We start from the raw sequence: 48,842 nt of genomic DNA, 5'->3' as shown, positions 1-48,842 counted from the left end.
CTATCGCGCCCCCCCCCACCCCCAGCTATATAGTAGAAAATTTATCAGCTAAACGTTACCCCTTGCGTGGTAAACCCCGCCCACCCTGTTTCCCCTGACCTCCACCGCGACCGGGGCCGGGGTCCTGGGCGCGGCCGAGCGGCTTTTCGGGGCGCGCGGCTACGCGTCGACGACCGTCCGCGACATCGCCGCGGACGCCGGGGTCAGCGTCGGGACCGTGATGGCGGTCGGCGACAAGGCCGCGATCCTGGTCGAGCTGTTCGACCGCCGGATCGCCGCACTCCACTCGGCCAGGGACACACAGGGGGCGCCCGCGGCCCCGGGCCGCCCCGTCGACGAGGTGCTGACCCTGTTCGCGCCGTTCGTCGAGGTCTTCACCGCCGACCAGGACCTGGCCCGCCACTACGCGGCCGCGCTCGTCTCCGGCCGGCACCGCGCGGGCGTCTTCGACGAGCTGGCCGGGGTGCTGCGGCGCGAGATCGCCGACGTCCTGACCCGGCACGGGTTCACGCGCCCGGCGGCGGAGCGCGCCGCGACGGCGGTCCACCTCGCCTATCTCGGCACGCTGTTCATGGGCGCGGGGAGCGGCACCGACGACCTCGGAGGTCCGGTCGAGGACCTGGTCGCGGCCGTGGAGTTCATCATCGAGAACCGAGAGGGGAACCCGTCATGAACCTGAGCCCGGACCCGTGGTGGCCGCAGGCGGTGCTCGCGGGCGTGCTCGCCGCGGACGCCCTGATGTCCGTGCGTCCGCCCGCGTTCATCCGCGCCTGCCTGAGCGGGGTGGGGTTCCCGGAGGACTGGTGGTGGTCCCTCGTCGCGATCAAGCTGCTCGCCGCCACGGGCCTGATCGTCGGCCTCTCCTCCGACGGGGTCGGCGCGGCGGCGAACGCGGGCGTCGTCTGCTACTTCCTGGCGGCGTCCTACGCGCACGTCCGTGCCCGGTTCCTGCGCTCGGAGTTCTGGGTCAACTGCCTGGGCATGCTGGCCCTCTCCCTGGCCGCGCTCGCCCTGTCGTACGGCGGCTGACCGGCCGGGCACGCCACGGAATGGCCCAGTGCACCCGCCCTGATGTGGCCCATGGTTCAGGGCCACATCACCGGCAGACTGAGGGCATGACGACAGACCACGCCCCGCACGCCGACCGCACCCGAGTGGACTTCTGGTTCGACCCCGCCTGCCCGTTCGCCTGGATCACCTCGCGCTGGATCCTCGAGGTGGAGCCGCTGCGCGACCTCGACGTCCGCTTCCACGTGATGAGCCTGTACCTGCACAACGAGGGCAACGAACTGCCCGACTGGTACCGGGACCTGGTGAACCGCTCGCTCGGCCCGGTGCGGGTCGCCGTCGCGGCGGCCGAGCTCCACGACGACAAGATCCTGCGCGACCTGTACACGGCGTACGGCACCCGCATCCACCAGGACCGCGCCGAGGACTTCGACCAGGTGACGGCGGAGGTGCTGGCCGAGCTGGGGCTGCCCGCGGAGCTGGCCTCGGCCGCACACTCGGACACGTACGACGCGACGCTGCGGCGCAGCCACGACGCCGGGACCGACCCCGCGACGGGCACCTACGTCGGAACGCCGACGCTGCACCTGGACGGCACCCCGTTCTTCGGGCCCGTGCTCGGCGCGATCCCGCGCGGCGCGGAGGCCGCCGAGGTGTTCGACGCGGTACGGGTCCTGGCCCGGCAGCCGCACTTCTACGAGCTGAAGCGCGAGCGGACGGGCAGCCTGGACTTCTCCTGAGCGGGCCGGGGCCGAGCGGGGCGCGGGGGTCAGCGCACGACGTCGAAGACGTTCATCTGGATCCCGTTGGAGTACGCCTCGTGCTCGACGAGCTTCAGCTTCTGGGCGTCCTTGTCGGTTTCGCTGAAGAGGCGCTTGCCGGCGCCGAGCAGCACCGGGAACACGAGCAGGTGGTAGCGGTCGATCAGCCCGGCGTCGGACAGCGCGCGGTTCAGGGTGGCGCTGCCGTGCATGATGATCGGCCCGCCGTCGGTCTCCTTCAGGGCGGCGACCTCGTCGAGGGAGCGCAGGATGGTCGTGTCGCCCCAGTCGGACACGAGGGCGTCGTCGGTGAGCGTGGTGGAGACGACGTACTTCGGCAGCGGCTTGTAGTCGGCGAACTCCTCCATGGCCGGCCACACCGGGCTGAACGCCTCGTAGCTCGTCCGGCCGAACAGCATGGCCGAGGCCTCCTTCTGCTCCCGCCCCTTGATCTCGTAGGCCTCCGGGACGAACTCGATGTCCTTGAAGGTCCATCCGGCGTTGCGGTAGCCCGCCTCGCCGCCGGGCGCCTCCACGACGCCGTCCAGGGAGACGAAAGCGGTGCTGATGAGCGTGCGCATCTGTGTGTCCTCGATCTTCTCTGGCCTCGCGGTGCCCGGCGGCCCCGCTGTCTCGCTGTGTCACTCCTACGACCCGGGCCCGCCGGAAAACTCATCGCCTGAAGGCCCACCTTTTCACCGCGCGGCGGTTCAGGTCAGTCGAGAAACCTGGCGATCAGGTGGTTCGTCGCCTCCGGGAGCGCGGGCGGCAGGGCGTGGTGGGCGATCCCCGGGAGCACCTTCACGGTCGCCTCGGGCATCGACTCCCGTGCTGTCGCCGCCAGTTCACGGGCGTCGTGCACCTTGGCGGCTCCGGCGAACAGGATCAGGGCCGGGGACGTGAAGGCGCTCAGGGCGTCGGGGGCGGGGCGCGGGCCGGTCGCGGGACGCAGGGCGGGGAAACGGGCGGCCGCCTCCTGGAGCGCCAGGCAGTCGGGGTCCAAGGTGTCGGCGCCACCGCTCTCCCACTCCAGGAACGCGCGGACGCGGCGGGGCGTCGGCCGCAGGAGCATCGGCAGGGCGCGCAGGAGGTAGACGGGCCGGAAGCCGGCGAAGCACTGCGTCGGGTCGAGCAGGACGAGGCGCCGGGTACGGGCGGGGGTACGCAGGGCGTGGTGCAGGGCGATCCAGGCACCGTAGGAATGGCCGATCAGGTCCACTTCCGCGCTCCCGAGCCCCAGTCCGTCGAGGACCGATCCCAGCCAGCCCATGAGGTCGTCGAGCGTGCGGGGGCCGCGGCCGGGATCGGGCACGCTGCGGCCCGGGGCGCCGATCAGGTCGACGGCGTGCACCCGGCGTGTAAGGGACAGTGCGGCGGCCTGCGCGTACCAGGGGGCGGAGGTCGCGCCTCCGCCGCCCGGGAGCAGGAGGACGGGCGGACCGTCGGCGGGACCACATACGTTCACGTGGGTGGCGCCGAACGGGGTGGGGACGGTGACGGAGCTGTGCGGTGCGGGCCACTTGCCGAGGACCCGTTCGTACGCGGCGCTGAAGACGGCCGGGTCGTAGGCGTGCGGGTGGGGCGTGTCGTGGACGGCGGCGCGTGGACTCATGGCGGTACAACCCCCTGATCTGCGGTCGAGCCGATGCCTTCTCGGGCCACTGCCTCGCTCGACTAATATCTCGTCGAGCGAGATGGTTGCTGAGCGAGATGATAGTCGGAGGTGGCGCCCGTGTCCGAGTCGAGGCCCGCGGGGTCCGAGCGGGAGATCGTGCACCTGCTGCGCGCGGTGGTCGTCGAACTGGGGCTGCACAGCGCCCGGTTCGCCCGGGAGAACGGCATGCACCCCACCGATGTGCGGGCCCTGATCGCCCTGATGGACGCCGCGCGCGCGGGCGAGGAGACCACGGCCGGTTCCCTGGGCGCGGCGCTCGGCCTCAACTCGGCCGGGACGACGGCGCTGGTCGACCGGCTGGAGCGGGCGGGGCACGTGCGCCGCGAGCGCGGGGAGCGGGACCGCCGCAAGGTGACGGTCGTCGTCGACGAGCAGGCGGTCGCGCTCGGCCAGGCCCACTTCGGCCCCCTGATCCAGCGGACGACGGAGCTGCTCACGACGTACGACGAACACCAACTGGACGCGATCCGGGGCTTTTTGGAGGGCGTGCGGAAGACGGCGGCCGCTGACGGCTAGGGCCCTTCTTCCCGATCAGGCTGGATCAGGGAGCAGGACCGCGGTCGCCCCTCCGGGACTCGACGGCGTGGTCCATACTCTGAGTCCGTCCGTCTACCGGGGAGCGTCATGACAAGCAGGTTCACCGAGTTGGTCGTCGACTGTCACGACCCGGAGGCGCTCGCGGCCTTCTGGTGCGCGGTCCTGGACTTCAAGGTGCTCGAACAGCGCGAGGACCTCGTCGAGATCGGTTCCTGGGCGCCGACCGTGGAGGAGGTCCGGGCGCGCCAGATGCCGCCGACCCTGGTGTTCATCCGGGTGCCCGAGGGCAAGGAGTCGAAGAAGAACCGGCTGCATCTCGACGTCAGCCCGATCGACGGCAGCACCGAGGACGAGGTGGCCCGGCTGCTCGCGCTCGGCGCCGCCAAGGCGGACGTCGGACAGGGCCCGGACCGCAGCTGGGTGGTCATGACGGACCCTGAGGGCAACGAGTTCTGCGTGCTGCGCACGCTGGCCCCGTAGCGGCACTAGTCCGGATCGCCCGGGCCGCGCAGGAGTTCGCGGGCGCGGGCCACGGCCAGGAGGTCCTCCTCCCGGCCTCGCCGGGCGGCGAGTTGCAGGCCGACCGGTGCTCCCTGCGGGGTGCGGCCCGCCGGGAGGCTGATCGCCGGATGGCCGGTGATGTTGAACGTCCAGGTCAGGGCCACGCTCAAGGTGGGCCCGGGGCCCTCGTGGCCGTGCGGCGGGTTCGGGGTGACCGGGGTGGCGATCAGGTCGGCCGGGGTGTGCGTGAAGACGGCGTCGACCTGATCGGTGAGTCCGGCCGCCTCCCGGCGGGCGCGGGTGACGCGCTCCGGGTCCCCGCCGCGCAGGCCGCGCCAGCAGTCGGCGGGGTCGGTGAGCCGGACCGGGGCGTCGACGGATTCCAGCGCCCCGGACGCGGTCAGCGCGTACAGCAGGGTCCGGGCCGTAGCGGCGATCGCCTCGTCCGTGGCGGCGAAGCCCAGGGTCGGGGACCAGATCGTGCGCAGGGGGCGGTGGGGCGGGGCCAGGCCCGGAAGAGTCGTGGTGCCGGCGAGGGCGTCGAGGTACGCGGCGGCGTCGGCGGCCGTGCGGGCGAGCGGGCCCGCGATGTTGAGTCCGGCGCGGTCCCGGGCGGGCACCCGGCCGTTGGTGGGCTTGAGGCCGATGACTCCGCACCAGGCGGCGGGGATCCGCACGGACCCGGCGCCGTCGCTGCCGGTGGCGACCGGCACGAGGCCCGCCGCCACCGCCGCGGCCGAGCCGGCCGAGGATCCGCCCGGGCTGCGGTCCGGGTCGAAGGGGTTGAGCGTGGGGCCGCGCGGGGTGTCCCCCCAGGTCTGCCACGCGGTGCCCGGCCCCGGCGTGGAGGTCGTGCCCACGGGGACGCAGCCCGCCGCCACGAGCAGCCGGGTCTGGTCCGAGGCCAGGCCCTCGGTGCCCTTGACGGCGAGCGGCACCCCGGCCAGCGGCAGCCGCTCGCCCGCGGCGATGCGCCGATCCACCTCGGCGGCCCGCTCCCGCGCGGCGGCCGGCAGCAGGCCGGTGAAAGCCCGCAGTCCGTCGCGCAGGGCGATGCGTTGCAGGGCCGACTCGGCGACGGACCGGGCCGACACGTCACGACGCCTGACGGCCTCGGCGATCTCGCATGCGGTCGCCGAGGCCGTCAGAGCCGTGTGTGCTTCTGGAAGTCCGGGCATCGCCCCAGCCTAGAGGGCGGGTGCCGTGGGTTTCTGGCGGTCCGTCACCTCACGTCGTAGGCACGGGTGACGGTCTGGGTGACCTTCGCGCCGTCGGCGTCGGCGAAGTGCGCCTTGAGCATGACCTGCTTGCCCGTGGCACCGGTGTGGTCGAGCACGGCCGTCCAGCGGCCGTCGTGCCGCTCGACCGGCGCCTCGGTCCAGGTGGCGCCGTCGTCGTACGAGTACGCGAGGGTGGCCTCGGTGATCTCGGCCGGGGTGTATCCGGCGTGTCCCTCGACGGAGAGGCCGACCTTGACACCGCTCTCGGCGGGCAGCGTGTTCATGCCGTCCACCGGGACGTCGTACGCCGGGAAGAGCATGGGCAGGCCGCGCGAGTAGACGTCGTCCTCGCGGTGGGAGCGGAAGCCCCAGGTGGTCGTGGCGGCGGTGGAGCGCAGCCAGTTCCGGTCGCCGGAGAGGATCTTCCCGAGCGTCTGGGTGAGCTCGTAGTCGGCGGCGTCGTCCGGCACCTTGAAGGCACCGTACGGGTCGATGCGCGTCCCGATGACCTCGCCGTCGCGCTTGAGCTCCAGCTTGCCGAGGTCGCCGAAGGAGCCGCCGTAGGTCCAGTGGTCGTCCGAGCTGTCGTTCCACTGGGCCGTCTGGAAGCCGATCATGTCGGCCTGGCGCTCACCGGTGAGCATGAGCTTGCCGTCCGCGTCCCGGGGCGCGGTCGGGCGCAGCGGGCCGCCGTACCACTCCTCGGTGCGCCGCTGGCCGGCGCTGTAGGTGCGCTCCTGGTCGCCCATGAACGCGGCGAAGGGGAAGCTCGTCATGGCGCCGTGGTACCAGCGCTCGTCGCCCGTCGTGTAGTAGGCGGTGCGGGTGACGGGCACGTGGACCTTGCCGTAGGGGCTGACCGCGATGAGGCCGGCGCTACCGGGGCGCCGCACCCACAGCGCGTCGAGGTAGTCGGCTTCCTTGCCCAGCGCGTGCCACTTCTCGGTGACACGGGCCAGTTCGGCGTCGCGGGGCCGCAGTTCGCGGTCGGAGCGCAGCGGGCCGGACATCGGGAACGACAGGTTGTAGACGTACGGCTCGCCGTCCTCGGAGCCCTCGGCGCGGAAGGTGGGACGGAACTCGAAGGCGCCGTCGTCGGCGCGGCCCTCGACGTCCGCGAAGAAGTCCTGCACGGAGGCGTCCGTCAGGAGCGACGCCGAGACCTGCCAGATGTCGTCCCACGAACGGGCGTAGCTGAGCGCGGTGTTGCCGATCTTCGAGGGCCGCTCGGTGCGCAGGCTCAGCCGGTGCGCGGTGCGGGCGTCGAGGACGACGGTCGTGTCACCGGCGATGTGCAGCTGGGGGCGGCCGAGGTAGCTGACCGACGTCACCGTCTTCATGTCGTCGGCGTAGGTGGACACGAAACTGCTGATCGCGTAGTCGCCCGGACGGACCTGGAAGGTCTGGTCCTGCGCGCCGCCGTTCGTGCGGCGCTCGCCCTTGTCGGTGTCGAGGCTGACGACGTCGAGGGAGGATCCGCCCGCGGCGGGTTCGCCGTCGCGGTCGACGACCTTGACCCGGAGCGTGACGGTCTTCGGCTGGATGTACGCCGTGACCGGGACGGAGACGTGCGCGCCGTCGCCCGTGGCGAGAATTCGGCCGGTGACGGCGCCGTACTGGTGGTCCTCCAGGTGTGCGGTGGGGTCGACGCGGACCGGTACGTCGACGGTGTCGCCGGCCGGGACGGTGACGTTGCCGCCGGGGATCTCGAAGACGCCCGAACGGACGGCGCTGCCGTCGTTGCCGTGCACCCCGTCGACCTTCAGGTCCAGGGTGACGGCCTTGCCGGTGGTGTTCGTGAAGGGCACCGTCACGGTCGTGCGGTCCGACGGGCTCTGCGGCCAGTCGAAGCTGCCGCCCTGCACGGCCGGGGCCGCGACGACCTTCTGGTGGACGGCGGCAGCGACGTCCAGCACGCCGCTGCCGGTCTCGTCGGCGCCCGGGACGGTGTCGCCGGTCCGGGCCGAGGAGACGAGCGCCGCCTTGATCTGTTGCGCCGTCCAGTCGGGGTGGGCCTGCCGGACGACGGCGGCGGCGCCCGCGACGTGCGGGGTGGCCATGGAGGTGCCGGACATCGTGCGGTACGCGTAGACGCCGCGGCCGCCCGCGCTCGCCGCGGAGATGCCGACGCCGGGGGCGGCGATCTCGGGCTTGAGCGTGTGGGTGACGGCGACGGGGCCGCGGCTGGAGAACTGCGCGGTCGAGTCGTCGCGGTCGACGGCGCCCACGGTCAGCACGCCGGGGACGCAGCCGGGCGAGGACACGGTCTCCGCGCCGGGGCCCGCGTTCCCCGCGGCCACGACGAAGAGGCTGTGGGTGTTGCGCGAGAGGGACTTCGCGGCTTCGGAGACGGGGTCGGTGCAGTCGCCGACGGCGGGGTTGCCGAGGCTCATGGAGACGACGTCGGCCTTCTGGTCGACGGCCCACTGCATGCCGGCGATGACCCAGGACTGCTGGCCCGAGCCGCCGTCGTTCAGCACCTTGCCGATGAGGAGCGAGGTGCCGGGGGCGACACCCTTCTTCTTTCCGTCGCTCGCGGCGCCCGACCCGCCGACGGTGGACGCGGTGTGGGTGCCGTGGCCGACCTTGTCGTCGGTGGAGGAGGAGTCGGTGAAGTTCTGGGAGGAGGCGATGCGGTCGGACAGGTCCGGGTGTTCCGCGTCGGCGCCGGTGTCGAGGACGGCGACCTTGGTGCCCTTGCCGTCGTAGCCCTCGGCCCAGGCCTCGGGAGCGCGCACCTGGGCGGTGGAGCGGTCGAGGGTGCCCTTGACCTTGCCGTCCAGCCAGAGCTTCTCGAGCGCGGCACCGGTACGGGTCCGGGGCGAGCTGACGTCCTTCCAGAAGGCGGTGGCGTCCTTCTTGTCCGCCGCGAGCGCGACACCGTCCACGGCGGGCAGGTCGACGACGTGCTCGGCGCCCTCGGGGACGGCGGCCTGCGTCCCGACCGTCGCCCCGGAGCGGAAGGTGGCGATCAGCGGCAGCGTCTTGGTGTGCGCGTCGTCGTACCCCTGGCGGATGAGTCCGGTGACGTTGAACAGCTGCTCGTCGACCGTGCCGTCGGCTATCGCCCCGGCGGCGCTCTCGGGGTGGACGTAGAGGTCCTTGCCCCGCTGGTAGGTCTGGATCGTGGGCCGGGTGCCGTCCTCGCGGGGCAGGACGCTCGCGCTGCTGCGGCCGGCGGAGTCGGTGACGACGAGTACCCGGTCGCCGGTGACGAGCGTGACCGTCGAACGCTTCCCGCCCTTGGCCGCGGTGCCCGTGTCCCCGAGGACGTGGCGCGTCGCCGGGTTCCCGCCCGGTGGTCCGGCCGCCGCGGTGGAGGCCGCCACGCCGGTGAGGGCGAGGGCGGCGACGGACGCAGCGCCCAGAACTGCATGTCTGTGGGGACGCATGGATCTCCCTGTTCGAAACCGTGAGCACACCATCGTGCGGTCGCAGCGTGGCAGAGATCCGAGGGGGTTCAGGGGTGGCGGAGGTGGCGGGTCCGCCTCATGTCGGAATCCCGACACGAGGCCGTACCGGAGCGCCGGGCTCCGGGCGCGTCCGCCGCCCGGGTCAGAGCCAGCCGGCGCGGGCGGCGTGCCAGCCCAACTGGAGGCGCGAGTCGGCTCCGGCGAGGTCCATCAGGCGCCGCGTGCGCCGTTCCACGGTGCGTACCGACACACCGAGCTGCGCGGCCGCCCGGCGGTCGGAGACTCCCGCCAACAGCAGAGCCAGCACAGCGAGTTCGCCTTCGGTGGGATCGTCCGGCGACTCCTCCTCCACCCGCACGCCGCCGGCGGCGACGCGCAGGGGACGCGCCTTCTCCCACTCCCGCTCGAAGAGGTGGACGAGCGCGCCCAGCAGGCCGCTGCGGTGGACGACGATGGCGCTCGGCTCACCGTCGGAATCGGTCATGTCCAGCGGCACCATGGCCCGTTCGCGGTCGGACACGAGCATCTTCAGGGGCAGGGTGTCGGCCAGCCGCAGTTCGAGACCGGCCGCGAGGCCGGCGTGCACGTCCCCCAGGACGCCGTCCCCGTCGAGGTAGTCCTGCGCGGCCACGGCCCGGAAGGCGACACCGCGCTCCAGCGCGAACGACTCGGACACGTCGGCGTCGGCCCGACGCACCGCCCTGGGCTCGCCGACGAGGAAGGTGAGCAGCTCCTGCTGGGCGCCGCGCTGCAACTGGTGGAATCGGTGCGCCACCTGTTCCACGCCGACGACGACCTCGACGACGCCGCCCGCCGGGTGCGCGACCGCGCTGCGGTACTGCTCGGTCACCATCGAGAAGGCGGTCTCGGCGCGCTGGAGCGCGTTGCGCTGCTCGACGAGGAAGGGGGCGAGCGCCACGGACGGCGGAGCCAGCCGGTACCCGGCCGGCGAGCGCTCCCCCTCGGACCCGTCCCACGCCGTCGCGGCCGCCGCGTCGACCGCCACCAGTCCGCGCAGTGCCAGATCGTCCAGGACGCGGATCACCTCGGACTCCGTCAGCACGGTTCGTCTGACGAGCTCGGTGACCGAGGCCACCGGCCGTGTCAGCAGCGCGGTGTACACCGCTTCCTCGTCCCGGCTCAGTCCCAGTTCCCGCAGCATCCGCTCCCCTTTCCGGCGGCACCATAACCCGGGCGGCGGAGCCTCCCCGGTTGATAGGCAAGTGGACACTTGCCTATGCTGGGTCGCGTGGCCGACGACCTGTTCAAAGCCCTCGCCGACTCCACGCGGCGCACGATCCTCGACGAGCTCACCGAGCGGTCGGGGCAGACCCTGTTCGAGATATGCGCACGGCTGAGCATGAAGCACGGGCTCGGCCTGTCGCGGCAGGCGGTCTCCCAGCACCTGGCGGTGCTGGAGTCGGCCGGACTCGTCAGGACGCGGCGGGAGGGCCGCTACAAGTACCACGACCTGGACACGGCGCCGCTGCGGCAGATCACCCAGCGGTGGCCCGTGCCGACCACCTCGTCCCGGACGGGACCCACCCCGGAGGAGAGCAGCTCATGAAGATCCACCTGACCAGCGTGTTCGTCGACGACCAGGCCAAGGCCGAGCACTTCTACACCGAGGTCCTCGGCTTCGTGAAGAAGCACGACGTGCCCGTCGGCGAGACGGACCGCTGGCTGACGGTCGTCTCCGCCGAGGAGCCGGGCGGCACGGAGCTGCTGCTGGAGCCCGCCGGGCACCCGGCCGTGAAGCCGTACCGCGACGCCCTGGTGAAGGACGGCATCCCGCTCGTCCAGTTCGCCGTCGACGACGTCCACGCGGAGTACGAGCGGCTGCGGGCCCTCGGCGTGCACTTCACGCAGGAGCCCCTGGAGATGGGTCCGATCACCATGGCCGTCCTCGACGACACCTGCGGCAACCTGGTCCAGATCGCGACCGAGCCGAAGCCTTAGCCCCCGAGAACGGCCCCCGAGAACGCCTCTGGGAACGCCCCGGAAAAAATTTTCGAGAAAGTCCGCAGGTGATGTCGAGACGCCGTGGGCTGCTTCGTCCCAGGGGTGCAGGCGGCCACAATGGCCGCACCGGAACCGAGGAGAAGACCATGGCCAAGTACCTGCTTCTGAAGCACTACCGCGGCGCCCCGGCCCCGCTCAACGACGTCTGCATGGACCAGTGGACGCCTGAGGAGATCTCGGCGCACATCCAGTTCATGCGGGACTTCGCGGACCGGCTGGAGAAGACCGGGGAGTTCGTCGACGGGCAGGCGCTCGCGCCGGAGGGCGCCTGGGTCCGGTACGACGGAGAGGGCCGGCCGCCGGTCACCGACGGTCCCTTCGCGGAGACGAAGGACCTCATCGCCGGCTGGATGGTCATCGACGTGGACAGCTACGAGCGCGCCGTCGAGCTGGCCGGGGAGCTGTCCGCCGCACCGGGCGCCGGCGGCAAGCCGATCCACGAGTGGCTGGAGGTGCGTCCGTTCCTGACCTCCGCGCCCGACGCCGACGCGTGCCACGGGTGACGTCCTCGATGGACGAGCGCCTGCTGCGCAGCCTCACCCCCGAGGTCCTCGGGGTCCTCGTCCGCCGCGGAGCAGACTTCGCGGCGGCCGAGGACGCCGTGCAGGACGCGCTGGTCGAGGCGTTGCGGGTCTGGCCCGCGGACCCGCCGCGCGATCCGAAGGGCTGGCTGGTCACGGCGGCCTGGCGGAAGTTCCTCGACGCGACACGGTCCGAGGCGGCACGGCGGCGGCGCGAGGACCGGGTGGAGGAGGAGCCGCCGCCGGGACCGGCCCCGAGCACGGACGACACGCTTCAGCTGTACTTCCTGTGCGCGCACCCCTCGCTGACGCCGGCGTCGGCGGTGGCACTCACCCTGCGGGCCGTCGGCGGGCTCACGACCCGGCAGATCAGCGAGGCCTACCTGGTCCCCGAGGCGACCATGGCGCAGCGCATCAGCCGTGCCAAGCGGACGGTGTCGAAGGAACGTCTGGACCGGCCCGGGGACGTGGCGACCGTGCTGCGGGTCCTGTATCTCGTTTTCAACGAGGGGTACTCGGGCGATGTCGACCTCGCGGCCGAGGCGATCCGGCTCACCCGTCAGCTCGCGGCGGTGGTCGACCACCCCGAGGTGTCGGGGCTGCTGGCACTGATGCTGCTGCACCACGCGCGGCGCGCCGCCCGCACCGCTGCGGACGGCGCCCTGATCCCGCTCGCCGAGCAGGACCGCACGCGCTGGGACACGACGGCGATCGCCGAGGGCATCACGATCCTGCAGTCGGCGCTGGCCCGGGACCGGCTCGGCGAGTTCCAGGCCCAGGCGGCCGTCGCGGCGCTGCACGCGGACGCGCAGACGGCGGAGGAGACGGACTGGGTGCAGATCGTCGAGTGGTACGACGAACTGGTGCGGCTGACCGGCAGCCCGGTGGCCCGCCTCAACCGCGCGGTCGCGGTGGGCGAGGCGGACGGGCCCCGCGCGGGCCTGGCCGCGCTCGCCGAACTCGATCCCGCCCTGCCCCGGCACACCGCCGTCGCGGCGTACCTGCACGAGAAGGACGGCGATCCGGGCACGGCGGCGCGCTTGTACGCGGAGGCGGCGCACGCCGCGTCGAACCTCGCGGAGCGCGACTATCTGACCCGCCAGGCCGCCCGGCTGAACACCGCGCTCAGGAAGAGCTGAAGGCACGCAACCCGCGCCGCGGGGAAGAGTGGTGACGCCTTGTCAGGCGGCGGCGCGCCGGTTGCGGCGGACCAGCACCGCCACCGCCGTCGCGATCCCGCCGATGAGCAGGCCGACACCGGTGAAGATGAGGGGCAGCAGCCACAGCGAGACGAACCCGTCGATCTTCGCGTCCTCCGGCGAGTCGGCGCGGTACAGCACGTCGACCCGCTCCCCCAGGTCGTAGGCGGGCGGGTTCGAACCCATGGAGCTGCGGAACGTGGTCGCCCGGCCTTCCCGCGTGATGAACTCGACCACCGGGTGGGCCGTGGGACCGCTGCGGGAGCGGCTCCTGCCCGAGTAGCCGCCGCCCCCGGCGCTCCACTCCAGGGAGACCACGGTGCCCCGGGCCTGCTCGGCCGAGGTCACGTACGAGAGCGAGACACCGCCCATGACGAGTCCGATGACGAGGAAGAGCGCTCCGAACGCGATCGCCCCGAAGGTGATCCACCAACCCGCGCCGCGCCCGCGTCGCCGATCCTTCATGTCCTGCCTCTCGCTCGTGGGGGCCCGCGGTACAGCTCGTGGGGGAACTCACGGGAGGGTGGACGTTATCGCAGCAGGTCAGGGCCGTTCGACGGCGCCCCTCCCGCAATTCGCTCGCCCCGGTCCCGCGCGGCTCCTACGTTGGGTCCATGAGCGGGGAACACATCGTCGGTCTGGCCGGGCTCGTGGTCGTCCTCGCGGGTCTGACGGCCTGTGCGCTGATTCTGCGGAGCGGCTCGATCCTGCCGCCGCCCCGTCCGCCGGATCCCCTGTGCGGCGGCTGCCTGCACGGGCGCTCCGAGCACTGGAAGGCTTCCGGTCGCTGCGTCCACGAGGACGGTGATCCTCGCGAGGGCAACGACAGTTACGGCAGCGGCCCGTGGACGTGGTCGAAGCCTCCGGTGTGCGCGTGCCCGGCCTTCCGCCCCCGGACCCAGGCTTCTTGACGGCGCGTCAGGAAGCGGGCTCCGCGTCGTCGAAGCGGGCGCGGTGCTCGTGGATCTCGTCGTGGTGGGTGCCCGCCCAGTCGATGAGCGCCGTGACGGCGGCGATGAGGGAGGCGCCGAGCGGGGTCAGTTCGTACTCGACGCGGGGCGGCACCTCCGCGTAGGCGGTCCTGGTGACCAGGCCGTCGCGGCGGAGCTGGCGCAGGGTGTGCGTCAGCATGCGCTGGGAGATGCCGGGGACGGAGCGCTGCAGGTCCGTGTAGCGCAGCGGGCCCGCGTGGAGGGCGCTCACCACGAGTACGGTCCACTTGTCGCCGGCGCGCTCGACGATCTGCCGGATCGTCTCGCCCTTCTCGGCGGGCCACGCGGCGCACGGTCCCGTCGGCGCGGCGGGCCTCGCGGGGTGCCGGTCCTCCATGTCGTGCCCGTCCTTCCTGGTCATCGTTCCGCACACGCGTGTGCCTTTTGTACGCCTCCCCATACTGACGCACCATGGGGTTACGCACCAGCGGTATGAATCCAGATCAGAGGCGCTTCACCGGGCGGAACCGGACCTGCGCACACTCCGCTGAGCGACCCCAGCCTCAGGAGGAGACCCCGTGACCATGCGTGCCGCAGTCGTGTCCCGTTTCGGCGGACCGGAAGCCATCGAGATCGTCGAGACCGCGGTGCCCGCGCCGGGCCCCGGCCAGGTACTGATCCAGGTGGCCGCCGCCGCGCTGAACCCGGTGGACGCCGCCACCCGCGCGGGTGTCTTCGGCGCCCGGGGCGACCTGACCGGCCTGGGCTGGGACGTCGCGGGGACGGTCGGCGCCGTCGGCGAGGGCGCGCCCTTCGCGGTCGGCGACCCGGTGTTCGCCCTGTTCACGGGGCACCACAAGGAACTGGGCACGCACGCCGAGCAGGTCGTGCTGGACGCCGGGGCGGTGGCCCGTGCGCCGAAGAGCGTGGACGCCACACACGCGGCGACGCTGCCGCTGAACACCCTGACCGCCGCCCAGTCCCTGGACCGGCTCGGTCTGCGACCCGGGCAGCGGCTGCTGATCACGGGCGCGGGCGGCGGCGTCGGCGCGCACGCCGTGGAGCTGGCCGCGCACCGCGGCCTGGAGGTCACGGCGCTCGGCCCGGACCACGCGGAGGACTTCCTGCGCTCGCGCGGTGCCGCGCACTTCCTGCCGCGCGGCACGGAGCCCGGCGCCGGCGCCTTCGACGGCGTGCTCGACGCGGCCGGGCTGGGCGCCGACGCGCTGAAGGCGGTCCGCGACGGTGGGGCGTACATGGGCCTGTGGCCGGGGCAGGAGCCCGCGGCCGAGCGCGGCGTCGTCGTCCAGGCGCTGAGCGTCGAGGCCGACGGCCCGCTCCTGGCCGAGCTGGCCCGGCTCACCGACGAGGGCGTGCTGCTGCCGCGCGTCGCGCGCACCTATGCGCTCGACGAGGTGGCCGAGGCGCACACGCGTCTGGCGGAGGGCGGCCTGCCGGGCCGTCTTGTCCTGGTCCCCTGAGTCCGCCCCGCTGAAGGTGCCCCCGGGCCCGTTACCGCCCCGCGGGCTACGCGCGGACCGGTGCGGGCTCGGGACGTTTGGCGTGGCGGCCGTCGCCGGAGGAGCGTCCGGTGACGCGGCGCCAGGCCCAGGGCCCGAGGAAGGATCCCGCCCAGGCGAGATCCAGTGCGGTGCGGCGCCAGGCGGGCAACGGCGGCATCGGTGGCAGCGGGTCCCGCCAGGACGCGTCGCTGCCCGGCAGCCCGAGCGCCTCCGCCGCGGCGCGGGCGATCCGCGCGTGACCGGCCGGGGAGGCGTGCAGCCGGTCGGCGCTCCACATCCGCGGGTCGACGGCCACGGGAGACCCGGACGCGTCGACGACGGTGACGCCGTGCCGCGCGGCCGCCTCGCGAAGGCGCCCGTTGAAGTCGGTCAGGCGCGGGCGCAGCGCCGAGAGCGCCGGCGTCAGACGGGTGAGGTCCGGGAACGTGAACGTGAGCACGTGCGCGCCCGCGTCCGTGAGCTCCGCGAACATGGCCTCGACCTCCGCCGCGACGGGTTCGGGCCGGAAGCCCGGCCGGACCACGTCGTTCATGCCGGCCATCACCGACACGAGGTCGGGCCGCAGCGCGAGGGCCGGGCCGAGCTGCCCGGCCCGGATCCGGGCAGCCTGCAGGCCGCGCACGGCGAGGTTGGCGTAGGTGAACTCCGGCTCGGCGTCCGCCAGTTGTTCGGCGAGCCGATCGGCCCAGCCCCGGTACCCGGAGGCCTCGTCACCGTCCCCGAGCCCTTCCGTCTGGGAGTCGCCGATCGCGACGTAGCGCAGGTACGTGGTCATGAACCCACACCTTACTCAACTAATTGATTACTCCTCTAGTCCCGTATTGCTCGCCCCCTACTGTCCCCTCTCCGTCGCGGGCCCCGGACAGCCCACCGGCCCGCGCCGCCATTGGTGGGCGGAGGCCCGCGGGCCTACGGTCGAAGGCACATCGCCGCCTCGGAGGAGAGCACCCATGTCGAAGATCCTTTTCGTGATGACCGGCGCCGACCACTGGACCCTGGCCGACGGCACGCGGCACCCCACGGGATTCTGGGCGGAGGAGGCCGTCGCGCCGTACGAGGCGTTCAAGGCGGCCGGGCACGAGATCGTCGTCGCCACGCCGGGCGGGGTCGTGCCGCCGGTCGACCGGGGCAGCCTGGCGCCCGAGTTCAACGACGGGCAGGAGAACGCCGACCGCGTGGCCGCCACCCTCGACTCGATGACCGAACTCCGGCACCCGATCGCCCTGACGGACGTGGACCTCGCCGACTACGGCGCCGTGTACTACCCCGGCGGCCACGGGCCGATGGAGGATCTGGCCGTCGACGCGGACTCCGGGCGGCTGCTCACCCGCGCGCTGGACTCCGGCAAGCCGCTCGGCGTGGTCTGCCACGGACCGGCGGCCCTGCTCGCGGCGACCCGGGAGGACGGCACGAACGCCTTCGCGGGGCACATGGTGACCGCGTTCACGAACACGGAGGAGGAGCAGGCGGGCCTCGCGGCCCAGGCCGAGTGGCTGCTCCAGGACCGCCTCACCGAGGCCGGAGTGAACGTGCAGGAGGGCGAGCCGTGGGCGGCGAAGGTGGTCGTCGACGGCCGCCTCGTCACGGGCCAGAACCCGGCCTCCGCCGAGCCGGTCGCCATCGAACTCCTCAAGCTGCTGGGCTGAGCCGCAGCGGTTTCACGACCGCGGGTCGGCCGCTCGCGCCAGCGAGGCAGCCAGCCCGCGCACCCCCGCCCTGACGCGCTCCTCGCCGAGTTCGGGCAGGACCGCCGCCACGTGCTCGGCGGCCAGCGGCGCGAGCAGGGCGTGCGCCGCATACTCAGGGTCGGGCGCGCCCGCCAGCAGGATCGCCGCGTGCCGGTGCCAGAAGCGGTACGCCCCCACCCGGTAACGGGCACCGACCGCGGCGGTCTCGGACGTGCGAACGAGGGTCAGGTTCTCCAGCAGGTAGTCGAGATAGGCGTCCACGAAGGCCGCGAGCCGCACCTCGGGCGCCGCTCCGGGACCGAGCGGCGGCGGCCCCTGGAGGATCCCCTCCTGCAGGACACGCTCACGAGCGTCCAGGAGCGCGACAGCCAGCCCCGACTTGTCGCCGAAGCGGCGGTACAGCGTGCCCTTGCCGACCCCGGCGGCCGCGGCCACCTGGTCCATCGAGACCGCCTCCACGCCGTGTTCGGCGAAAAGACGCGCGGCCGCCTCCAGCACAGCCGCGCGGTTGCGCGCCGAGCGCTCCTGCTCCTTCGGCGGCGGGGTGCGAAGAATCTCGAGGAGCATTGCAGAATCGGACTGCAGTCCGTTATCGTCGTGAGCCACAAACGGACTATAGTCCGATTCTCGAGAGGCAGCGACATGACGGCACTCATCACGCGAGACGAACTCAAAGCCGGAATAGACGCGGGCGCCGTGACGGTGGTCGACGCACTGGGCGGCGAGTACTACGCGAAGCAGCACCTACCCGGCGCCCTGGCGCTGGTCCGGGCCGACGTCGACACCCGCGCGGCGGACCTGCTCCCGGACCTCGACGCGGCGATCGTCACCTACTGCTCCAACCCCGCGTGCCCCAACAGTGGACAGGTCGCCGACCGCCTCACCGCCCTCGGATACACGAACGTCCGCAAGTACCGCGAGGGCATCGAGGACTGGACCGGCGCGGGCCTGCCCGTCGAGTCCTCCTGACCCGCGCCGCGCAATTGTGACAGCGCTTATATAAGTACTGTTACAGTGTCGGCATGGCCGACTCGCGCGCACGGACACCCCAGCCGGACCTTCCCGACGACCCGACCGAGCGGAGTCTGTGGCGGCCCCTGTGGCAGCTGCAGGCCTCCATGGACGCCGACATCGGTCGCGTCTACGCCGACCGGCGCATCGAGGGGCTCAAGCCGACCTGGGTCATGGAGCTGCTGCGGCTGCACGCGCGCGGCCCCATGACCATCGCCGAGCTGGCCGACTCGGTGGAGCGCACCCATTCGGCGCTGAGCCAGAAGGTCGCGGCGATGCGCAAGGCCGGATGGGTGCGAACCGTCGTCGGCGACGACGCCCGCACCCGGAAGGTCGAGCTCACCGAGCGGGCGCACGAGGTCGTGGCGCGGCTCGCCGCGGAGTGGCGGGCGACCGAGGCCGCGCTCGCGGAGCTGGAGGCGGAGCTGCCCTATCCGCTGTCGCGGGTCGTCACGGACATCGAGGCGGCGCTCGCCCGCACCAGCTTCCACGACCGGATCGCCGCGAAGCTCGCGGAGGACCCGGCATGGGACTGACCGGCACGGGACGAGGCCGCCGGGGACTGGGCCGCTCGCTGATCGACGTTTCGCCGCTGCGCACTTCGGCGCCGTTCCGGCGCCTGTGGATCGGTCAGAGCCTGTCGGGGCTGGGCGGCCAGATGACGCTGGTCGCGGTCATGTTCCAGGTGTGGAGCTCGACCGGGAGCACGGTGTGGACGGGGGCCGTGGGGCTGGCCCAGGCGGTCCCCCTCATCGCGCTCGGCCTGTTCGCCGGATCGCTGGTCGACCGGGTGGACCGGCGCGTCGTCTACCTGGTCACGACCGCGGGGCAGACGGTGTTCGCCGTCCTGCTCGCCGCGCAGGGCTTCCTCGGTCAGGCCCCCGTCGCCGGGGTGCTGGTCCTCGTCGCGCTGCAGTCCTGCTGCGCGGCCGGCGGCGGCCCGGCCTCACGGGCCTTCGTCCCGCATCTGCTGCCCGCGCACCAGGTGGCCGCGGGGCTGGCCCTGCGCCGGATCGCGTTCCAGGGCGCGATGCTGCTCGGCCCCGCGCTGGGCGGACTGATCGTCGGCGCGTGGGGCGTCGGGGCGTGCTACGCGATCGACGCCGCCACGTTCGTCGCGGCGTGGCTCGGCGCGCGCGGACTGCCGCGGATGAGCCCGGGGGACGTGGTCGCGCGTCCTGGACTACGGGGTGTCGCGGACGGGCTCGCGTTCATGACGCGGACGCCCGTGGTGCGCGGGGCGCTGCTCACGGATCTCGCGACGACGGTCCTGTCGATGCCCGTGAGCCTCTTCCCTCTCGTCAACTCCGAGCGTTTCGGGGGCGATCCGGGCACGCTCGGCCTGTTCCTGACGGCGATCGCCGTCGGCGGGGTCACCGCGTCCGTCTTCTCGGGGACGTTCACCCGGCTGCCCCGCCCCGGCCTGGTGATGCTCGCCGGATCCGCGGGCTGGGGCGCCTCGTTGACCGTGTTCGGTCTCGTGTCCGCACCGTGGGCCGGGCTCGTGTGTCTGGCCGTGGCGGGGGCCGCCGACACCCTGACCGTCGTCTCGCGCGGGACCGTCCTGCAGACGCACACCCCACGCGAACTCCTGGGCCGGGTCGGGGCCGCCGAGCAGATCGTCGGGCAGGCCGGGCCGGACCTCGGCAATCTGCGCGGCGGCCTCGTCGCCCACGCGTTCTCGGGTTCGGCGGCGCTGGTCAGCGGCGGCCTGCTCTGCGTGGGCGCGGTCGCGGCGGTGGCCGTCACGGCGACCGAACTGCGGGACGGAACCCGCCGGTTCGGCCGCACACAGCCCGAGCCGCAGTGATCCGTGACGTGCCGGCCGGGCACGCGTACGACGCGGCGGGTGGCGTCCCGAGCCGGCCCACGCGCGAGGAGCGAGGAGGACCCGTGGACGATCGAGGAGGACCCGTGGAAGAGACCGCGCAGGAGCAGGTGAGCCCCGAGGTGCGCGAGCGCGTCCAGGACAGTTTCGACCGGCAGGGCCTGATGCGGCTCCTCGGCGCCCGGCTGACCGTGATCGCCCCCGGCCGCGTCCACATCGAGCTGCCCGCCCGGCCCGAGGTCGGCCAGCAGCACGGCTACGTCCACGCGGGCGCCACCAGTTCCATCGCCGACAGCGCGGGCGGCTACGCCGCGTTCACGCTGTTCCCCGAGGGCTCCGAGGTGCTCACCGTCGAGTACAAGATCAATCTTCTGGCGCCGGCCGTCGGCGACCGGCTCGAAGCCGTGGGCACGGTGCTGCGCTCCGGCCGCACGCTGACCGTGTGCCGCCTGGAGGTGTTCGGCGTGCACGACGACGGGCGCCGGGCGCTCGTCGCGAACGGGCAGCAGACGCTCATCCGGCTCGACGCGCCCCGGCCCTGAACGCGCCGCCGGTCAGCCTCGGTTCGGCCGCACGACCACCTCGCTGCCGATGGGGACGAACCCGACGGACAGGAAGGCGCGCAGGGAGCGGGCGTTGCCCGGGGACACGGCGACGAACAGCGGCTCGCCGGCCTCGACGAGGCTCAGCGCGTCCTCGATGAGCGCCCGCCCGACGCCCTTGCCGGTCTGCTCCGACGCGTGCAGTTCGATGCTCAGCTCGCGGCGTCCGGCGAGCCCGTCGGCCAGGATGACCAGGCCGCGCTCGTCGCCGTGGACGGTGACACCGGAGCGGATCTCGCGCGCGTACCGGACGCGCGGGTGGTCCATCGCCTCCTGCGAGGTGACCTCGGGCAGGCGTGCCGGTCCGCCCGTCCCCCGGGCCACGAGGATCGCGTCCACGCAGCCGGTCCAGCCGCCGGGACCGGCGAGCCGGTGCAGGAAGTGCGCCGCCATGGATCCGCCGAAGGCGTCCGGGCCCTCGGCGAGCACCTCGGCCTCGGGCAGCGCCGTCGCGACGACCGCGTGTCCGGTGAACGCCACGGAGCACTCCAGGCCCCCGGCCAGCGGCGGCAGCACCGTCACGGACCCGTCGCAGGGCGGGAAGCGCCCGTCGGCGGCGTCGGTGAAGTGGGCGAGAAGCGGGTGAGGCGTGGGCATCGGGATCTCTCCTGCGGTGCGGGGCGCGGTGCCGTACTAAACGGGTCGTCGACGGCACAGCCTGACACGTGGCGCGCCCGCACGGATCCGGTGGGTGGCGGACCGATGAGTTCCGGGCCGCCGGACGGTCCGTACTCCCAGACAGGCCACACCTTTCGGTCGCACGACCCGTACGGAGGCACCATGTCCACCAGCTCGAACGCCCTGCCGCCCGTAGTCGACACAGCCACCTGGGAGAAGGAACTGGCGGCGCTGCGGGTGCGGGAGAAGGCCGCCACCCGCGAACTCGACGCCATCGCCGCGCAGCGCCGCCGGCTGCCGATGGTCGAGATGCCGGACTACGTTCTGGAGGGCGAGGACGGTCCGGTGCGGCTCGCCGAGATCTTCGGCGACCACTCCCAGCTCATCGTGTACTCCCACATGTGGCACGAGGGCGCGGAGTGGCAGTGCAGCGGCTGCACCGGCTTCACCTCCCAGTTCACGCGCCAGCTCGGCCTGGAGAAGTTCGACGCGCGGTTCGTCGTCGTCACCCAGGGCCCGATCGACGAGGCGCTCGCCTACCGGCGCAAGGTGGGCAACAAGATGCCGTGGTACTCGACCGCGAACAGCCCGTTCGGCAGCGATGTCGGCGCACCGCCGGACGGGGGCTTCGCCGTCAACGTCTTCCTGCGCGACGGCGACAAGGTCTACCGCACATGGCACACGGGCGGCCGCGGCGTCGAGCAGCTCAGCCATCTCTTCGCCCTCGCCGACGTGCTCCCCTACGGACGCCAGGAGGTCTGGCAGGACTCCCCCGAGGGCTGGCCGCAGCAGCCGACGTACAGCCGCTGGGCGAGTTCGGAGGAGATCGCGGAGGCGTACGGGGAGGGCCGCTCCTGACACCCGGCCGGCGGCCCGGTTGGACGTTCCGCCGACCGGGGCCGCCGGGCCTCGTGGGGACCGCGTCTTGTGCGCCCCGACGGCCACGGCTTGGACTGCCGGGGTCACGAGGGAGGAAGCGCATGACACCCATGCTCGACGGTTGGACGCCGTGGCCCGAGGAGTTCGTCGACCGGTACCGGTCGATCGGGCACTGGCGCGGCGTCACGCTCGACAACCTGCTGTCCGACACGGCACGGCGGCAGGCGCCGCGCATGGCGCTGGTGCACGGGGCGACGCGGCTCACGTACGGGCTGCTGAACCGGCGGGTGGAGCGCACGGCCGCCGGTTTTCGGCTGCGCGGGCTGCGGCGGGGGCAGCGGGTCGTGGTGCGGCTGCCGAACGTGCCGGAGGCCGTGATCACCCTGTTCGCGCTGCTGCGGGTGGGCGCGGTGCCGGTGGTGTGTCCGGTGGCGCTCGGCGGGCGCGAGCTGGCGCAGGTGGTGCGGGTCAGTGAGGCGGCCGGTCATGTCGGCACGGCCTCGCATCGGGCCGAGGTCGCGGAGCTCGCGGCCGAAGGGCCGTTCCTGCGGCGGGCGTTCACCTACGAGCCGCCGGGCACGGAGTCCCCCTACGGCGGCATGTCGATCGACTCCTCGGGCTGTCACTTCTTCCCGCTGGGGTCGGTGGACGCGGCGCCGGAGCCGGCCCCGGTGCACGGCGCGGGCGAGGTGGCCTTCCTGCTCGTCGTGCCGGGCCCCGACGGCGCGCCCCGACTCGTGCCGCGCACGCACGACGCGTACGCGTACCAGGTCCGGGCCTCCGGTGCGGCGGTGGGGTTGAGCGCGCAGGACGTCCATCTGGCGGCGCTCCCGGCCGAGTCGCTGCTCGCGTCCGGCTGCCCGGGGATCGTGGGCACGCTCCTGTGCGGCGGCACGGTCGTCCTCGCCGACGATCCCGGGCCCGCCGCCTGCCTCCCGCTGGTCGCGGACGAGCAGGTCACCGTGGCCACGCTCGCATCGGCCGACCTGGAAGCCTGGCGAGCCTCCGGCCCGGGCCCCCTCAAGAGCCTCCGGCTGATCCTGACCCCTTCAACCGGCAGTGACCAGTCTGGGCGTGAACTCGACTGTGAGACACGGCAGTTCCTCACCCTGCCGGAGGGCGTGACCGCGCTCTCCGGATCCGGGGAGAGCACCTTCCACCCCCTCACGTCCGACGACGAGTTCACGGTGGACGGGGACGGTGACATCGGTGAACTCCTCGTCCGGGGGCCGTCGGTGACACGCGGCTACTACCGGGCGCCGGACGCCGACGCCGAGGCCTTCACCTCCGACGGCCGGTTCCGTACGGGAGTACTCGTGCGGCGGGGCGCCGACGGCGGGCTGCTGGTGACGGGCCGCGCCGGCGCCTGAGCCGCGTCACGCCGGTGTCAGGAGCTCCGCGTGGTGCCGCTCGGCGACCAGGGGGTGGGCGCGGAGCTTGCCCTTGAGCTCGTTGTAGCCGTACTCGGCGAACAGCGGATTGTCCGGGGTGTCGGTGACGCCGGGGGCGGTTGACGCGTAGGGGAAGGCGAGCGGCTGGACGTGGGCGTCCAGGCGGGGGTTGTAGAAGAACGGGACGGAGAACCGCTCGGTGGCGCCGGGCGGAGACACGACCCGGTGGTTGGTGGCCCTCAGATAGCCGTTGGTGGCGACTTCGAGGAGCTCGCCGAGATTGACGACGAAGGCGCCGGGGACGGGCGGCACGTCGTGGAACAGTCCGTCCTCGCGCTCGACCTGGAGACCGCCGACCTGGTCCTGGAGCAGCAGCGTCAGGAAGCCGTAGTCCTTGTGGGCGCCGACCCCCTGGGCCGCGCCGTCGCCGGAGCCGCCCGGGTAGCGGACGAGCTTGAGGTGCGGGTGGGCGTGCCGGCCGAAGATGCCGTCGTAGAAGGCGGGGTCGGCGCCGATCGCGGTGAGCAGTTCGTGCAGCAGCTTCTCGGCGACACCACTGAGCCGCTCGACCCACCGCAGGGCGGCCGTGCGCAGCTCCGGCAGGTCGTCCGGCCACTGGTTGGGCCCCTGGAGCCACCAGTACGGGGGCTCACCGGCTCCCGGGACGTGGGCGGGGCGTTCGGCGCCGATGTCGAGCTGGTCCCGCCAGTCCCGGCGGCCACCGGTGCGCTCGTCGCCGGTGCGCGTGTAGCCGCGGAAGTGCGGCGAGTTCACGTTGTCGAGCGCCAGCCGCCGCTCCTCGGACAGCGCGAAGAAGCGCCGCATGGCGGTGAGCAGGAGGCGGGTCTCCTCGTCGGTGACCCCGTGCCCGATCAGCTGGAAGAACCCCACGTCGTGCGCGGCACTGTGCAGCTGTGCGTGGAGCAGGGCCCGCGCCTCGGGTCCGCGGTCGGCGGCGGAGAGGTCGATGATCGGAAGTTGCTGGTTCGACGCGTTCGTCGTCGATACGTTCGTCATGGTGCGTCCGCAGGGTGTACGGGGTGCCCGTACGCCGCCGGGGTGTGGCGGGGCACAGGTGCCTGATGGAAGAGAGACGTACGGCTGGGGAAAGCGGCCGGGACGGCACCGTGAAGAAGGAGGCCGAGGAGGGCCGGACCGCTCAGAAGGAGCGTCGACAGCCCGTGCTCGTGACGCGGACGTAGTCCACGTGGCGGCGGCGAACGAGCGGGATCATGGGTTCAGCATACTGCGCAGCCCGCATTGCGGACGTGACGCAGGTCACGCGTGGTCGGCCCAGTCCTGTTGCGTCGCCCACTCGGCGAAGGTGTGCCAGCGGACCTCGGGGTGGGCCCGGCGCAGGCCGGTGACGTCGACGTCGAGGCCGTCGCTCGCGAAGTAGGCGAACATGGCCGCCAAGTCCTCGGACCAGCGCCTGACTTGGTCGAGCGGGACCTGCTGGTGGGCGATCGGGCGTCCGGCCGCGGCCGCGATGATCTCGGCCATGCGCGCGGGCGTGCAGGCGTCGGAGGCGAGGTCGATGCGGCGGCCGGTGAACTCGGCGCGGCGGCGCAGGGTCAGCGCGGCGAACGCGCCGATGTCGGCGGCGGGGATGAGGGTGAGGGGCAGGTCGCCGGGCATCGGCCAGGCGAAGGTGCCCTCGCGCAGGCCCTCGCGGGTCCAGCCGGTGGCGAAGTTGTCCATGAACGCGGCGGGGCCGATGACGGTCCAGGGCACTCCGCTGGACCGGAGGTGCTGTTCGACGAGGTGCTTGCTGTCGTAGTGGGGGATGCCGGTGGCGCGGTCGGCGTGGGCGGCGGACGTGAAGACGATGTGGCCGACGCGGGCGGCGGCCGCGGCGTCGACGAGGTCCCTGCCCTGCCTCGTCTCGACATTGACGTCGGTGCCGAACGGGGTGGTGACGGCGAAGAGGGAGTCCGCGCCGGCGAGCGCGGCGTCCAGGGAGGCGCGGTCGTCGAAGTCGGCTCGGCGCACGTCGGCACCGAGGGCGTGCAGGGCCCGGGCGGCGGGGGCGTCGGGGGTGCGGGTCAGGGCGCGGACCCGGACTCCGGCGGCGAGCAGGGCGCGGGCGGTGGCTCCGCCCTGGGCGCCGGTGGCGCCGGTGACGGAAACGGTGAGCATGAAGGTGTACTCCAGGTTCTCGGGAGAGTTCCCGGCAGGCCCGGATGCGGGCGCACGGGAAGGCGACGGCGCGCTCATCAGCTGCGCCACGCAGAAGACTACCCAAGAACTCTGCGTCGCGCAGATAATTAATCGCGGGTCGCGTCCAGCACCGAGGTCAGCTCGGCGAGAACCTCCAGGAACAGGCCGGGCAGCTCGCGGTCCTTCTCGCCGGACCGCCCGATCGCCATCCACTCCGCGTAGGCGATCTTGAACGCGGCCGCGCCCGCCTCGGCGGCCAGCGTCGCCGTCCGGGGCTCGACGCCGCGCTCGCGCAGGGCGCCGGCCATCGCCAGCGAGAACGCGTCCAGCTTGACCAGCTCGCGCTCGCGCAGCTCGGCGCTGGCCGAGACCACGGCGTCCCGGTCCCGGGCGCGCCGCGGATCCTCCTGGAAGAAGGCAGCGAAGGCCTGGAGCGCGCCGCTCACCGCGACCATGGGCGAGGCCGATTCGGGCGCCTCCGCGACGGCCCGCGTGACGAGTTCGAGCGCCGCCTCGGCCCCGTAGAACAGGACTTCGCGCTTGTCGGTGAAGTGCCGGAAGAAGGTGCGCTCGGTGACGCCGACCGACGCGGCGATCTCCGCGACCGTCGTCCGGTCGAAACCCTGCTCGGCGTACAGCTTGAGCGCGGCGTCCGCCAGTCGGCCTCGAGCGTTCGGCTCCCATCTACCCATGCGGAGATCCTACGTGACGTCAGTCCATGACATCAGCTGGTTCCGGAGGCCGGTGCCGGGTGGATCAGATGGCCGTCCCGGACGCGGGCGTGCTCGTTCAGGGTCGCCCGCCGCGTCTTGGTCCAGGAGTTCGCGCAGTCCCTCGGCGAAGGTGTCGGTCGCCATGTGGTCGGCGTAGTCGCGGAACGCCTTGACGCGCCAGGCGTCGTTCACGGTCGGCGTCCCCGCGGGGGTGTGGCGGCGGCCGCCGAGCGCGGGCATCCAGCGGTAGGTGATGTCCGTCGGCAGGTTCGCGGCGATCGCCGCCCGGTTCCACTGCGGGTACGCGCGGGACGAGGGGAACGAGCGGATGTCGACCAGACAGGTGATGCCGTGTTCGCGCAGCATCCCCACCAGTTCGTCGAAGTCGCGCGTCGAGTGGCCGACGGTGTACACAACCGGGTGCCCGGCCGTGCCGCCCGCCGCCGCGCTCACGTCAGGGCCCCGGGACCTTGGTGAGGGCGCCGCCCTTGTGCAGGGCGATGTGATCGGTGCGGTCGCTCCTGATCTCGTACTGCGGGTCGCTCTCCGAGCAGTGGTGGGTATAGCCCTTCCACTCCACGTCGCGGGACAGGGCGGCCCCGCCCGCATCCCGGCGGCACCTCACGCTGTGACATCCCTTGTCAGCGGCGCCGCGCGCGTGCTCCAATGTCGCCGACCTACGGACCGGGATGCTCGTCAGTCCCGGGGCGGCCTCCGCACGGGCCGAACGGCGGGGGGTGTCGTCGGACGACGGCACCGGACGCCGGGCGTACGGGATGAAGACATCCACGTACCCGGAGGACCTGCTCCATGAGCAAGCACGTGCTCGCGCAGAATCAGTACGGCAAGGCCGAGAACCGCATCGTCAAGATCACCCGCAAGGGCAACGAAGGCACCTGGCACGACATCCGCGACCTGAACGTGTCGGTCGCGCTGCGCGGCGAGTTCCGCGACGTCCACCTGACCGGCGACAACGCCAACGTCCTGCCGACGGACACCACCAAGAACACCGTCTACGCCTTCGCCAAGGAACACGGCGTCGAGTCCCCCGAGGCGTTCGGCATCGCGCTCGCCCGGCACTTCGTCCACTCCCAGCCGGTGATCCACGAGACGCAGATCCGCATCGAGGAGTACCCGTGGGAGCGGCTGCCGGCGCCCACCCGGCGCGAGCAGCACTCCTTCGTCCGCTCCGGGCAGGAGGTGCGGACCACGCAGATCACGTACAGCGGTGACACCGGCCAGCTGCAGATCGTCTCCGGGCTCAAGGACCTCACCGTCATGAACTCGACGGACTCCGAGTTCCACGGCTTCATCAAGGACAAGTACACGACCCTGCAAGAGGCCTACGACCGGATCCTCGCCACGAAGGTGACCGCCCGGTGGGCCTACGCGGCGTCCGCGGCGAGCGAGGCGGACACCGACTGGGACCAGATGTACAAGGACGTCCGGCGGCGGATGCTGGAGGCGTTCGCGGACACGTACAGCTACTCGCTGCAGCAGACCCTGCACGCGATGGCCGACCGGGTCCTCGACCACGTGCCCGCGGTCAACGAGGTCCGGCTCAACCTCCCGAACAAGCATCACTTCCTCGTGGACCTCGAGCCGTTCGGGCTCAAGAACGACAACGAGGTGTACTTCGCGGCGGACCGCATGTACGGCCTGATCGAGGGGACCGTCCACCGTGACGGCGTCGCGCCCGTCATCGCGACGAGCGACTGGGTCACGGCCTGAGTTCCGCCGCCGCGGGCCGCTCCCCCGTCCGGGACGGGCCGCGGTGGCGCGCGTGAGCGCGCACCTGCTATAACTCACACGTCGCCTTCGGCGCACCAGACGGTGCGCTCGGAGGCTTTTTTCATGTCTGTTTCCGAATCACCCCGACCTCACCCCCGCCCCGGCTATCGCGCGCTGCTGCGCAATCGCGAGTTCGCCGGGCTCTACGTCAGTTTCCTGTTCACCGTCGCCTCCAGCACGTTCTCCGGGTTCGCGCTCGGCACGCTCGTCGACCGGCAGACCCAGTCGCCGTTCCTCACCGCCGTCAGCATGTACGGGGCCACGCTCGCCACCGTGCTCGGGGCACTGACCCTGATGTCGGTCGCCGACGGGGAGCGGCCGCGGCGCACGCTCGTCGCGCTGGAGTGCCTGTCCCTCGCGGGAGTCGCCGCGCAGGCCGTGCCCGGGCTGCCGCTGGCCGCCCGCTTCGGCATCCTGGTGTGCCTCGGGTTCTTCCAGTCGCTCGGCGGCGGCACCCGCATGGGGCTCCTCGCCGAGGTCGTGCCGCACAGCTCGTACGCGCTGGCCCGCTCCCTGATGAACATCACCTCGGGCGGCATGGCGATCATCGGGTACGCGGTCGGCGCCGCGCTCCTCCACTTCCTCAGCCCGCAGCAGGTGTTCGGGATCGCGGCCGTGCTCACCGGTCTCGGGCTCGTGGTCGTCGCGGCGACCGTGCGGGAACGCTCGATCCGGCTGACCCGGCGGCCCGGGCTGCGGACGACCTGGACGACGAACATCGAGCTGTTCTCGCACCCGGGGCGGCGGGCTCTCCTGCTGAACCTGTGGGTGCCGAACGGGCTCGTCGTCGGGTGCGAGGCCCTGTTCATCTCCTACGACTCCGGGCACGCGGGGGTGTACCTCGCCGCGGGTTCGGCCGGAATGCTGCTCGGAGACCTCCTGGTCGGACGGGTGCTGAGCGCGGCGGGGCGCCGCCGCTGGGCGTTCCCCCTGCGACTCGTGCTCGCGGTGCCGTTCCTGATGTTCGCGGCGGGACCGCCGGTGTGGCTGGCCGCGATGGGCGTCTTCGTGGCGGGCGCCGGTTTCGCCGCTACGTTGCCCTTGCAGGAGCAGCTGCTGGCACTGACGGACGACGCGGTACGGGGCCAGGTGCAGGGCGTCGAGTCCGCGGGCCGGCTGAGCTGGCAGGGCGTGGGCGCGGCGCTGGCCGGCGGATTGGCACAGGTGGTGTCACCCGGGGTGGCGATGACGACGATGGCGGCGATCTCGGTGGCGGTGACGGTGGGCTCCCGCCCGTTCGTACTCCGCTCCGGCGCACCGGTCACGGTGGGCTAGCCCGGGGCAAGGTGGCCGGGAACAACGACCGGCTCGGGTGCCGAGCGCCCGCCCCGGTCGGCAGACCCTCCGGCGGAGCGGGCGGTCTGCCGACCGGAGTCGGAGCGGGTCAGGCCGGCTGGGGCCGGCGAGACGGGGTCCAGCCGGGGCCCGGCACCGCTGCGCGGAGCTGGCGGGTGTACGCCTCCTGGGGGGCGGCCAGGATCCGGTCCGTCGGGCCCTCCTCGACGACCTTGCCGCCGCACATCACCAGAGCCCGGTCGCTGATCTGGTGCACGACGGCGAGGTCGTGCGAGATGAACACGTAGGCGATGTCCCGCTGTTCACGGATGTCGGCCAGCAGGTTGAGGATCTGGGCCTGGATGGAGACGTCCAGGGCGGCCACCGCCTCGTCGAGGACGAGCACCCGGGGCTCGACCGCGAGCGCGCGGGCGATGGCGACGCGCTGACGCTGGCCGCCGGACAGTTGCGCGGGACGCATGGTCAGGTGCCGCTCGGCCAGACCCACCGACTCCAGCAACTCGGCCGCCCGCGCGCGCCGTTCCTCCGCGGGGAGCGGGAAGTGCAGGGCCAGCGCCGTCTCGATGACGTCGCCGACCTTCTGCAGCCGGTCGAGCGAGGCGTACGGGTCCTGGAAGACGATCTGGATCTCGCGGGCCCGGCGCCGCCGCTCGCGGGAGGCGACGCGCCGCGCGGCGGGCCGCTCCCGCCCGCACACGGTGAGCGTGCCCGCGTCCGGCTTCTCGAGCCCGAGCAGCATCCGGGCGACGGTCGTCTTGCCGGAGCCGGACTCGCCCACGACGGCGAGGGACTCCCCCGCCGCGAGCGTGAAGGAGACGTCGTCGACGGCGACCGCCTCGCCGTAGGTCTTGCGCAGGCCCACGGCCTCCAGCACGTTCTCCTTCACGGGCTCCGTCACGTGCTCCTTCTCAAGGGGCCGGTTCACCATGCGGAGACCTCCTCGGCGCGCAGGCACGCGACGCGCGTACCGTCGGACAACTCCCGCTCCTCCGGCTGCTGTCGCTCGCAGTCGGGCTGGACGTGGGGACAGCGCGGGGCGAACGAGCACCCGGGGCCCGCCTCCCGCGCCTCGAACGCGGCCACGGGCCGGCCGGGGATGACGGGGAGCCGGCGGACCCGCTCCTCCAGGCTCGGCCGGGACTGCAGCAGACCGGCCGAGTAGGGGTGCCGGGGGCGCTCGGTGAGGGCCTGGGCCGGCTGGGTCTCGACGGTGCGCCCGGCGTACATGACGGCGAGCCGGTCGCAGGTGGCGGCGGCCAGTTCGAGGTCGTGGGTGATGAGAAGCAGGGCCAGGCCGCGTTCCTTGCGGGCCTCGTCGAGGATCGCCATGACCTCGGACTGGGCGGTGACGTCGAGGGCGGTGGTCGGTTCGTCGGCGAGCACGAGGTCGGGCTCGGCGGCGAGGACGGAGGCGATCATGACGCGCTGGAGCAGTCCGCCGGACAGTTCGTGCGGGTGCTGGCGCAGCCGCCGCGCCCCGTCGGGGATGCCCACATCGGCGAGAAGGGCGATGACCTTGCGTTCGGCCTCGCGGCGGTTGATCCCGCGTTCGGTGACGAGGGCCTCGGTGAGGAAGTCGCCGATGGTGTGGACGGGATTGATGTGGGCCCGGGGGTCCTGGAAGATCATGGCGACGCGGCGGGCCCGCAGGGCGCGCAGTTCGCGCCGGCCGAGTCCGGAGACGTTCTGCCCGTCGAAGACGATGTCGCCGTGGACGCGGGCGCCGGGCGGGGTGAGTCCGATGACGGCGCGGGCCGTCATGGACTTTCCGGAGCCGGACTCGCCGACGAGGCCGACGGCTTCGCCGGGGCAGATGGTGAGGTCGACGCCGTCGACGATGACGCGGCGTTCGGCGTCCTTGGCGCGCTGCCCTTCGGCCCGGTACGGGACGTCGAGGCGGAAGCCGCGCAGGGCGAGCAGGGGCGTGCCCTCGGCGGGGCGCGGCTGCTGCGTGGCAGTGGTGGTGTCGGTCATCGGTTCTTCTCCAGCCGGTCGCCGAGGAGGTTGACGGCGCAGACCACGAGGGCGATGGCGGCGCCGGCCGCGACGGCCTCGATCGCGTTGCCGCGCATCGCGCTGTCCAGGCCGGACTTGACCATGAGTCCCCAGTCGGCGGTGGGCGGCTGGACGCCGAGGCCGAGGAAGGAGATCGCGGCCAGGTCGATGACGGCGTAGCCGAGCGCGGACACGGACTGGGCGATGACGATGGGCCGCAGGTTGGGCAGCAGGTGCCGCAGGCAGATGGTGAGGGCGGGCCGGCCCTGCACCCAGGCGGCGGCGATGTAGGGCAGGGCGCGTTCGCGCAGGGCGGCGCCGCGCACGACGCGGGCGACGTACGGGGTGTAGGCGACGGTGAGGCCGATGACGACCGGGGTGAGGCCGGGGCCCATGACGGCGACGGCGACGAGGGCGAACACGATGCCGGGCACCGCGAACAGGACGTCGAGGATGCGCGAGACGACGGTGTCGACCCAGCCGCCGCACCAGGCGGCGGTGATGGCGAGGGCGGTACCGGCGACGGCCGAGATCGCGATGATCAGGACGGGTCCGAGCAGGGTGGGGCGGGCGCCCCAGACGAGCCGGGACAGCACGTCGCGGCCGAGCGCGTCGCCGCCGAGCCAGTGCTCGGGGGTGGCGAAGGCGAGGGTGTTGAAGAGGTCGGGCAGGTCGGGGTCGTAGGGCGCCACGATCGGGGCCGCGAGGGTGAGGGCCACGACGAGGGCGAGCACGAGGGCGGCCGCCCGGGCCAGTGGGTCGCGCGGCACCGCTCTGCGGGTCGCGGCGAGCTTCGAGGTCAGCACGGTGGTCATCGGGCCATCCGGGGGTCGAGGACGGAGTAGAGGAGGTCGACGACGAGGTTCACGACGACGAAGGCGCCGACGAGGACGAGGACGACGGCCTGGACGACGGCGAAGTCGCGCTGCATGATCGCGCGGACGAACAGGGAGCCGATGCCGTCGAGGGCGAAGACGTTCTCGACGACGACGGCGCCCGCGAGGAGGCCGGCCACGGTGAGGCCGATGACGGTGGTGACGGGCACCGCCGCGTTGCGCAGGACGTGCTTGCGCACGATGAGGGACTCGGCGAGGCCGCGGCTGCGGGCGGTCTCGACGTGTTCGCGGCCCATCTCCTCGCGCACGGAGGCGCGGGTGATGCGGGCGAGGTAGGCGGCCGAGCCGAGGGCGAGGGTGAGGGCGGGCAGGGTCAGGTGGTGCACCCGGTCGAAGAAGCCCTCTCCGGCGCCGAAGACGGGGAACCAGCCGAGTCCGCGGGCGAAGACGATGACGAGGACGACGCCGATCACGAAGACGGGCGTGGCGAGGAACAGGGAGGAGACGCCGCTGACCAGGGTGTCGGTGCGGCCGCCGCGCAGGGCGGCGAGGCTGCCGGCCGCGAGGCCGCCGACGACGATGAGCACGGACGCGTAGGCGACGAGCCAGAGGGTGGTGGCGACCCGGCCGGCGAGCAGCGCGGTGACGTCCTGGCGGTAGACGAGGGAGCGGCCGAAGTCGCCGCCGAGCGCGTCACCGAGCCAGTTGAAGTACCGCACGACGAACGGGTCGTCGAGGTGGTACTGGGCGCGGATGGCGGCGATCTGTTCGGCGGTTCCGGTGCGGTTGCCGAGCAGGAAGGACATCGGTCCGCCGGGGACCAGGTACAGCAGCCCGTACACGAGGAACGAGGCCACGAGGAGCACGGCGGCGAGGCCGACCAGTCTCAGGAGCACGAATTTCACGGTGGCGTTCATAAGGGTCAGCGCCCTCCCAGTCCGGTGGCCCAGGGGTAGTACAGGTAGGGGAAGGACGCGACGGCGCCCGTCACGCGGTCGCTCATGTAGAGGATGACCGGCAGGTTGTTCATGGGCATCCAGGTCACGTCCTCGGCGACGGCGCGCTCGATGCGGGTGATGATCTGGGCGCGCTCGGCCGGGTCGGAGGCGGCGCGGGCCTTCTGGACGTCCTTGTCGACCTTGTCGAAGCCGCTGAAGTTCGTGCGGCCGCCGGCGAGGAAGACGGTGTAGGCGTCGAGCGGGTCGGGCACGTTGCCGTACCAGGTGGAGAGGAAGGCGTCGATGCCGCGGCGGGACTTGGCGTCGCTGTAGAGGTTGCCGTACTGCTCGACGGGGATGACGCGGATCTCGATGTCCAGGCCGAGCTGCTTGCCGGTGGCCTTGATGAGGTTGCCGGTCTGTTCGTGGACGGCGGAGCTGCCCTGGACGCCGATGGTGATCTTGCCCTTGGCGGCGGGGCCGGCCTCCTTCACGAGGGCCTTGGCCTTGTCGAGGTCGGCCTTGCCGTGCGGCAGCGACTCGTAGGTCTTGCGGAAGGTCTCCTTCTCGTAGCCCCAGGACGGCGGTCCCGCGAGGGCGTGCTCGGCGGGGGCGGTGCCCTGGAAGACGGCGGAGCCGAGGGCGCCGCGGTCGAGGGCGGCGGAGAGTGCCTGGCGCACCTTGACGTTGCCGTACGGTCCGGACTTGGTGGCGCCGAGCAGGGCCCAGTAGGCGAGGGAGCGGCCGAGGGTGACGGTGCCGGTGGGCGAGTTCTGGAGCTGGCCGAGGGCGGCGGGCGGCAGGTAGAAGTACTGCCCGTCGACCTCGCCGGAGCGCAACGCGTTCACGGCGGTGGTCTCGTCGGCGATGAACCGGAACGTCAGCTTCTTGGACAGGGCGCGGTGCGCGCGGTCCCAGTAGTCGTCGTTGCGGGTGATGGTGAGGGAGTCTCCGGAGCGCCAGCGGGTGAACTTGAAGGGGCCCGTGCACATGACGCCCTGCTTCGGCGTGCCGAAGTCCTCGCCGGCCCGCTTCATCTGGGCCTTCTGCTCGACGGCGCCGGCGCCGGTGGCCATGGCCTGGTTGAACAGGGCGTCGGGCTGCTTGAGCGTGACGGTGACCTGGAGCGGTCCGGTGGCCTTGATGGCGGACACGTTCTGGTAGTAGTCGCCCCACCAGGTGCCGAGCTTGGGGTCGAGGTGCCGGTTGAGGCTCGCGGCGACGTCCTCGGCGGTGAGCGGGGTGCCGTCCCAGAACTTCACGCCGTCGCGGATCGTGTAGACCCACTTCTTCGGGCTGGGGTTCTCCGCCTTGGTGGCGAGGCCCGGCTTGATCTCGAAGTCGGGGGTGAGGCGCAGCAGGCTGTCGCAGAGGTTGGCGAGGACCGTGTTCTCGGCGTAGTTGAAGGACTTGATGGGGTCCAGGCCCTGGGGCTCGTACGGCAGGTTCCAGGTGATGGAGTCCAGCGGTTTGGTGGCCTTGGGCGTGGTGGTCTTCAGGTCGAGGGCGACGGCGGGGCGCAGATCGCCGGGGCCGCCGCCGCAGGCGGTGAGGGCGGCGGTGAGCAGGAGCGCGAGGGCGCCGGTGAGGATCGGACGGCGTCCGGTCATGCGGGGCCTCCTGGGAGGAGTGTGCCGTTACGGGCGATGACGCGTCCGGCGCGGACGACGACGCTGGGCGTCGTGCGGCGGACGATGGCCTCGGCGACGGAGGGTGCGTCGACGAGGACGAGGTCGGCGGGCTCGCCGGGCCGGAACCCGACCCGTTCGAGTCCGAGCAGGTCGGCGCCCTGGTCGGCGACGAGCCGGTAGCAGGCGGCGAGTTCGTCGTCGGTACGGGCGTCGGTGCGGTAGGCGAGCAGGTGGGCCCGGTCGAGCATCTCGGCGTTGCCGAACGGGCTCCACGGGTCGCACACCCCGTCGGAGCCGACGGCGACCCGGGCTCCGGCGCGGGTGAGGGCCGCGTGCGGGACGACGGGGTCGGCGCCGAGCGCGCAGGTGGTGACGGCCACCCCGGCGCCGGCGAGCAGGTCGGCCATGGCGGTGAGCTCCGCGCCTTCGAGCTCGGCGAGCGCGAAGGCGTGGCTGACCGTGACGCGTCCGGCGAGGCCTAGGGCGGTGGTGCGGCGGGCGATCTCGGTGATCTGGTCGAGGCCCGAGGCGCCGCCGTCGTGGAGGTGGATGTCCAGTTCGACGCCGCGGCGCTCGGCGAGGCCGAAGAGGAGGTCGAGCTGGCCGTCGCGGTCGCCGTCGACGCCGACGGGGTCCAGTCCGCCGACGAGGTCGGCGCCCTCGTCCAGGGCCTTCTCCAGGAGGACGTCGGTGCCGGGGGCCGTCAGGACGCCGAGCTGCGGGAACGCGACGATCTGCACGTCGAGGAGGTGGGCGCGGGCGTCGGCGGCGGCGCGCAGTCCGCGCACGTTGTCGAGCCCGTACTGCGGTGCGACGTCGGCGTGGGCGCGCATCGCGCGGGTGCCGTGGGCGATCGCGTGGTCGAGCAGGGCGCCCGCGCGTTCGGCGACCGGGGCCATGTCCGCGCGGACCGAGGCGTCGTAGGCGATGAGCCCGGCGAGCGACTCGGCGGGTTCGCGGCTGAGCCAGGGGCCGCCCCAGGTGGTCTTGTCGGGGTGTATGTGGGCGTCGACCGGGGCGGGGAGCGCAAGCATCCCGCCACCGTCGAGCACCTCTTCGATCACGCCTGCGGTGGTGTCCCGGACGAAGCGTCCGTTATGTATCACCAGGTCACGGGCGGTTTCCCCGAGGGGACGCACGCCTTCGATCCGCAGGTGGTGGTACCGCTCCATCCAGTCATCTCCCGGTTGTCTTCGCGGGGTTGCCGAGGTGACGGATAGAGTTATCAGATGTCTGATGTTTGGTGAAGAGGTTTCGCAGGCACTGTTCGGAACGTGGACACGGGGACCGTCCGGAGCGTGGACGGGGGCAGGACGCATAATCACCTGAGGCGCCCCGGCGCCGGAGATCACGACAGGCGGGCAGACATGAAGAGCGTGGGACGCAAGTCCTTGGTGGACGTGGTGATCACCGAGCTGCGGCAGGAGATCACCAGCGGCCGCTGGCAGGTCGGCGAGAAGATCCCCTCGGAGAGCTCACTGGCCCAGACGCTCGGGGTGAGCCGGCTCTCGGTCCGCGAGGCGGTGCGCGCGCTCGTGCACACCGGGCTCCTCGCGACCCGGCAGGGCGACGGCACCTACGTCACGGCGGCGGACGAGTCCGCGGTGGCGCTCGGCCGCATGCTCGCGGACGCCGCCGACCGGGACGTGGAGGAGGTGCGCCGGGGCCTCGATCTGGTGGCGGCGCGGCTCGCGGCGCGGCGCCGCACCGAGGAGGACGTGAAGGAGCTGCGCGAGATCACCGAGCGACGCCAACAGCACTTCGACGCCGGGGAGTTGAAGGAGTTCGTCGACGCCGACATCGATTTCCACCTGTGCGTCGCACGAGCCGGCCACAACCCCCTCCTGGTGGACCTCTACGGGCATCTGAGCACGGCCCTGCGCGACACGGTCCTGGCGGACGACATGCGCCACTCGACGAGCGAGGCCCACCGCGCGCTCCTCGACGCGATCGCGGCGGCGGACCCGACGGCGGCCGACGCGGCGGCGAACGCGATCCTCGACGCCTGACCCGCCTCGCTCCGGCACGCGCCCGGGCGACCGCTGCCCAGGCCGATCGCGACGTTCTTCGACGCCCTGAAGCCGCCGGGCCCGCGACGCTCCTCGCTCCCCGAGCCGGGACGCGCCGCGGCGATCCGGCGGATGCGGCAGCGCCGACGACTCCGCCTGGATCCACCGTGCGGGGCCGCACACGGGAGCTCCGGGGGCTGACGCCACCCGTCCCCCCGCCCGGCGGCACGCTGCACCACACCGCGCCGGAGCCGGCCGGTCCCCCGTGATGGGTCCGGACGGTCAGGTGCGACCTCCAAGTCCGCCCAGCGGCCCGGTGCTCCCGGCACACCGAAGCCGCCCGATGTCACCCCACCGCCGCCCGCCGACGCGGGGCACGACACCATGCCGAAGCCGCCCAGCATCACGCCTCCGCAGTCCGCCTACGGGGTACCACGCTGCGACGACGCCGACCGGTCCACCCGTGGAGACCGGCCCGCCCGGCACACCGAAGCCGCCCGGCGGCACCCCCTCCGCCCCGGGCCGATCAGCGTCGGCACGCCCGGTCGCGATCGGCCGCGTAATGGGCGGCGCCGCCCGTCACCCACCCGGCCGAACCGCGCGGCACGCGCTACGGCGTGCCGATGAGGTCGCCGAGGCGGGTGGCGAGCCAGGGGCGGCGGCCGCCTGCTCGCATGCGGCCCGTGGCCACCGCCTTCCAGATCGGGACGCGCCGGAACGAGACGAGGAGGAACGTGACGGGGTCGGCCGTGATCCGGCAGTCGTAGCGGCGCGGCGGCGCGTCCCGGACGACTGTCGCGCTGCCGTCCTCGACGACGACGGCGAGCCGGGGGCCGCCCTTGAGCGCGAGGTCGAAGGCGATGCGCACGCCGCGCGCCTTCGCCGCGTCCACCGCCATCGGCATCACCGTCGGCATGAACTGCCCGAGCACGAGGGCGGCTTCGTGCGGGGCGACGGGCCACCGGGCGCCGGTGCCGCGTGTGAGGTCGAGCCCGTGTACGAGGCTCTCGCTGAGCATCAGTCCGGTGACGGCCGAGAGCGGGAACGTGACGCCCTCCCCGTACCAGGGCGCGGCGACCGGCGTGTCCGGGGCGAGCCCCTCGGTGGCGCTCAGGAACTCGGCGCCGCGCCGCGCCAGCAGATCGGCGAGGCCGGCCCGCTCGGCGGGGTCGAGCAGCGCGACGGCGCGGGCGTTCAACGCGCTGATGCGGTCGATGAGCGGGGCGTCGCCGGCCTCGTCGCCGGGCAGCACGGCGTCCCAGGGGATCTCCTCGCCGGTGAAGGCGGCGCCACAGGCCAGGTACACGGCCGCGAGGTGCGCGCCGACGTCGCCGACGGTCCAGCCGGGCAGGCCCGAGGAGGCGTCCGGGTCGGGGGCGTCCCGCACGGCGGAGACGACGCGGGCGAGCACACCGGTGAGCGCCGCGCGGGTCCGCTCGTGCTCGACGACGGGATCGAAACGCGTGACCGTGTCCATACCGCTCCCCCTGGTCGCGACCGGGCCGGGCCCGAACATTACCGCCCGGTAGGCGTGAGCGTCAGGGGTTCGCGCGGCCCAGGGGCCCTCAACTCCCTTGCGTGGAAGGCTGATAGAAAAGGATCATGTCCAACTCAGCAGCGTCCGGCACCGACGCACTCGAACCCCTGGCCCGGCTGCTCGCCGAGCGCGCCTGCGAGCGCCTCGTGCTCGACCTCGTACGCCGTCTCGATCTCGGTGAACCCTCCACGGTCGCCGAGCTGTTCACCGAGGACGGTGTGTGGGAGTGGCCCTACGACGGGCGGCGCGTGGAGGGCCGGGAGGCGCTGCGGGCGTACTTCGGCGGGCGTCCCGCCGACCGGCTCTCGCGCCGGCTGTGCACGAACGTCCTGGTGACCGTCGACTCCCCCGACAGCGCGTCGGCGACCACGTACTTCGCGACGTACCGCGTCGACGGGTACACGCAGGGCACGATGGTGCCGACCCGGCTGCCGTCGAACGTGGGCCACTACGAGGACCGCTTCCGCCGGGTCGACGGGGAGTGGCTGCTCGCGCACCGGGTGCTCGTGCTGCCGTTCGGCGGCGAGACGGAACACCTGGGCGGCCGCCCGGAGAAGGGCTGACGGGCGGGCCGGTTCAGCGCAGGGTGATGTGCGGTTCGAAGGCGTCGAGGAGGAGTTCGCGCATGCGGGCCGCGTCCATGTCGCCCGTACCGGCGAGGACTTGGATGGCGAGACCGTCGACCAGGCCGGTGAAGCGGGCGGCGAGGGCGTCGGCGTCCGCGCCCGCCGCCATGCCCTCCGCCTGACAGGTGCGGACGAGGTCGACGACGATCCGGCGCCAGCGCGCGTACACGTCCCGCTGACCGGCCCGCAGGGTCGGGTCCAGGATCGCCTCGTTCCAGGACTGGACCCACACCGACCACTCGTCGATGTCCTCGTCGGTCGTCGTCAGCTGTACGTCGATGAGGCGCCGCAGCTTCTCGACGGTGCTGCCGGCCGTTGCGAACTCAGCCTCCAGGCGGGTGTGGAAGCGGTCCGCGTAGAAGACGAGGGCGGCCCGCAGCGCCGCGTCCTTGGTCGGGAAGTGGTAGTGCACGGTGCCGGTGCTGGTGCCGCAGGCGCGGGCGATGTCGGCGACCCGGACCTTGTGGAAGCCGCGCCGGGCGATGAGCCGGGCGGTCGCCTCCAGGATCTGCGCCCGGCGCACGTCGGGCTCGACGGCGTCGGCCCTGCGGCGCGCGGCCGGCGCGCCCGCCTCCCCGCGCGGCGGGGCGGGCGGGCGTCCCTCGCCGGTGCGCAGATAGCGCTGGGAGACCTTGCCGACCTGCGCGATGGCGGCGATCTCGGCGTCCCGCAGCCGGCGGGTGCCGCGCAGCGCCTTGGAGAGCGCGGTCGGGTCCATGCCGACCCGGTCGGCGAACTCCCGCTGGCTCATGGGGGCGGCGAGGACCACCTCACGGGCCCGGTCCTGGATCGACGTCATCGCGCTGGGTCCGTTCAGCCTTCCGCCACAGATGCCTGGAGTGCGGCCACCACCTCGTCGGCGGCGCGCCGGCCCGACGACAGGGCGCCGTCGATGTAGCCGTTCCACACACTAGCCGTCTCCGTTCCGGCCCAGTGCAGCGTTCCGGTGGAGGTGCGCCAGCCGGTGCGCCCGTACCCGGTCCAGCCGCCGGGGGTCACGTACGCCTCGTACCCGCCGCGGGCGTACGGGTCCTCGGACCAGATCTTCTCCGTGTAGCGGAGCGGCCGCGCTGCGCGTTCGCCGACCACGGAGCCGAGGCTCGCGAGGGCCGCGTCCCGGCGGGCGGCGGCGTCGAGGTCGCTCCAGGCGGAGAGGCGGTCGCCGTAGACGAAGCCGACGAGGACGCCGTGCGCGGCGTCGTGCGGGGAGTTGTGCGGGGAGTTGTCGAACACGACGCCGAGGGGCCCGTCGTCGTAGAGCGTGGCGATGCCGGACAGGCCCGCGTCGCGCCAGAAGGGTGTCTCGTACACGGCGTGGATCTTGGCGACGCGGCCCATGAGGCTGTGGGCGAGCCAGCCGTCGCGGGCCGCGGGGAGTTCGGGGGTGAAGCGCAGGGTGCGGACGGCCGGGGGCGGCAGGGCGATGACGGCGCGGCGGGCCTCGTACACCGTGCCGGCGGTGTGGACGCGCACGCCGTCCGCGTCGTGCTCGACGGACAGGGCGCGGGTGCCGAGCCGGACGCGGTCGCCGAGCAGTTCGGCGACGGCGCGGGCGGGTCCGGCGGCGCCGGTGACGAAGCGGCTGTCCTGGGCGCAGTCGCGGGTCTCCATCAGCTGCTCGTAGCCGCCCGCGGCGGCGATGTAGAAGAGCACGTGGAACAGGGAGATCTCGTACGGTTCCGCGCACCACACGCCCTGGACGGCGAGGGCGAGCCGGCGCAGGGCGTCGGGGTCGGAGGTCTGCGCGCGGAAGAACGACTCGGCGGTCTGCGCGTCCCATTCGGCGCAGCGCGGCGTGCGCCAGGGTTCGGCGGTGTCGACGGTCAGGGCGAGCGCGTCGAGGAGCTCGGTGACGCGGTGGTAGTCGGCGATGCCGGGGCCGTCGGCGGGGGCCGCGCCCAGGTAGGGCACGCCGGTGCCGTCGTGCCACACCTCGATGTGCTTGCCGGTCTCCCAGGTGGGGAAGGTGGCGCAGCCGAAGCGGTCGGCGAGGGCGCGCAGCCGGGTCTGGGTCGGGCCGACCCACTGGCCGCCGTGGTCGACGGTGACCGCCGCGCCGCCGGTGCCACTGTCTAGGGTCTCGGTGAGGACGCGGCCGCCGACCCGGTCGGATGCCTCGACGAGGACGAAGTCCACGCCGTGGTCGTGCAGTTGGAGGGCGGCGGCGAGTCCCGCGTAGCCACCGCCCACGACGACGACCTCGGTCTCGACGAGGTCCCATTCGCTCTGTTCCCACATGCCGACCGAGCATGGAGCAAGACTGAACGATCCGTCAATCGTTGCGATGGAGCTTGTCCGGAAGCCTTGACAGGCCCGACCGCTTCAGCATCATTGACCCACGCATCAGTCTTGCGATGCGTCCTCCGGAGAAACACCGCGCAAGCCACCCGGACATCTACCCCGGACAGGGGGTTCGACCATGGCAACCACTCCGCCCACGACGAGCTCGTCGTCGGGCCGCGGCCTGCGGGCCGGCGCGCTCGGCCTGACCGCGAGCCTCATCCTCTCGGTGGCCTCGGCCGCCCCCGCCTACAGCCTCGCCGCCACCCTCGCCTTCATCGTGGCGTTCGTCGGCTTCCAGGCCCCCTCGATCGTGCTCCTGGCCTTCGTGCCGATCCTGTTCGTCTCCTTCGGCTACGCGGCGCTCAACCGCCAGGAGCCCGACTGCGGGACCATCTTCACCTGGGCCACCCGCGTGCTCGGCCCGCGCGCCGGCTTCTTCGGCGGCTGGGCGATCATCAGCTCGTTCGTCCTGGTGATGGCGAGCCTCGCGCAGGTCGCCGGCCAGTACGTGTTCATCCTCGTCGGCGCCCGCGGCATCGGCGCCGACGCGTCGAGCCCCTGGGTGCTGCTCGTGGGCCTCGGCTGGATCGGCCTGATGACGGCCGTGTGCTACCGCGGCATCGAGGTCGCGGCGGCCGTCCAACGGGTCCTGCTCTTCCTCGAGTTCGGCATGCTCGCCGTCTTCTCCGTCGTCGCGCTCGTCCGCGTCTACAGCGGGAACGCGGGGCCCGGAGCGCACCGGCCCAGCCTGTCCTGGCTCAACCCGTTCGAGATCGCCTCCCCGAGCGCCTTCGTGAGCGGCCTCGTCCTGATGCTGTTCATCTACTGGGGCTGGGAGACCGCCGTCACCGTCAACGAGGAGACCGCGGACCGGCACCGCACGCCCGGCCGTGCCGCGATCGCCTCCACGGTGATGCTGCTCGGGCTGTATCTCGTGGCGACCGTCGCGACGCTGGCGTTCGCGGGCATCGGCACGAGCGGTGTCGGGCTCGGCAACCCGGACAACTTCGGCGACGTGTTCTCCGCGATCGGCCACTCCGTCTTCGGCGACAGCGGACTCGGCTCGTTCCTGTGGCACCTGCTCGTCCTGATGGTGCTGTCGTCCGCCGCCGCCTCCACCGAGACGACCGTCCTCGCGCTCGGCCGCACGATGCTCGCCATGGGTGACCGCGGCGCCGCACCGCGCGTCTTCGCCCAGGTCCACCCGCGGTACAGGATCCCGCAGTTCGCGACGATCGCGACCGGCGTGGCGGGCGCGCTCGCCTACGTCGTCATGAACTTCCTGAGCGACGGCCTGGTCATCGGCGACGCCGTCTCCTCCTGCGGCCTCATGATCGCCTTCTACTACGGGCTCACCGGCATCACCTCCGCCTGGGCGCACCGGGACCGGTGGCGGTCCGGCGCCGGTGACCTGTGGCTGCGGCTCGTGCTGCCCGGGCTCGGCGGCCTGATGCTCGTCGCCGCCGGCGTGTGGAGCCTGAAGAACGACTGGGACCCGGTGAACAGCTACACGTCGTGGACCCTGCCCGTGCCCCCGCACTGGCACATCGGCGGCGTCTTCGTGATCGGCGCGGGCACGCTCCTGCTCGGTCTGCTCCTGATGTGGGCCTACGCGCGCGTCTCCCCCGCGTTCTTCGCCCTCAAGGCCGGGGCGCCCGTCCCCGAACAGGAGCGGGAGCCCGCGCAGCCGGCCGTCCCCAACTGACGCCGCCCGAACCCCTCTTCCGTCTTCTCTCGACCAGGGAGCCGCTCCATGCCGTACACCGTCCGTGACGCACCCGACCTCTCCCCCGAACAGCGCGATCTGGTGCGGCTCGCCCGCGACTTCGCCGCCGCCGAGATCCGGCCGCGCGCCCGCGAGGTGGACGACGCGCAGACCGTCTCCCCGCTCGACCTGTGGGCGAAGGCCGCGGAGACCGGCCTGAGTTCCTTCATGATCCCCGCCGTGTACGGGGGTGGCGGCGTGACCGACCTGGTGACGCAGGCGCTCGTCCAGCAGGAGCTGTGCCACGGCGACATCGGCATCGGCAACCTGCTGACCTCCAGCGGGTTCTTCGCCGCCCCGGTCCTCGAACTGGGCACCGAGGAACAGAAGGAGCGCTGGCTGCGCCCGCTGACGACGGACGCGCCGCCGCTCACCGCGCTCGCCGTCACCGAGCCCGACCGCGGCTCGGACGCGGCGGGCATCCGCACCCGCGCCGTCCGCAAGGACGACCACTACGTGCTCAGCGGGCAGAAGACGTGGATCTCCAACGCCCCTTACGCGGAGCGGTTCGTGGTGTTCGCGACGGTGGACCCGGCGCTGCGGTCGCGGGGTGTGACGGCGTTCATCGTGGAGCGGGACGCGCCCGGGGTCACCGTGGGCAGGCCGATGCGCAAGATGGGGCAGCGGGCGATCGTCAACGCCGAGGTGTTCCTCGACGAGGTCGTCGTACCGGTCGCGGACCGGCTCGGCGCGGAGGGCGAGGGCTTCTCGGGCCTGATGCGCACCTTCGACGCCTCCCGCGTCCTGATCGGCGCGTCCTGCACGGGCCTGTGCCGGGCCGCGCTCGACCTGGCCGTGGAGTACGCGCGGGAGCGGGAGCAGTTCGGGGTGCCGATCATCGAGCACCAGGCGGTCGCGTTCCGGCTCGCCGACATGGCGGTCCGCACGGACGGCGCCCATCTGGCGACGATGCGGGCGGCGCGGCTCTTCGACGCGGGGCTGCGGGTGACCGCCGAGGCGGCGACGGCGAAGCTGGTCGGCTCCGAGAGCGCGATGTTCGCCACGTGGGCGGCGGTGCAGACGCTGGGCGGCTGGGGGTACGCGCAGGAGTACCTGGCCGAGAAGTGGATGCGGGACGCCAAGCTGGAGGAGATCGAGGAGGGCACCTCGGACATCCAGCGGCTCATCGTCTCCCGTGCCCTCGCGAAGCCGTGAGCGGCCTCGGCGTGTTCCGCGACCCGCGCTCCGTGGCGGTCGTGGGCGCGAGCGACCGGCCCGGGAAGTGGGGGCACTGGCTGGCCCGCGGGGCGCTCACGGGCCGGCGCCGGCGGCGGGTGCACCTCGTGAACGCGCGGGGCGGCGAGGTGCTCGGCCGCCCCTGTCACCGCGACCTGGACGCCCTGCCCGAGGTGCCCGAGCTGGTCGCCTTCGCGGTCCCGGCGGCGGCGCTGGCCGACGGCGTCGCGCGGGCCACCGGCCTCGGGGTGCCGGGCCTGCTCGCGATCACCGCGGGCGTCCCGGACGAGGCGGGCCTGGCAGCGACGGTCGCGGCCGGGCCGTCGACCCGACTGCTCGGACCCAACTGCCTGGGCGTGTACGACGCGGCGGCCGAACTGTGCCTGGCGTGGGGCTCGTTCACGCCGGGCGGCCTCGCGGTGGTGTCGCAGAGCGGGCAACTGGGCCTGGAGATCGCCGGGGCGGCGGCGTCGGCGCGGATCGGGGTGTCCCGGTTCGTGTCCGTCGGCAGTCAGCTCGACGTGACGGCGGCGGAGGTCCTCGACGACCTCGCCGACCACGCGGCCACCCGGGTCGTCGCCCTCTACCTGGAGAGCTTCGGGGACGGCGAGCGGCTGCTCGGCACGCTCGACCGGCTGCGGCGCGCGGGCAAGCACGTCCTGGTCCTCACCGTGGGCGCCAGCGGCGCCGCGCGACGCACGGCCCTGTCCCACACCGGCTCGATGACCTCCGGCGTCGACGTCGTGGACGCCGCGTGCCGCGCGGTGGGCGCGGTCCGCGTCGACACCCCGGCCCAACTCGCGGACACCGCACAGCTGTTGATGCGCTCCGGGCCGGTGCGCGGGCCGCGCGTCGCGATCGTGGCGGACAGCGGCGGTCAGGCCGCGGTCGCGGCGGACACGGCGGCCCGGCTCGGCCTCGACGTGGCCCCCTTCCCTCCGGCGCTGAGGCACCACCTGGCCCGGCGCCTGCCGCCCCAGGCCGCCGTCACCAACCCGGTGGACCTCGCGGGCGCCGGCGAGCAGGACCTCACCACGTACGCCTCCGCGGTGACGGCGGCCGCCGCGGCCGGCGTCGCGGACGCCGTCGTCCTCAGCGGCTACTTCGGCAGTTACGGCCGGGACATCCCCGCGCAGCAGCCGGCGGAGTCCGCCGCCGCACGCGAACTCGGCGCCGTGGCCGCCGAGCACCGGGTGCCGGTCGTGGTGCACTCGATGGCCGAAGACACGGACACCGTCGGGGAGTTGCGGGACGCGGGCGTGCCCACGTACCGGGACGTCGAGGGGGCGCTCCGGGCGGTGGCGACGGCAGGGCGCCTGGCAGAAGAGCCGCTGCGCCGCGCGCCGCGTACGGAACCGGCGGGCGTGGACGTGACGGCCGGCGCCGGCGGCCGCGGGTACGGGGCGGCTCGTGAACTGCTGCGCGCCGCCGGGGTGGCCTTTCCCCGGGCCGTCGTACTGGCCCCGGGAGTCACGGACCCGCGCCCGCTCGTCGCCGGCCTCACCGCGCCGTTCGTCCTCAAGGCGGACTGGCTGGAGCACAAGACGGAGCAGCAGGGTGTCGTCCTCGGGCTGCGCACCGCGGACGAACTCGCCGCCGCCCACGCCGACATGGTGGAACGGCTGGGCCCGCACCGGTTCGTCGTGGAGGAGATGGACCGGCGCCCCGGAGTGGTGGAGCTGCTCGTGGCCGCGCGGCGGGATCCGTCGTTCGGACCCGTCGTGGTCGTGGGTGCGGGTGGAGTCCGGGCCGAGCTCGACCCGGATCTGGCGCTCGAACTGGCCCCGTGCACGGCGGCGACGGCGCGGGCCATGCTGCGGCGGCTGCGCGTCGCTCCGCTGCTCGACGGGTGGCGCGGCGCGCCGCCTCTCGACGTCACGGCGCTCGCCGAGGTGATCGTCACGGTATCCCGGCTGCTCGCGGCCCGCCCCGAACTCGCCGAGATCGAGCTCAACCCGGTCCGCGTGGCGGCGACGGGCGCCCTGGCCGTCGACGCCCTGATCGTCCCCTCCTCCCCGCGCACCGGATAACGGCTCGCGCCCCGCGCACGGGCCCGGCACCATGGAACTCCGCGACAAGGGGGGTCCCGAGGCATGCCCGCACCGCAGGGTTTCGCGTACGAGGAACGGGCCGACGGCACCGTACGCATCACGCACCACCACCGCACGGCGACCGTGCTGCGCGGGGACCGGGCCGCGCAATTCGTGCGCGAGGCCGAGAGCGGGGATCCGCAGCTCGTGATGGCCCGCTGGACCGGCAACTACCGCAGGGGCAACGAGCGCACGGCCCGCAATCACCCCCGCCATGCCCGCTGAGTCCGAACCGGCCGGGTACGGCGTGTACGTCGCGTGGGGCCCGGACGGCGCGGCCCGCCTCGCCCCGCGCGTCGCCTGCCTGGTCGTCGTCGACGTGCTGTCGTTCACGACGGCGGTGACCGTCGCCGTGGCGGCGGGGACCCGCGCGTACCCCTACCGGTGGCGGGACGCGGGCGCGGCGGAGTTCGCGGAGCGGGTCGGGGCCCGCCTGGCCGTCGGGCGGAGCGCGCTCGGCCCCGGCACCCCGTGGTCGCTGTCCCCCGCGTCACTGCGCCGCGCACCCTTCACCCCGCGGCTCGTGCTCCCGTCCCCCAACGGCTCGACCGTCGCGGCCGCCGCCGCTCCCGGGACCCTCGTGGTCGCGTCGTGCCTGCGCAACGCGTCGGCGGTCGGCCGCCGGCTGACCGCCGAGGGCCTCGGCACTCCGGAGCGGCCGGTCGCGGTGATCGCGGCCGGCGAGCGCGCGGCCGACGGCACGCTCCGGCTCGCCGAGGAGGATCTGCTCGGCGCGGGCGCCACCGTCGCCGCGCTCGACGCCGTCCGCCCGGCCCCGTCCGCGGTCCGGGCCCGGGACGCCTTCCTCCGCACCCCCGACGTCCGCGCGGCGGTCGCCGACTGCCCGTCCGCGCACGAGCTGTACGGCTACGGGTTCCGCGAGGACGTGGAGATCGCGACGGAGGCCGACACGGCGCCGGTCGTACCGGTCCTGGTCGACGGCGCGTTCACGGACGTGGCCCCCGTCCCTCGCGTCACCGCCGCTTGAGTTCCCGACCGTCGTTCCCCGCCCTTGAAAGGGAGTTCCACGTCATGCCCGACACCAGCCCGTCCGCTCCCGGCCCTCGTGAGGTCCTGGCCCGCTACCGGCAGGCCATGCTCGACCTTTCCGCGGACGACCTCGCCGACCTGTACGCGGTCGACGCCGTCCACGAGTTCCCGTTCCTCTTCCCCGGTATGCCCGAGCGCTACGAGGGACGCGAGGAAGTTCGCGCGGGCTACCGGGCGGCCTGGGGTGCGAGCCCGGCCCGGCCGCGGGAGATCCGGGAGGTCGCCGTGCACGAGGGTGCCGACGGGGAGGTGCTCGTCGTCGAGCAGATCGTCTCGGGGGCCTTCGCCACGACCGGCCGGTCCTTCGACTTCCCCGGTCTGCTCGTGATCCGGGTCCGCGACGGCCTGATCGTCCACGTGCGTGACTACATGGACGGGCTCGGGGTGGCGCACGCGACGGGCCGGCTGACCGCCGTGGCGGCGGGGCTCGGCGACCCCTCCTGAGCCGCCGGCGCCGGGGACGCGTCCGGCTAGGCGGACCGTCCCCGCTCGCCCGGTGACGAGCGCAGGTCGGCGAGCAGCTCGGCCTGGTTGCTGAGGACGCCGGAGAGGATGGTGCGGGCGACCCGGAGCAGTTCGGCCACGTGAGGGCTGGTCAGGGAGTAGTAGACGTTCGAGCCCTCCTTGCGGGTCACCACGAGGTTCGCCCGGCGCAGCACCGCGAGCTGCTGGGAGAGGTGGGCGGGCTCGATGCCCACCTCGGGGAGCATCTCGGCGACCGCGTGCTCGCGCTCGCTCAGCAGCTCGAGGACCCGGATGCGTGCCGGGTGGCCGAGCGTCTTGAAGAACTCGGCCTTGAGTTGGTACAGGGGTGTGCTCATCGCCGGCGCCCCCGGCTGCCGTGGTCCCCGCGCCCAGAAATCGTCACCATGGGCCTATCTTCGCGCGTCGCGGCGGCCGCGTGGACCGGCCCCCCGGTGCCTCGGGGCGCGTCAGCCGGCCCAGCCCTCGGTGCGCCACTCGTGCGGCTCGTCGGCGCCGCCGTCGCGGGGCGCGTGCGCGGCGAGCGCGGCGGGCAGGTCGCAGTGCACGGGAATGGCGGGGCAGTCGCCGCTCGGGACGAGGGAGCCGTCCGCCGGGATCGCCGCGAGCTCCATGGCCCGGCCGCAGTCGGCGAGCCGGCGGGCGGCCGCGACGATGGCCAGCTGCCCCTCGGTGGACCAGCCGCGCAGCTCCGTCAGGTCGACGACGACGGGCCCGGAGCCGCGTGCCACGACCCAGCCGACGGCGCCGGTGAACCGGTGGGCGGCCTCCGGGCCGAGGTGTCCGGACACGGAGAGGATGCCCAGGTCCTGCTCGATGCGGTAACGCCATTCGATGGTCATGGTCCTCGTCCACTGCCTTTCGTACGCCGCCGCGACGGCGGGCCCCGGTGCGCGCGTCGCGTCACAGGGGCAGGGTGATCCAGATGCTCTTGCCCTGACCGTCCGCGTCGCCGCGGACGACGGCGCTGCCGCCCAGTCCATGGGTCAGCTCCATGACGGTGCCCAGGCCGCGCCCCCGGGGTCCGCCCGGGGGGGCCGGGGGGGGGGGGGGGGGGGGGGGGCGGGGGGGGGGGGGGCGCCCCCCGCCCCCCCCCCGCCCCCCCCCCCCCCCCCCCGGGCGGGGGGGCCGCGG

General features: G+C 73.3%; 54 protein-coding genes and 2 pseudogenes. 29 read left to right on the top strand and 27 right to left on the bottom strand.

Annotation, left to right across the window (positions count from 1 at the left end; translation table 11 throughout):
• Positions 1 to 85: 85 nt before the first annotated feature.
• From ACFW9D_RS11630 to ACFW9D_RS11615, 4 genes and pseudogenes are all read left to right on the top strand, one after another.
• A pseudogene (locus ACFW9D_RS11630) lies at positions 86 to 208 on the top strand (helix-turn-helix domain-containing protein); the annotation flags it as partial.
• Positions 209 to 217: 9 nt separating this feature from the next.
• A complete protein-coding gene (locus ACFW9D_RS11625) occupies positions 218 to 673 on the top strand; it encodes a hypothetical protein (protein WP_384620547.1) in 456 nt (151 codons plus the stop codon).
• Positions 670 to 1,029, top strand: a complete 360-nt coding sequence (locus tag ACFW9D_RS11620; RefSeq protein WP_188340686.1) for a DoxX family protein — start codon at positions 670 to 672, stop codon at positions 1,027 to 1,029. The genes ACFW9D_RS11625 and ACFW9D_RS11620 overlap by 4 nt, the downstream gene beginning before the upstream one ends.
• Positions 1,030 to 1,115: 86 nt before the next feature.
• Positions 1,116 to 1,748 (top strand): DsbA family protein, encoded by a 633-nt coding sequence (locus ACFW9D_RS11615; RefSeq protein WP_384620545.1) that lies wholly within the window; start codon positions 1,116 to 1,118, stop codon positions 1,746 to 1,748.
• Between the two features lie 29 nt (positions 1,749 to 1,777).
• Here ACFW9D_RS11615 and ACFW9D_RS11610 read toward each other — a convergent pair whose 3' ends face one another.
• Both ACFW9D_RS11610 and ACFW9D_RS11605 read right to left on the bottom strand, forming a co-directional pair.
• On the bottom strand, positions 1,778 to 2,350 hold the full coding sequence (locus ACFW9D_RS11610) for a dihydrofolate reductase family protein (RefSeq protein ID WP_384620542.1): 573 nt from the start codon (positions 2,348 to 2,350) through the stop codon (positions 1,778 to 1,780).
• A 134-nt stretch (positions 2,351 to 2,484) separates the two neighbouring features.
• Positions 2,485 to 3,381 carry an alpha/beta fold hydrolase gene (locus tag ACFW9D_RS11605; RefSeq protein WP_384620539.1) on the bottom strand — a complete coding sequence of 299 codons (897 nt, stop codon included), beginning with the start codon at positions 3,379 to 3,381 and terminating at the stop codon, positions 2,485 to 2,487.
• 120 nt (positions 3,382 to 3,501) lie between these two features.
• Between ACFW9D_RS11605 and ACFW9D_RS11600 the strand changes: the two genes are divergently transcribed.
• Both ACFW9D_RS11600 and ACFW9D_RS11595 read left to right on the top strand, forming a co-directional pair.
• A complete protein-coding gene (locus ACFW9D_RS11600) occupies positions 3,502 to 3,960 on the top strand; it encodes a MarR family winged helix-turn-helix transcriptional regulator (RefSeq protein ID WP_384620536.1) in 459 nt (152 codons plus the stop codon).
• 108 nt (positions 3,961 to 4,068) lie between these two features.
• Complete coding sequence (locus ACFW9D_RS11595) at positions 4,069 to 4,461, top strand: VOC family protein (protein WP_384620533.1); 393 nt, start codon at positions 4,069 to 4,071, stop codon at positions 4,459 to 4,461.
• A gap of 5 nt (positions 4,462 to 4,466) precedes the next feature.
• On the opposite strand, the gene ACFW9D_RS11590 is transcribed toward ACFW9D_RS11595, so the two are convergent.
• From ACFW9D_RS11590 to ACFW9D_RS11580, 3 genes are all read right to left on the bottom strand, one after another.
• Positions 4,467 to 5,660 (bottom strand): amidase family protein, encoded by a 1,194-nt coding sequence (locus tag ACFW9D_RS11590; RefSeq protein ID WP_384620530.1) that lies wholly within the window; start codon positions 5,658 to 5,660, stop codon positions 4,467 to 4,469.
• A 44-nt stretch (positions 5,661 to 5,704) separates the two neighbouring features.
• Positions 5,705 to 9,094: a S8 family serine peptidase gene (locus ACFW9D_RS11585; protein WP_384620528.1), complete on the bottom strand. Its 3,390-nt coding sequence runs from the start codon at positions 9,092 to 9,094 to the stop codon at positions 5,705 to 5,707.
• 163 nt (positions 9,095 to 9,257) lie between these two features.
• Positions 9,258 to 10,277 (bottom strand): TrmB family transcriptional regulator, encoded by a 1,020-nt coding sequence (locus ACFW9D_RS11580; RefSeq protein WP_384620525.1) that lies wholly within the window; start codon positions 10,275 to 10,277, stop codon positions 9,258 to 9,260.
• Positions 10,278 to 10,364: 87 nt separating this feature from the next.
• On the opposite strand from ACFW9D_RS11580, the gene ACFW9D_RS11575 reads away from it, so the two are divergent.
• The 4 genes from ACFW9D_RS11575 (at position 10,365) to ACFW9D_RS11560 (ending at position 12,797) form a co-directional block, all read left to right on the top strand.
• Positions 10,365 to 10,682, top strand: coding sequence for a helix-turn-helix transcriptional regulator (locus ACFW9D_RS11575; RefSeq protein WP_188340677.1), 318 nt, complete (start codon positions 10,365 to 10,367; stop codon positions 10,680 to 10,682).
• The gene (locus tag ACFW9D_RS11570) at positions 10,679 to 11,074 is read left to right on the top strand and encodes a VOC family protein (RefSeq protein ID WP_188340676.1); all 396 of its coding nucleotides are present in this window, start codon (positions 10,679 to 10,681) and stop codon (positions 11,072 to 11,074) included. Before ACFW9D_RS11575 ends, ACFW9D_RS11570 begins: the two co-directional genes overlap by 4 nt.
• 149 nt (positions 11,075 to 11,223) lie before the next feature.
• The gene (locus ACFW9D_RS11565) at positions 11,224 to 11,640 is read left to right on the top strand and encodes a YciI family protein (protein WP_188340675.1); all 417 of its coding nucleotides are present in this window, start codon (positions 11,224 to 11,226) and stop codon (positions 11,638 to 11,640) included.
• An 8-nt stretch (positions 11,641 to 11,648) separates the two neighbouring features.
• Positions 11,649 to 12,797: an RNA polymerase sigma factor gene (locus ACFW9D_RS11560; RefSeq protein ID WP_384620522.1), complete on the top strand. Its 1,149-nt coding sequence runs from the start codon at positions 11,649 to 11,651 to the stop codon at positions 12,795 to 12,797.
• Between the two features lie 42 nt (positions 12,798 to 12,839).
• On the opposite strand, the gene ACFW9D_RS11555 is transcribed toward ACFW9D_RS11560, so the two are convergent.
• Positions 12,840 to 13,322, bottom strand: coding sequence for a DUF3592 domain-containing protein (locus ACFW9D_RS11555; RefSeq protein ID WP_384620519.1), 483 nt, complete (start codon positions 13,320 to 13,322; stop codon positions 12,840 to 12,842).
• A 149-nt stretch (positions 13,323 to 13,471) separates the two neighbouring features.
• On the opposite strand from ACFW9D_RS11555, the gene ACFW9D_RS11550 reads away from it, so the two are divergent.
• Positions 13,472 to 13,768, top strand: coding sequence for a hypothetical protein (locus ACFW9D_RS11550; protein ID WP_188340672.1), 297 nt, complete (start codon positions 13,472 to 13,474; stop codon positions 13,766 to 13,768).
• 7 nt (positions 13,769 to 13,775) lie between these two features.
• Here the strand turns inward: ACFW9D_RS11550 and ACFW9D_RS11545 are convergent, their stop codons facing one another.
• Positions 13,776 to 14,210 (bottom strand): winged helix-turn-helix transcriptional regulator, encoded by a 435-nt coding sequence (locus ACFW9D_RS11545; RefSeq protein ID WP_384620517.1) that lies wholly within the window; start codon positions 14,208 to 14,210, stop codon positions 13,776 to 13,778.
• Positions 14,211 to 14,373: 163 nt separating this feature from the next.
• Here ACFW9D_RS11545 and ACFW9D_RS11540 point away from each other — a divergent pair, with 163 nt between their 5' ends.
• On the top strand, positions 14,374 to 15,270 hold the full coding sequence (locus tag ACFW9D_RS11540; protein WP_384620515.1) for an NADP-dependent oxidoreductase: 897 nt from the start codon (positions 14,374 to 14,376) through the stop codon (positions 15,268 to 15,270).
• 46 nt (positions 15,271 to 15,316) lie between these two features.
• Here ACFW9D_RS11540 and ACFW9D_RS11535 read toward each other — a convergent pair whose 3' ends face one another.
• A complete protein-coding gene (locus tag ACFW9D_RS11535; protein ID WP_384620512.1) occupies positions 15,317 to 16,087 on the bottom strand; it encodes an SGNH/GDSL hydrolase family protein in 771 nt (256 codons plus the stop codon).
• 175 nt (positions 16,088 to 16,262) lie between these two features.
• On the opposite strand from ACFW9D_RS11535, the gene ACFW9D_RS11530 reads away from it, so the two are divergent.
• Complete coding sequence (locus ACFW9D_RS11530; RefSeq protein WP_384620509.1) at positions 16,263 to 16,958, top strand: type 1 glutamine amidotransferase domain-containing protein; 696 nt, start codon at positions 16,263 to 16,265, stop codon at positions 16,956 to 16,958.
• A gap of 12 nt (positions 16,959 to 16,970) precedes the next feature.
• Here ACFW9D_RS11530 and ACFW9D_RS11525 read toward each other — a convergent pair whose 3' ends face one another.
• Complete coding sequence (locus tag ACFW9D_RS11525) at positions 16,971 to 17,606, bottom strand: TetR/AcrR family transcriptional regulator (protein ID WP_384620506.1); 636 nt, start codon at positions 17,604 to 17,606, stop codon at positions 16,971 to 16,973.
• 36 nt (positions 17,607 to 17,642) lie between these two features.
• Between ACFW9D_RS11525 and ACFW9D_RS11520 the strand changes: the two genes are divergently transcribed.
• The 4 genes from ACFW9D_RS11520 (at position 17,643) to ACFW9D_RS11505 (ending at position 20,381) form a co-directional block, all read left to right on the top strand.
• A complete protein-coding gene (locus ACFW9D_RS11520; RefSeq protein WP_384620504.1) occupies positions 17,643 to 17,969 on the top strand; it encodes a rhodanese-like domain-containing protein in 327 nt (108 codons plus the stop codon).
• Positions 17,970 to 18,022: 53 nt separating this feature from the next.
• Positions 18,023 to 18,547, top strand: a complete 525-nt coding sequence (locus tag ACFW9D_RS11515; RefSeq protein ID WP_384620501.1) for a MarR family winged helix-turn-helix transcriptional regulator — start codon at positions 18,023 to 18,025, stop codon at positions 18,545 to 18,547.
• Positions 18,538 to 19,821: an MFS transporter gene (locus ACFW9D_RS11510; protein WP_384620498.1), complete on the top strand. Its 1,284-nt coding sequence runs from the start codon at positions 18,538 to 18,540 to the stop codon at positions 19,819 to 19,821. Before ACFW9D_RS11515 ends, ACFW9D_RS11510 begins: the two co-directional genes overlap by 10 nt.
• Before the next feature lie 182 nt (positions 19,822 to 20,003).
• Positions 20,004 to 20,381 carry a PaaI family thioesterase gene (locus ACFW9D_RS11505; protein ID WP_384620550.1) on the top strand — a complete coding sequence of 126 codons (378 nt, stop codon included), beginning with the start codon at positions 20,004 to 20,006 and terminating at the stop codon, positions 20,379 to 20,381.
• 12 nt (positions 20,382 to 20,393) lie between these two features.
• Here the strand turns inward: ACFW9D_RS11505 and ACFW9D_RS11500 are convergent, their stop codons facing one another.
• On the bottom strand, positions 20,394 to 21,038 hold the full coding sequence (locus ACFW9D_RS11500; protein ID WP_384620495.1) for a hypothetical protein: 645 nt from the start codon (positions 21,036 to 21,038) through the stop codon (positions 20,394 to 20,396).
• A gap of 183 nt (positions 21,039 to 21,221) precedes the next feature.
• Here ACFW9D_RS11500 and ACFW9D_RS11495 point away from each other — a divergent pair, with 183 nt between their 5' ends.
• Positions 21,222 to 21,917 (top strand): DUF899 family protein, encoded by a 696-nt coding sequence (locus tag ACFW9D_RS11495; protein WP_384620492.1) that lies wholly within the window; start codon positions 21,222 to 21,224, stop codon positions 21,915 to 21,917.
• Between the two features lie 122 nt (positions 21,918 to 22,039).
• Positions 22,040 to 23,308, top strand: coding sequence for an AMP-binding protein (locus ACFW9D_RS11490; RefSeq protein WP_384620489.1), 1,269 nt, complete (start codon positions 22,040 to 22,042; stop codon positions 23,306 to 23,308).
• A 6-nt stretch (positions 23,309 to 23,314) separates the two neighbouring features.
• Here the strand turns inward: ACFW9D_RS11490 and ACFW9D_RS11485 are convergent, their stop codons facing one another.
• The 5 genes from ACFW9D_RS11485 to ACFW9D_RS11465 all read right to left on the bottom strand — a co-directional run bounded on the left by ACFW9D_RS11485 (position 23,315) and on the right by ACFW9D_RS11465 (position 26,827).
• Complete coding sequence (locus ACFW9D_RS11485) at positions 23,315 to 24,346, bottom strand: isopenicillin N synthase family dioxygenase (RefSeq protein ID WP_384620486.1); 1,032 nt, start codon at positions 24,344 to 24,346, stop codon at positions 23,315 to 23,317.
• A gap of 261 nt (positions 24,347 to 24,607) precedes the next feature.
• A complete protein-coding gene (locus ACFW9D_RS11480; protein WP_384620483.1) occupies positions 24,608 to 25,468 on the bottom strand; it encodes an NmrA/HSCARG family protein in 861 nt (286 codons plus the stop codon).
• 128 nt (positions 25,469 to 25,596) lie between these two features.
• On the bottom strand, positions 25,597 to 26,181 hold the full coding sequence (locus ACFW9D_RS11475; protein ID WP_384620480.1) for a TetR/AcrR family transcriptional regulator: 585 nt from the start codon (positions 26,179 to 26,181) through the stop codon (positions 25,597 to 25,599).
• Positions 26,182 to 26,190: 9 nt separating this feature from the next.
• On the bottom strand, positions 26,191 to 26,655 hold the full coding sequence (locus ACFW9D_RS11470) for a DUF488 family protein (protein WP_384620477.1): 465 nt from the start codon (positions 26,653 to 26,655) through the stop codon (positions 26,191 to 26,193).
• 1 nt (position 26,656) lies between these two features.
• Positions 26,657 to 26,827 carry a DUF2945 domain-containing protein gene (locus ACFW9D_RS11465; protein ID WP_384620475.1) on the bottom strand — a complete coding sequence of 57 codons (171 nt, stop codon included), beginning with the start codon at positions 26,825 to 26,827 and terminating at the stop codon, positions 26,657 to 26,659.
• Between the two features lie 185 nt (positions 26,828 to 27,012).
• Between ACFW9D_RS11465 and pucL the strand changes: the two genes are divergently transcribed.
• Positions 27,013 to 27,933: a factor-independent urate hydroxylase gene (gene pucL / locus ACFW9D_RS11460; protein ID WP_188340658.1), complete on the top strand. Its 921-nt coding sequence runs from the start codon at positions 27,013 to 27,015 to the stop codon at positions 27,931 to 27,933.
• Between the two features lie 123 nt (positions 27,934 to 28,056).
• Positions 28,057 to 29,268 (top strand): MFS transporter, encoded by a 1,212-nt coding sequence (locus ACFW9D_RS11455; RefSeq protein ID WP_384620471.1) that lies wholly within the window; start codon positions 28,057 to 28,059, stop codon positions 29,266 to 29,268.
• Between the two features lie 109 nt (positions 29,269 to 29,377).
• Here ACFW9D_RS11455 and ACFW9D_RS11450 read toward each other — a convergent pair whose 3' ends face one another.
• The 6 genes from ACFW9D_RS11450 to ACFW9D_RS11425 are packed head-to-tail and all read right to left on the bottom strand — an operon-like array spanning position 29,378 to position 35,861.
• A complete protein-coding gene (locus ACFW9D_RS11450) occupies positions 29,378 to 30,217 on the bottom strand; it encodes an ABC transporter ATP-binding protein (protein ID WP_384620469.1) in 840 nt (279 codons plus the stop codon).
• Positions 30,211 to 31,263: an ABC transporter ATP-binding protein gene (locus tag ACFW9D_RS11445; protein ID WP_384620466.1), complete on the bottom strand. Its 1,053-nt coding sequence runs from the start codon at positions 31,261 to 31,263 to the stop codon at positions 30,211 to 30,213. The genes ACFW9D_RS11450 and ACFW9D_RS11445 overlap by 7 nt, the downstream gene beginning before the upstream one ends.
• The gene (locus ACFW9D_RS11440; RefSeq protein ID WP_188340654.1) at positions 31,260 to 32,099 is read right to left on the bottom strand and encodes an ABC transporter permease; all 840 of its coding nucleotides are present in this window, start codon (positions 32,097 to 32,099) and stop codon (positions 31,260 to 31,262) included. The genes ACFW9D_RS11445 and ACFW9D_RS11440 overlap by 4 nt, the downstream gene beginning before the upstream one ends.
• On the bottom strand, positions 32,096 to 33,025 hold the full coding sequence (locus ACFW9D_RS11435; protein ID WP_384620463.1) for an ABC transporter permease: 930 nt from the start codon (positions 33,023 to 33,025) through the stop codon (positions 32,096 to 32,098). Before ACFW9D_RS11435 ends, ACFW9D_RS11440 begins: the two co-directional genes overlap by 4 nt.
• Before the next feature lie 17 nt (positions 33,026 to 33,042).
• The gene (locus tag ACFW9D_RS11430; RefSeq protein ID WP_384620460.1) at positions 33,043 to 34,668 is read right to left on the bottom strand and encodes an ABC transporter substrate-binding protein; all 1,626 of its coding nucleotides are present in this window, start codon (positions 34,666 to 34,668) and stop codon (positions 33,043 to 33,045) included.
• A complete protein-coding gene (locus tag ACFW9D_RS11425) occupies positions 34,665 to 35,861 on the bottom strand; it encodes an amidohydrolase (protein ID WP_384620457.1) in 1,197 nt (398 codons plus the stop codon). The genes ACFW9D_RS11430 and ACFW9D_RS11425 overlap by 4 nt, the downstream gene beginning before the upstream one ends.
• Positions 35,862 to 36,056: 195 nt before the next feature.
• On the opposite strand from ACFW9D_RS11425, the gene ACFW9D_RS11420 reads away from it, so the two are divergent.
• Positions 36,057 to 36,698, top strand: coding sequence for a FadR/GntR family transcriptional regulator (locus tag ACFW9D_RS11420; protein ID WP_384620454.1), 642 nt, complete (start codon positions 36,057 to 36,059; stop codon positions 36,696 to 36,698).
• A gap of 610 nt (positions 36,699 to 37,308) precedes the next feature.
• Here the strand turns inward: ACFW9D_RS11420 and ACFW9D_RS11415 are convergent.
• Positions 37,309 to 38,175, bottom strand: a complete 867-nt coding sequence (locus ACFW9D_RS11415) for a maleylpyruvate isomerase family mycothiol-dependent enzyme (protein ID WP_384620451.1) — start codon at positions 38,173 to 38,175, stop codon at positions 37,309 to 37,311.
• A 125-nt stretch (positions 38,176 to 38,300) separates the two neighbouring features.
• Between ACFW9D_RS11415 and ACFW9D_RS11410 the strand changes: the two genes are divergently transcribed.
• Entirely contained in the window at positions 38,301 to 38,798 is a 498-nt protein-coding gene (locus ACFW9D_RS11410; RefSeq protein ID WP_384620448.1) for a nuclear transport factor 2 family protein, read from the top strand.
• Between the two features lie 13 nt (positions 38,799 to 38,811).
• Here the strand turns inward: ACFW9D_RS11410 and ACFW9D_RS11405 are convergent, their stop codons facing one another.
• Both ACFW9D_RS11405 and ACFW9D_RS11400 read right to left on the bottom strand, forming a co-directional pair.
• Complete coding sequence (locus ACFW9D_RS11405; protein ID WP_384620445.1) at positions 38,812 to 39,660, bottom strand: TetR family transcriptional regulator C-terminal domain-containing protein; 849 nt, start codon at positions 39,658 to 39,660, stop codon at positions 38,812 to 38,814.
• A 14-nt stretch (positions 39,661 to 39,674) separates the two neighbouring features.
• Positions 39,675 to 41,099 (bottom strand): flavin monoamine oxidase family protein, encoded by a 1,425-nt coding sequence (locus ACFW9D_RS11400; RefSeq protein WP_384620442.1) that lies wholly within the window; start codon positions 41,097 to 41,099, stop codon positions 39,675 to 39,677.
• Between the two features lie 181 nt (positions 41,100 to 41,280).
• Here ACFW9D_RS11400 and ACFW9D_RS11395 point away from each other — a divergent pair, with 181 nt between their 5' ends.
• The 6 genes from ACFW9D_RS11395 to ACFW9D_RS11370 all read left to right on the top strand — a co-directional run bounded on the left by ACFW9D_RS11395 (position 41,281) and on the right by ACFW9D_RS11370 (position 47,669).
• Entirely contained in the window at positions 41,281 to 42,849 is a 1,569-nt protein-coding gene (locus ACFW9D_RS11395) for an APC family permease (RefSeq protein ID WP_384620440.1), read from the top strand.
• Positions 42,850 to 42,897: 48 nt separating this feature from the next.
• Complete coding sequence (locus ACFW9D_RS11390; protein ID WP_384620437.1) at positions 42,898 to 44,064, top strand: acyl-CoA dehydrogenase family protein; 1,167 nt, start codon at positions 42,898 to 42,900, stop codon at positions 44,062 to 44,064.
• Complete coding sequence (locus tag ACFW9D_RS11385) at positions 44,061 to 46,115, top strand: acetate--CoA ligase family protein (RefSeq protein ID WP_384620434.1); 2,055 nt, start codon at positions 44,061 to 44,063, stop codon at positions 46,113 to 46,115. Before ACFW9D_RS11390 ends, ACFW9D_RS11385 begins: the two co-directional genes overlap by 4 nt.
• A gap of 63 nt (positions 46,116 to 46,178) precedes the next feature.
• A complete protein-coding gene (locus ACFW9D_RS11380) occupies positions 46,179 to 46,400 on the top strand; it encodes a hypothetical protein (RefSeq protein ID WP_384620431.1) in 222 nt (73 codons plus the stop codon).
• Positions 46,390 to 47,163 (top strand): 2-phosphosulfolactate phosphatase, encoded by a 774-nt coding sequence (locus tag ACFW9D_RS11375; protein WP_384620429.1) that lies wholly within the window; start codon positions 46,390 to 46,392, stop codon positions 47,161 to 47,163. Before ACFW9D_RS11380 ends, ACFW9D_RS11375 begins: the two co-directional genes overlap by 11 nt.
• A gap of 44 nt (positions 47,164 to 47,207) precedes the next feature.
• Positions 47,208 to 47,669, top strand: coding sequence for a nuclear transport factor 2 family protein (locus ACFW9D_RS11370; RefSeq protein ID WP_384620426.1), 462 nt, complete (start codon positions 47,208 to 47,210; stop codon positions 47,667 to 47,669).
• Between the two features lie 26 nt (positions 47,670 to 47,695).
• Here the strand turns inward: ACFW9D_RS11370 and ACFW9D_RS11365 are convergent, their stop codons facing one another.
• The 3 genes and pseudogenes from ACFW9D_RS11365 to ACFW9D_RS11355 all read right to left on the bottom strand — a co-directional run.
• A complete protein-coding gene (locus ACFW9D_RS11365; RefSeq protein ID WP_188340640.1) occupies positions 47,696 to 48,046 on the bottom strand; it encodes a metalloregulator ArsR/SmtB family transcription factor in 351 nt (116 codons plus the stop codon).
• A gap of 111 nt (positions 48,047 to 48,157) precedes the next feature.
• Positions 48,158 to 48,550, bottom strand: a complete 393-nt coding sequence (locus ACFW9D_RS11360) for an STAS domain-containing protein (protein WP_384620423.1) — start codon at positions 48,548 to 48,550, stop codon at positions 48,158 to 48,160.
• Between the two features lie 61 nt (positions 48,551 to 48,611).
• Positions 48,612 to 48,842: pseudogene (locus ACFW9D_RS11355) on the bottom strand (hypothetical protein); the annotation flags it as partial.

Origin of the sequence: Streptomyces sp. NPDC059524 (assembly GCF_042749255.1) — a bacterium.
Taxonomy (GTDB): Bacteria; Actinomycetota; Actinomycetes; order Streptomycetales; family Streptomycetaceae; genus Streptomyces; species Streptomyces xanthii.
Note: the sequence above shows the minus strand (reverse complement) of the source record. Positions and strands in the feature narration are given on the sequence as shown.

Excerpts from the sequence above, each read along its gene's own strand:
- ACFW9D_RS11540 (WP_384620515.1), top strand. The coding sequence starts at position 14,374 with ATGCGTGCCGCAGTCGTGTCCCGTTTCGGCGGACCGGAAGCCATCGAG.
- ACFW9D_RS11570 (WP_188340676.1), top strand. The coding sequence starts at position 10,679 with ATGAAGATCCACCTGACCAGCGTGTTCGTCGACGACCAGGCCAAGGCC.
- ACFW9D_RS11480 (WP_384620483.1), bottom strand. The coding sequence starts at position 25,468 with ATGCTCACCGTTTCCGTCACCGGCGCCACCGGCGCCCAGGGCGGAGCC.
- ACFW9D_RS11535 (WP_384620512.1), bottom strand. The coding sequence starts at position 16,087 with ATGACCACGTACCTGCGCTACGTCGCGATCGGCGACTCCCAGACGGAA.
- ACFW9D_RS11485 (WP_384620486.1), bottom strand. The coding sequence starts at position 24,346 with ATGACGAACGTATCGACGACGAACGCGTCGAACCAGCAACTTCCGATC.
- ACFW9D_RS11390 (WP_384620437.1), top strand. The coding sequence starts at position 42,898 with ATGCCGTACACCGTCCGTGACGCACCCGACCTCTCCCCCGAACAGCGC.
- ACFW9D_RS11500 (WP_384620495.1), bottom strand. The coding sequence starts at position 21,038 with ATGCCCACGCCTCACCCGCTTCTCGCCCACTTCACCGACGCCGCCGAC.
- ACFW9D_RS11555 (WP_384620519.1), bottom strand. The coding sequence starts at position 13,322 with ATGAAGGATCGGCGACGCGGGCGCGGCGCGGGTTGGTGGATCACCTTC.
- ACFW9D_RS11495 (WP_384620492.1), top strand. The coding sequence starts at position 21,222 with ATGTCCACCAGCTCGAACGCCCTGCCGCCCGTAGTCGACACAGCCACC.
- ACFW9D_RS11410 (WP_384620448.1), top strand. The coding sequence starts at position 38,301 with ATGTCCAACTCAGCAGCGTCCGGCACCGACGCACTCGAACCCCTGGCC.
- ACFW9D_RS11420 (WP_384620454.1), top strand. The coding sequence starts at position 36,057 with ATGAAGAGCGTGGGACGCAAGTCCTTGGTGGACGTGGTGATCACCGAG.
- ACFW9D_RS11450 (WP_384620469.1), bottom strand. The coding sequence starts at position 30,217 with ATGGTGAACCGGCCCCTTGAGAAGGAGCACGTGACGGAGCCCGTGAAG.
- ACFW9D_RS11415 (WP_384620451.1), bottom strand. The coding sequence starts at position 38,175 with ATGGACACGGTCACGCGTTTCGATCCCGTCGTCGAGCACGAGCGGACC.
- ACFW9D_RS11595 (WP_384620533.1), top strand. The coding sequence starts at position 4,069 with ATGACAAGCAGGTTCACCGAGTTGGTCGTCGACTGTCACGACCCGGAG.
- ACFW9D_RS11380 (WP_384620431.1), top strand. The coding sequence starts at position 46,179 with ATGCCCGCACCGCAGGGTTTCGCGTACGAGGAACGGGCCGACGGCACC.
- ACFW9D_RS11620 (WP_188340686.1), top strand. The coding sequence starts at position 670 with ATGAACCTGAGCCCGGACCCGTGGTGGCCGCAGGCGGTGCTCGCGGGC.
- ACFW9D_RS11580 (WP_384620525.1), bottom strand. The coding sequence starts at position 10,277 with ATGCTGCGGGAACTGGGACTGAGCCGGGACGAGGAAGCGGTGTACACC.
- ACFW9D_RS11550 (WP_188340672.1), top strand. The coding sequence starts at position 13,472 with ATGAGCGGGGAACACATCGTCGGTCTGGCCGGGCTCGTGGTCGTCCTC.
- ACFW9D_RS11560 (WP_384620522.1), top strand. The coding sequence starts at position 11,649 with ATGGACGAGCGCCTGCTGCGCAGCCTCACCCCCGAGGTCCTCGGGGTC.
- ACFW9D_RS11615 (WP_384620545.1), top strand. The coding sequence starts at position 1,116 with ATGACGACAGACCACGCCCCGCACGCCGACCGCACCCGAGTGGACTTC.
- ACFW9D_RS11425 (WP_384620457.1), bottom strand. The coding sequence starts at position 35,861 with ATGGAGCGGTACCACCACCTGCGGATCGAAGGCGTGCGTCCCCTCGGG.
- ACFW9D_RS11375 (WP_384620429.1), top strand. The coding sequence starts at position 46,390 with ATGCCCGCTGAGTCCGAACCGGCCGGGTACGGCGTGTACGTCGCGTGG.
- ACFW9D_RS11445 (WP_384620466.1), bottom strand. The coding sequence starts at position 31,263 with ATGACCGACACCACCACTGCCACGCAGCAGCCGCGCCCCGCCGAGGGC.
- ACFW9D_RS11530 (WP_384620509.1), top strand. The coding sequence starts at position 16,263 with ATGTCGAAGATCCTTTTCGTGATGACCGGCGCCGACCACTGGACCCTG.
- ACFW9D_RS11455 (WP_384620471.1), top strand. The coding sequence starts at position 28,057 with ATGTCTGTTTCCGAATCACCCCGACCTCACCCCCGCCCCGGCTATCGC.
- ACFW9D_RS11585 (WP_384620528.1), bottom strand. The coding sequence starts at position 9,094 with ATGCGTCCCCACAGACATGCAGTTCTGGGCGCTGCGTCCGTCGCCGCC.
- ACFW9D_RS11510 (WP_384620498.1), top strand. The coding sequence starts at position 18,538 with ATGGGACTGACCGGCACGGGACGAGGCCGCCGGGGACTGGGCCGCTCG.
- ACFW9D_RS11520 (WP_384620504.1), top strand. The coding sequence starts at position 17,643 with ATGACGGCACTCATCACGCGAGACGAACTCAAAGCCGGAATAGACGCG.
- ACFW9D_RS11395 (WP_384620440.1), top strand. The coding sequence starts at position 41,281 with ATGGCAACCACTCCGCCCACGACGAGCTCGTCGTCGGGCCGCGGCCTG.
- ACFW9D_RS11610 (WP_384620542.1), bottom strand. The coding sequence starts at position 2,350 with ATGCGCACGCTCATCAGCACCGCTTTCGTCTCCCTGGACGGCGTCGTG.
- ACFW9D_RS11590 (WP_384620530.1), bottom strand. The coding sequence starts at position 5,660 with ATGCCCGGACTTCCAGAAGCACACACGGCTCTGACGGCCTCGGCGACC.
- pucL (WP_188340658.1), top strand. The coding sequence starts at position 27,013 with ATGAGCAAGCACGTGCTCGCGCAGAATCAGTACGGCAAGGCCGAGAAC.
- ACFW9D_RS11565 (WP_188340675.1), top strand. The coding sequence starts at position 11,224 with ATGGCCAAGTACCTGCTTCTGAAGCACTACCGCGGCGCCCCGGCCCCG.
- ACFW9D_RS11515 (WP_384620501.1), top strand. The coding sequence starts at position 18,023 with ATGGCCGACTCGCGCGCACGGACACCCCAGCCGGACCTTCCCGACGAC.
- ACFW9D_RS11475 (WP_384620480.1), bottom strand. The coding sequence starts at position 26,181 with ATGGGTAGATGGGAGCCGAACGCTCGAGGCCGACTGGCGGACGCCGCG.
- ACFW9D_RS11370 (WP_384620426.1), top strand. The coding sequence starts at position 47,208 with ATGCCCGACACCAGCCCGTCCGCTCCCGGCCCTCGTGAGGTCCTGGCC.
- ACFW9D_RS11545 (WP_384620517.1), bottom strand. The coding sequence starts at position 14,210 with ATGACCAGGAAGGACGGGCACGACATGGAGGACCGGCACCCCGCGAGG.
- ACFW9D_RS11605 (WP_384620539.1), bottom strand. The coding sequence starts at position 3,381 with ATGAGTCCACGCGCCGCCGTCCACGACACGCCCCACCCGCACGCCTAC.
- ACFW9D_RS11405 (WP_384620445.1), bottom strand. The coding sequence starts at position 39,660 with ATGACGTCGATCCAGGACCGGGCCCGTGAGGTGGTCCTCGCCGCCCCC.
- ACFW9D_RS11365 (WP_188340640.1), bottom strand. The coding sequence starts at position 48,046 with ATGAGCACACCCCTGTACCAACTCAAGGCCGAGTTCTTCAAGACGCTC.
- ACFW9D_RS11430 (WP_384620460.1), bottom strand. The coding sequence starts at position 34,668 with ATGACCGGACGCCGTCCGATCCTCACCGGCGCCCTCGCGCTCCTGCTC.
- ACFW9D_RS11490 (WP_384620489.1), top strand. The coding sequence starts at position 22,040 with ATGACACCCATGCTCGACGGTTGGACGCCGTGGCCCGAGGAGTTCGTC.
- ACFW9D_RS11360 (WP_384620423.1), bottom strand. The coding sequence starts at position 48,550 with ATGACCATCGAATGGCGTTACCGCATCGAGCAGGACCTGGGCATCCTC.
- ACFW9D_RS11440 (WP_188340654.1), bottom strand. The coding sequence starts at position 32,099 with ATGACCACCGTGCTGACCTCGAAGCTCGCCGCGACCCGCAGAGCGGTG.
- ACFW9D_RS11505 (WP_384620550.1), top strand. The coding sequence starts at position 20,004 with ATGCGGCTCCTCGGCGCCCGGCTGACCGTGATCGCCCCCGGCCGCGTC.
- ACFW9D_RS11400 (WP_384620442.1), bottom strand. The coding sequence starts at position 41,099 with ATGTGGGAACAGAGCGAATGGGACCTCGTCGAGACCGAGGTCGTCGTC.